The 49,060-nt window shown below is 64.3% G+C and carries 48 protein-coding genes, 1 tRNA gene, 1 rRNA gene, 1 pseudogene and 1 riboswitch; of the genes and pseudogenes, 22 read left to right on the forward strand and 29 right to left on the reverse strand.

The genetic code is table 11. The features are described 5' to 3' along the window. Positions 1-430, forward strand: a pseudogene (locus tag CH266_RS05050) (DDE-type integrase/transposase/recombinase); the annotation flags it as partial. A 99-nt stretch (positions 431-529) separates the two neighbouring features. Here CH266_RS05050 and CH266_RS05055 read toward each other — a convergent pair. Further along, positions 530-600 (reverse strand) — tRNA-Cys (locus CH266_RS05055). A gap of 105 nt (positions 601-705) precedes the next feature. Between CH266_RS05055 and CH266_RS05060 the strand changes: the two genes are divergently transcribed. The 3 genes from CH266_RS05060 (at position 706) to CH266_RS05070 (ending at position 3,545) form a co-directional block, all read left to right on the forward strand. Further along, a complete protein-coding gene (locus CH266_RS05060) occupies positions 706-2,049 on the forward strand; it encodes a DUF2254 domain-containing protein (protein ID WP_094714878.1) in 1,344 nt (447 codons plus the stop codon). 35 nt (positions 2,050-2,084) lie between these two features. After that, positions 2,085-2,618 (forward strand): MarR family winged helix-turn-helix transcriptional regulator, encoded by a 534-nt coding sequence (locus CH266_RS05065; protein ID WP_032365573.1) that lies wholly within the window; start codon positions 2,085-2,087, stop codon positions 2,616-2,618. Positions 2,619-2,720: 102 nt separating this feature from the next. Further along, positions 2,721-3,545: a hypothetical protein gene (locus tag CH266_RS05070; protein WP_032365572.1), complete on the forward strand. Its 825-nt coding sequence runs from the start codon at positions 2,721-2,723 to the stop codon at positions 3,543-3,545. A 114-nt stretch (positions 3,546-3,659) separates the two neighbouring features. Here the strand turns inward: CH266_RS05070 and CH266_RS05075 are convergent, their stop codons facing one another. The 7 genes from CH266_RS05075 to CH266_RS05105 form a co-directional block, all read right to left on the reverse strand. Beyond that, complete coding sequence (locus CH266_RS05075; RefSeq protein WP_094714879.1) at positions 3,660-4,436, reverse strand: enoyl-CoA hydratase; 777 nt, start codon at positions 4,434-4,436, stop codon at positions 3,660-3,662. Next, the gene (gene mmsB, locus CH266_RS05080) at positions 4,433-5,341 is read right to left on the reverse strand and encodes a 3-hydroxyisobutyrate dehydrogenase (protein ID WP_027497925.1); all 909 of its coding nucleotides are present in this window, start codon (positions 5,339-5,341) and stop codon (positions 4,433-4,435) included. Before mmsB ends, CH266_RS05075 begins: the two co-directional genes overlap by 4 nt. Further along, positions 5,338-6,396, reverse strand: coding sequence for an enoyl-CoA hydratase/isomerase family protein (locus CH266_RS05085; RefSeq protein WP_094714880.1), 1,059 nt, complete (start codon positions 6,394-6,396; stop codon positions 5,338-5,340). Before CH266_RS05085 ends, mmsB begins: the two co-directional genes overlap by 4 nt. Further along, complete coding sequence (locus CH266_RS05090; RefSeq protein WP_032383699.1) at positions 6,393-7,532, reverse strand: isobutyryl-CoA dehydrogenase; 1,140 nt, start codon at positions 7,530-7,532, stop codon at positions 6,393-6,395. The genes CH266_RS05085 and CH266_RS05090 overlap by 4 nt, the downstream gene beginning before the upstream one ends. Positions 7,533-7,538: 6 nt before the next feature. Beyond that, positions 7,539-9,047, reverse strand: coding sequence for a CoA-acylating methylmalonate-semialdehyde dehydrogenase (locus CH266_RS05095; RefSeq protein WP_032365569.1), 1,509 nt, complete (start codon positions 9,045-9,047; stop codon positions 7,539-7,541). A gap of 73 nt (positions 9,048-9,120) precedes the next feature. Next, positions 9,121-9,873: an SWIM zinc finger family protein gene (locus CH266_RS05100; protein ID WP_094714881.1), complete on the reverse strand. Its 753-nt coding sequence runs from the start codon at positions 9,871-9,873 to the stop codon at positions 9,121-9,123. Continuing rightward, positions 9,873-12,716: a DEAD/DEAH box helicase gene (locus CH266_RS05105; RefSeq protein WP_094714898.1), complete on the reverse strand. Its 2,844-nt coding sequence runs from the start codon at positions 12,714-12,716 to the stop codon at positions 9,873-9,875. The genes CH266_RS05100 and CH266_RS05105 overlap by 1 nt, the downstream gene beginning before the upstream one ends. Positions 12,717-12,807: 91 nt before the next feature. Here CH266_RS05105 and CH266_RS05110 point away from each other — a divergent pair, with 91 nt between their 5' ends. The 3 genes from CH266_RS05110 to CH266_RS05120 all read left to right on the forward strand — a co-directional run bounded on the left by CH266_RS05110 (position 12,808) and on the right by CH266_RS05120 (position 15,383). Then, entirely contained in the window at positions 12,808-13,707 is a 900-nt protein-coding gene (locus CH266_RS05110; RefSeq protein WP_094714882.1) for an NADP-dependent oxidoreductase, read from the forward strand. A gap of 95 nt (positions 13,708-13,802) precedes the next feature. Then, positions 13,803-14,519: an HNH endonuclease family protein gene (locus tag CH266_RS05115; protein WP_052718588.1), complete on the forward strand. Its 717-nt coding sequence runs from the start codon at positions 13,803-13,805 to the stop codon at positions 14,517-14,519. Between the two features lie 36 nt (positions 14,520-14,555). Next, positions 14,556-15,383: a shikimate 5-dehydrogenase gene (locus tag CH266_RS05120; RefSeq protein ID WP_094714883.1), complete on the forward strand. Its 828-nt coding sequence runs from the start codon at positions 14,556-14,558 to the stop codon at positions 15,381-15,383. A 1-nt stretch (position 15,384) separates the two neighbouring features. Here the strand turns inward: CH266_RS05120 and nagB are convergent, their stop codons facing one another. The 3 genes from nagB to CH266_RS05135 are packed head-to-tail and all read right to left on the reverse strand — an operon-like array spanning position 15,385 to position 18,608. Then, the gene (gene nagB, locus CH266_RS05125; protein ID WP_094714884.1) at positions 15,385-16,179 is read right to left on the reverse strand and encodes a glucosamine-6-phosphate deaminase; all 795 of its coding nucleotides are present in this window, start codon (positions 16,177-16,179) and stop codon (positions 15,385-15,387) included. Beyond that, positions 16,180-17,364, reverse strand: a complete 1,185-nt coding sequence (locus CH266_RS05130) for an N-acetylglucosamine-6-phosphate deacetylase (protein ID WP_094714885.1) — start codon at positions 17,362-17,364, stop codon at positions 16,180-16,182. It lies immediately after the preceding gene. Continuing rightward, positions 17,361-18,608: a PTS transporter subunit EIIC gene (locus CH266_RS05135; protein WP_032365561.1), complete on the reverse strand. Its 1,248-nt coding sequence runs from the start codon at positions 18,606-18,608 to the stop codon at positions 17,361-17,363. Before CH266_RS05135 ends, CH266_RS05130 begins: the two co-directional genes overlap by 4 nt. Before the next feature lie 177 nt (positions 18,609-18,785). Between CH266_RS05135 and CH266_RS05140 the strand changes: the two genes are divergently transcribed. Together CH266_RS05140 and CH266_RS05145 are read left to right on the forward strand one after the other, a co-directional pair. After that, positions 18,786-19,016: a glucose PTS transporter subunit EIIB gene (locus CH266_RS05140; RefSeq protein WP_027497937.1), complete on the forward strand. Its 231-nt coding sequence runs from the start codon at positions 18,786-18,788 to the stop codon at positions 19,014-19,016. Beyond that, complete coding sequence (locus CH266_RS05145) at positions 19,013-19,477, forward strand: PTS sugar transporter subunit IIA (RefSeq protein WP_094714886.1); 465 nt, start codon at positions 19,013-19,015, stop codon at positions 19,475-19,477. Before CH266_RS05140 ends, CH266_RS05145 begins: the two co-directional genes overlap by 4 nt. 2 nt (positions 19,478-19,479) lie before the next feature. Here the strand turns inward: CH266_RS05145 and CH266_RS05150 are convergent, their stop codons facing one another. Continuing rightward, positions 19,480-20,226, reverse strand: a complete 747-nt coding sequence (locus tag CH266_RS05150; RefSeq protein ID WP_027497939.1) for a GntR family transcriptional regulator — start codon at positions 20,224-20,226, stop codon at positions 19,480-19,482. 173 nt (positions 20,227-20,399) lie between these two features. Here CH266_RS05150 and CH266_RS05155 point away from each other — a divergent pair, with 173 nt between their 5' ends. Beyond that, positions 20,400-20,876: an acyl-CoA thioesterase gene (locus tag CH266_RS05155; protein WP_032373989.1), complete on the forward strand. Its 477-nt coding sequence runs from the start codon at positions 20,400-20,402 to the stop codon at positions 20,874-20,876. A gap of 2 nt (positions 20,877-20,878) precedes the next feature. Here CH266_RS05155 and CH266_RS05160 read toward each other — a convergent pair whose 3' ends face one another. Both CH266_RS05160 and CH266_RS05165 read right to left on the reverse strand, forming a co-directional pair. After that, the gene (locus CH266_RS05160; protein WP_032373990.1) at positions 20,879-21,904 is read right to left on the reverse strand and encodes a phosphotransferase family protein; all 1,026 of its coding nucleotides are present in this window, start codon (positions 21,902-21,904) and stop codon (positions 20,879-20,881) included. 107 nt (positions 21,905-22,011) lie between these two features. After that, on the reverse strand, positions 22,012-22,326 hold the full coding sequence (locus tag CH266_RS05165) for a hypothetical protein (RefSeq protein WP_141214498.1): 315 nt from the start codon (positions 22,324-22,326) through the stop codon (positions 22,012-22,014). 587 nt (positions 22,327-22,913) lie between these two features. Between CH266_RS05165 and CH266_RS25140 the strand changes: the two genes are divergently transcribed. Next, a complete protein-coding gene (locus tag CH266_RS25140; protein WP_141214499.1) occupies positions 22,914-23,627 on the forward strand; it encodes a hypothetical protein in 714 nt (237 codons plus the stop codon). A gap of 37 nt (positions 23,628-23,664) precedes the next feature. Here the strand turns inward: CH266_RS25140 and CH266_RS05180 are convergent, their stop codons facing one another. Genes CH266_RS05180 through CH266_RS05190 form a run of 3 tightly spaced genes read right to left on the reverse strand, consistent with a single transcriptional unit; the run spans position 23,665 to position 26,527 of the window. After that, a complete protein-coding gene (locus CH266_RS05180; protein WP_027497942.1) occupies positions 23,665-25,086 on the reverse strand; it encodes an NAD(P)(+) transhydrogenase (Re/Si-specific) subunit beta in 1,422 nt (473 codons plus the stop codon). Next, positions 25,086-25,409, reverse strand: coding sequence for an NAD(P) transhydrogenase subunit alpha (locus CH266_RS05185; RefSeq protein ID WP_027497943.1), 324 nt, complete (start codon positions 25,407-25,409; stop codon positions 25,086-25,088). The genes CH266_RS05180 and CH266_RS05185 overlap by 1 nt, the downstream gene beginning before the upstream one ends. After that, positions 25,409-26,527, reverse strand: a complete 1,119-nt coding sequence (locus tag CH266_RS05190; RefSeq protein WP_094714889.1) for an NAD(P) transhydrogenase subunit alpha — start codon at positions 26,525-26,527, stop codon at positions 25,409-25,411. Before CH266_RS05190 ends, CH266_RS05185 begins: the two co-directional genes overlap by 1 nt. 254 nt (positions 26,528-26,781) lie before the next feature. Between CH266_RS05190 and CH266_RS05195 the strand changes: the two genes are divergently transcribed. Next, a complete protein-coding gene (locus CH266_RS05195; RefSeq protein WP_032365556.1) occupies positions 26,782-27,222 on the forward strand; it encodes an HIT family protein in 441 nt (146 codons plus the stop codon). Beyond that, complete coding sequence (locus CH266_RS05200; protein WP_094714890.1) at positions 27,219-27,863, forward strand: Type 1 glutamine amidotransferase-like domain-containing protein; 645 nt, start codon at positions 27,219-27,221, stop codon at positions 27,861-27,863. The genes CH266_RS05195 and CH266_RS05200 overlap by 4 nt, the downstream gene beginning before the upstream one ends. A 7-nt stretch (positions 27,864-27,870) precedes the next feature. Here CH266_RS05200 and CH266_RS05205 read toward each other — a convergent pair whose 3' ends face one another. Further along, on the reverse strand, positions 27,871-28,182 hold the full coding sequence (locus tag CH266_RS05205) for a hypothetical protein (RefSeq protein ID WP_094652248.1): 312 nt from the start codon (positions 28,180-28,182) through the stop codon (positions 27,871-27,873). A 232-nt stretch (positions 28,183-28,414) separates the two neighbouring features. Between CH266_RS05205 and CH266_RS05210 the strand changes: the two genes are divergently transcribed. Further along, complete coding sequence (locus tag CH266_RS05210) at positions 28,415-29,797, forward strand: FAD-binding oxidoreductase (protein ID WP_094714891.1); 1,383 nt, start codon at positions 28,415-28,417, stop codon at positions 29,795-29,797. A gap of 103 nt (positions 29,798-29,900) precedes the next feature. Here CH266_RS05210 and CH266_RS05215 read toward each other — a convergent pair whose 3' ends face one another. The 6 genes from CH266_RS05215 to CH266_RS05240 form a co-directional block, all read right to left on the reverse strand. Continuing rightward, the gene (locus tag CH266_RS05215) at positions 29,901-31,205 is read right to left on the reverse strand and encodes an aspartate aminotransferase family protein (protein ID WP_094714892.1); all 1,305 of its coding nucleotides are present in this window, start codon (positions 31,203-31,205) and stop codon (positions 29,901-29,903) included. A gap of 74 nt (positions 31,206-31,279) precedes the next feature. Further along, a complete protein-coding gene (locus tag CH266_RS05220) occupies positions 31,280-32,311 on the reverse strand; it encodes a TIGR03842 family LLM class F420-dependent oxidoreductase (protein ID WP_094714893.1) in 1,032 nt (343 codons plus the stop codon). A 2-nt stretch (positions 32,312-32,313) separates the two neighbouring features. Next, positions 32,314-33,735: a dihydropyrimidinase gene (gene hydA / locus CH266_RS05225; protein ID WP_094621965.1), complete on the reverse strand. Its 1,422-nt coding sequence runs from the start codon at positions 33,733-33,735 to the stop codon at positions 32,314-32,316. Next, complete coding sequence (locus tag CH266_RS05230) at positions 33,735-34,574, reverse strand: nitrilase-related carbon-nitrogen hydrolase (protein WP_201011551.1); 840 nt, start codon at positions 34,572-34,574, stop codon at positions 33,735-33,737. Before CH266_RS05230 ends, hydA begins: the two co-directional genes overlap by 1 nt. A 110-nt stretch (positions 34,575-34,684) precedes the next feature. After that, positions 34,685-36,205: an ATP-dependent DNA ligase gene (locus tag CH266_RS05235; RefSeq protein ID WP_032383715.1), complete on the reverse strand. Its 1,521-nt coding sequence runs from the start codon at positions 36,203-36,205 to the stop codon at positions 34,685-34,687. 196 nt (positions 36,206-36,401) lie between these two features. Continuing rightward, positions 36,402-37,967, reverse strand: a complete 1,566-nt coding sequence (locus tag CH266_RS05240) for a carboxylesterase/lipase family protein (RefSeq protein WP_032406313.1) — start codon at positions 37,965-37,967, stop codon at positions 36,402-36,404. Positions 37,968-38,068: 101 nt separating this feature from the next. Between CH266_RS05240 and CH266_RS25320 the strand changes: the two genes are divergently transcribed. The 6 genes from CH266_RS25320 to CH266_RS05270 all read left to right on the forward strand — a co-directional run bounded on the left by CH266_RS25320 (position 38,069) and on the right by CH266_RS05270 (position 43,680). Then, positions 38,069-38,734 carry a hypothetical protein gene (locus tag CH266_RS25320; RefSeq protein ID WP_176457016.1) on the forward strand — a complete coding sequence of 222 codons (666 nt, stop codon included), beginning with the start codon at positions 38,069-38,071 and terminating at the stop codon, positions 38,732-38,734. A gap of 116 nt (positions 38,735-38,850) precedes the next feature. Then, positions 38,851-40,248, forward strand: coding sequence for a sugar porter family MFS transporter (locus CH266_RS05250; protein ID WP_027497956.1), 1,398 nt, complete (start codon positions 38,851-38,853; stop codon positions 40,246-40,248). A 62-nt stretch (positions 40,249-40,310) separates the two neighbouring features. After that, a riboswitch (TPP riboswitch) is annotated at positions 40,311-40,410 on the forward strand. Beyond that, complete coding sequence (locus CH266_RS05255; RefSeq protein WP_032383717.1) at positions 40,404-41,126, forward strand: TenA family protein; 723 nt, start codon at positions 40,404-40,406, stop codon at positions 41,124-41,126. It overlaps the preceding riboswitch by 7 nt. Before the next feature lie 23 nt (positions 41,127-41,149). Further along, positions 41,150-42,136, forward strand: a complete 987-nt coding sequence (locus tag CH266_RS05260; RefSeq protein ID WP_052055064.1) for an ABC transporter substrate-binding protein — start codon at positions 41,150-41,152, stop codon at positions 42,134-42,136. Then, positions 42,114-42,950 carry an ABC transporter permease gene (locus tag CH266_RS05265; RefSeq protein WP_027497959.1) on the forward strand — a complete coding sequence of 279 codons (837 nt, stop codon included), beginning with the start codon at positions 42,114-42,116 and terminating at the stop codon, positions 42,948-42,950. The genes CH266_RS05260 and CH266_RS05265 overlap by 23 nt, the downstream gene beginning before the upstream one ends. After that, positions 42,943-43,680 carry an ABC transporter ATP-binding protein gene (locus tag CH266_RS05270; RefSeq protein ID WP_094714894.1) on the forward strand — a complete coding sequence of 246 codons (738 nt, stop codon included), beginning with the start codon at positions 42,943-42,945 and terminating at the stop codon, positions 43,678-43,680. Before CH266_RS05265 ends, CH266_RS05270 begins: the two co-directional genes overlap by 8 nt. A 17-nt stretch (positions 43,681-43,697) precedes the next feature. Here the strand turns inward: CH266_RS05270 and CH266_RS05275 are convergent, their stop codons facing one another. Continuing rightward, positions 43,698-44,960 (reverse strand): LCP family protein, encoded by a 1,263-nt coding sequence (locus tag CH266_RS05275; RefSeq protein WP_094714895.1) that lies wholly within the window; start codon positions 44,958-44,960, stop codon positions 43,698-43,700. 20 nt (positions 44,961-44,980) lie between these two features. After that, entirely contained in the window at positions 44,981-45,637 is a 657-nt protein-coding gene (locus CH266_RS05280; RefSeq protein WP_094714896.1) for an FMN-dependent NADH-azoreductase, read from the reverse strand. Between the two features lie 65 nt (positions 45,638-45,702). Here CH266_RS05280 and CH266_RS05285 point away from each other — a divergent pair, with 65 nt between their 5' ends. Beyond that, positions 45,703-46,065 (forward strand): helix-turn-helix domain-containing protein, encoded by a 363-nt coding sequence (locus CH266_RS05285; protein WP_032389982.1) that lies wholly within the window; start codon positions 45,703-45,705, stop codon positions 46,063-46,065. 17 nt (positions 46,066-46,082) lie between these two features. On the opposite strand, the gene CH266_RS05290 is transcribed toward CH266_RS05285, so the two are convergent. Together CH266_RS05290 and CH266_RS05295 are read right to left on the reverse strand one after the other, a co-directional pair. Further along, entirely contained in the window at positions 46,083-46,403 is a 321-nt protein-coding gene (locus CH266_RS05290) for a colicin immunity domain-containing protein (protein ID WP_027497963.1), read from the reverse strand. A gap of 230 nt (positions 46,404-46,633) precedes the next feature. After that, the gene (locus CH266_RS05295; protein WP_032368807.1) at positions 46,634-47,401 is read right to left on the reverse strand and encodes a hypothetical protein; all 768 of its coding nucleotides are present in this window, start codon (positions 47,399-47,401) and stop codon (positions 46,634-46,636) included. Between the two features lie 183 nt (positions 47,402-47,584). Between CH266_RS05295 and CH266_RS05300 the strand changes: the two genes are divergently transcribed. Beyond that, positions 47,585-47,869, forward strand: coding sequence for a GNAT family N-acetyltransferase (locus CH266_RS05300; protein WP_027497965.1), 285 nt, complete (start codon positions 47,585-47,587; stop codon positions 47,867-47,869). Between the two features lie 1,094 nt (positions 47,870-48,963). Here CH266_RS05300 and rrf read toward each other — a convergent pair. Further along, a 5S ribosomal RNA gene (gene rrf, locus CH266_RS05310) occupies positions 48,964-49,060 on the reverse strand; the annotation flags it as partial.

Consider the following 49,060-nt stretch of genomic DNA (forward strand, 5'->3'; position numbering starts at 1 on the left):
CCGAATCCCCGACGGCGGCGGACATCGCAAGCTCGGCCGCGCGATCGGAAAGCGGCACAACAAGAAACAGGGCCGCGGTTACTCCTACGTCCATCACGCTGTCGACGATCACAGCCGGCTCGCGTATTCGGAGATTCTCGGTGATGAACGCAAAGAAACCGCATCGGGGTTCTTCGAGCGCGCCAAAGCCTACTTCGCAGCCCATGACATCACGATCACGCGTGTGCTGACCGACAACGGATCCTGTTACCGCTCAACACTGTTCGCGCAGACCCTAGGCCCTGGAATCAAGCACAAACGAACCAAGCCGTACCGACCGCAGACCAACGGCAAAGTCGAACGATTCAACCGAACCCTCAACCAGGAATGGGCCTACGCGAACACCTACCTCTCCGACGAAGCCAGAGCGGCAACCGGTTTATGGTTCAACCGAGAGCTGTACGCAATCTGCTTGCGGTGCTTGTCGGCTGAACCGTCTACCAGCAGAAATGAGTGGAACCGCCAGGCTTGCCACCTGGCGGTTCCTTCGAGCGAGCGGCGGGAGTCGAACCCGCGTGAACGGCTTTGCAGACCGGTGCCTAGCCACTCGGCCACACCCGCATCACCGATGACGATGCCGGATCGGCCCGCCGTGGACCACAGTTTCGATCACCGTGATTCGAACCCCGAGGGTTGATTCGGACACCCACGGGAAGACTGTGCGTCATGAAGGAACACATGGCGAAGCTGCGGGAATCGTTCTGGTTCATTCCTGCCGTCCTCGGAGTTCTCGCACTCGTGCTCGCGCAGGCCTTGGTGAGTCTCGATCGCTACCTGCTCGACACTCGCGTGGATCTGACTGGATCGCTGCTCTATCACGTGGGTGCCAGTGGCAGTCGCGACATCCTCGGTGCCATCGGCGGGTCGATGCTCGGCGTAGCTGCGACGTCGTTCTCCATCACCATCTCGGTGCTCGCCACCGCCAGTTCCTCGTACGGCCCTCGCCTGGTGCGAAACTTCATGGCGGACCGTGGAAATCAGGTGGTGCTCGGCATCTTCGGAGCGACGTTCCTGTACTCGCTGATGGTGCTGCGGTCGATTCGTTCGATCGAATCCGATGGTTCGGTGTTCGTCCCGGACATCGCCGTCAACGTGGCAGTCGCGCTCGCCGTCGTCGACGTGGGCGTGCTCGTCTACTTCATCCATCACATCGCGCAGTCGATTCAGGTGGCCACCCTGTCCGCGAGAGTCCGCGACGAGTTGTCGGAATCCGTCGACTCTCTCTACCCGACCGATCTTCCCGACGACGCCGCATCGATCGACGGCATCTCGAAACCACCCGTCTACGTGACGGTCCTGGCCGAGACATCCGGAGTGATCATCGACATCGACGAGGACGCACTGCTGGGCATCGCGACCGACAACGGCACGCTGATCGAGATTCATCGGGTCCCGGGCGAGCACATCGTCTCCGGCGAGCCGCTCGTCGACATTCTCGCCGATCGCTCGGCCGACATCTCCGACGCATCGATCGACCGAGTCCGCTCTTCTTTCGACATCGGTACCAGTAGGACGCCGCGCCACGACATCGCGTTCGCCGTCGAGCAGATGACGGAGATGGCGGTCCGGGCGCTGTCCACCGGGGTCAACGATCCCTACACGGCGCGTAACGCCATCGACGATCTCTCCGTCGGACTCGTTGCACTGGTCCAACGGCCGGCACCGTCACGCGGACGGCGTGGAACCGACGGAGAGGTGCGACTGATCGTGCGGCGGGTGGCCGTCTCGATCTTGATCGACCATGCGCTCGATGCGGTGCGCATCTACGGGACCGGCAGTCCCATGGTGGTCCAGGCCGGAATTCGTCTCGCCGAGAGGGTCGGCCGCGCGGCGCGCTCCACCGACGATGTCGACGCCGTGCTGGCGCAATTGAGCCTGTTGGACGCCGCCCTGACCGTCGACGAGACCGACAGCGCGCGCACAGCCGATGCCCGCGAGCAGATTTCGCGGACTCGAGCAGCGATCACCGATCGGGTACCACTCGCGGTACTTCGCACCGTCATTCGGTAGACGCTCGAACCGGGCACCGTGGGAGGATGGTGTGTATGCCAGCACCGTCGCCGCTTCCCCTCGACCCCATTGCAGAGGCCCACCGTCAGTGGACCAAGCACGGGTGGTCCGATGCCGCCGACGGTATGGCCGCGGTCACCTCGCTGATGCGCGCGCAGCAGATCATGCTGGCCCGGGTCGAGGAAGCGCTCAAGCCGACGGGACTGACGTTTTCGCGCTACGAGTTGCTGACGTTGTTGACGTTCACCAAGAACGGCGCGCTACCGATGGCGAAGGCCAGTGCCCGACTGCAAGTGCACCCCACCAGTGTGACCAACGCGGTGGACCGCCTCGAATCGGTCGGCTACGTGCGCCGCATTCCCCATCCCAGCGATCGACGGACAACCCTGGTCGAAATCACCGAGCAGGGGCGCACGTTGGCGGTCGAAGCCACCGAGCGCCTGAACACGCTGGTGTTCGCCAAGCCCGGGCTCGCGCGCGACAAGCTGATGGCGCTGGTGCGCATCCTCGCGGAACTGCGGTCGGATGCAGGCGATTTCGACAGTGATGACATCACCACATCGTTCTGAGTTCGATGGTGACTCGTCACAAGACAATGGCACAGCCGTACCGTTCGTGGTCCAATTGCTCAGGGAACAGGTCGGAGTCGGTCTGCTGAAGGGCGGGGCGGGGTGCTGGTGTTGGGGGTCGGAGCGGGTGCGCACGGTGCACGCGCAATTCTGACGTATCTGGACAGCCCCCACCGCACACCCATCGTGTCGCGGACGGTGCGCCGCGCTCCCGGGCAGTCGCTGGCCACCACGATCGCCACCGGCGTCGATGCCATCCATTCCATCGCCGCGACGATGTCGCTCCCGGTCCAGTTCTCTGCCATTGCCTACCGGGTGGCCACCGATCCCGGCACGGTCGCCACCCGAGGTACCGCTCGCACAGCCTCACTCGTTCCGGAAACCGCTGCGCAAGTGAGGTTTCTACGATTCATCGGGCTGGTCCCCAATCACGGCGTCACCGTGCTGTGCGACATCGGTAGTACCGGGACCACGGTCACCGTCATCGATCTCGCGTCCACACGCACCCTCATGACGCGGCGCACCGCGACGTTCTGCGGCGACGATCTCGATCACTCGGTGCGCCGGCTGCTCTCGTCCAACGGCGTTCGCGTCGGCATCGACGCCAGCCGGTCCATCAAAGAGCAACTGAGCATCGATTCCGTCGTCAGCACTACGGACCCAGCCGGCACTGCACGGCATGTGCTGACACGGCGCGACTTCGACGATCTGATCGCGGGACCCGTCCGTTACGCAGGCATGCTGGTGGAGCAGACCATCGAATTGTCCGGTGCCAGGCCGCAGTCCATCGTCGTGGTCGGCGGCGGCGCGAACATCACCTCGATAGCGCGGTCTCTCGAACTGCGGACCGGCCTGACGACCCTGGTGCCGACGATGCCCGAGCTGGTCTCGGCCCGCGGGGCCGCCCTCCTGTCCCCCGACAGGTAGGACGGCCCCGGGAGTGGAGCCTGCGGAACGACCGGTCGGGGTGGGAGTGGAGCCCGCGGAACGACCCGAAAGCACGCGTGGAACCCGCGGAACGACCCGAAGGAGCGGCCAGCACTACCGGTGCTGGAAGTTGGGCGTGCGCTTCTCGATGAAAGCCGACATGCCTTCCTTCTGATCCTCCGTGGCGAACGTCGAATGAAACACGCGGCGCTCGAACAGAACTCCCTCATGAAGGCTCGACTCGAACGATCGGTTCACTGCCTCCTTCGCCATCATGGCAACCGGTAGCGACATCTCCGCGATCGTGGTCGCGGTTGCGATGGCGTCGTCGAGAAGATCGGCGACCGGCACGATGCGCGAGACCAATCCTGCTCGCTCGGCTTCCTCGACCTTCATGTTCCGGCCGGTCAGGCACATCTCCATGGCCTTGGCCTTGCCCACCGCACGCGTCAGGCGCTGCGAGCCACCGATTCCCGGAATGACGCCGAGCTTGATCTCGGGTTGTCCGAATACGGCGGTGTCCGAGGCGATCAGAACATCGCACAGCATCGCGAGTTCACACCCGCCACCGAGTGCATAACCGGAGACCGCCGCGATGAGGGGCGTCCGCGCCGCAGCCAGTCGATCCCACGCCGCGAAGAAGTCGTCGAGGTACACGTCCATGTACGACTTGGGCTGCATTTCCTTGATGTCGGCCCCGGCTGCGAAAGCCCGTTCGGATCCGGTGATCAGAATGGCACCGATCTCGGAATCTGCATCGAGTTCCTCGACCACCGACACGACCTCACGCATCAACTGAGAGTTCAGCGCGTTCAATGCTTTCGGACGGTTCAGCGTGATGATGCCGACGCGTCCCCGGCGTTCGAGCAGTATGGTTTCGTAGTCGGTCACTGAGCAGCTCCGTTCGAGCGTTCGCGGATGTCGTTGATGATGCCGGAGAAGTCCACGTCGGTTCCGCCGCCGGACGTTTCCTTGAACCGAGCGTAGAGCTCGGCTGCGCGAAGTCCGAGTACTCCCTCGACCCCGTTGTCGCGCAGTGCATTCGCAGCCAGACCCAGATCCTTGTCCATGAGGGCCGCCGCGAATCCGGGCTTGTACTCGTTGTTCGCCGGGCTCGTCGGAACCGGACCGGGCACCGGGCAATTGGTCGTCAACGCCCAGCATTGGCCGGACGCAGTCGATGCCACGTCGAAGAGCGCCTGATTGCTCAAGCCGAGCTTCTCGCCCAACACGAAGGCCTCGCTGATGGCGATCATCGATACGCCGAGAATCATGTTGTTGCAGATCTTGGCGGCCTGACCGTTGCCCGCCGGCCCGCAGTGCACGACCTTGCGGCCCATGACGTCGAGAACGGCAGCGGCGGAGGCGAAATCGTCCTCCGAACCACCGACCATGAACGTGAGCGTGCCTGCGGCCGCTCCCCCGACACCGCCCGAGACCGGAGCGTCGAGGCTACGGTGTCCCGCCTCGTGCACCAGCCGGTGCGCGGCATGCGCGTCGGCGACGTCGATGGTCGACGAATCGATGAACAACGTCCCCGGTGCCGCGGCCGGAAGCAGGTCCCCGTACAGCCCGAGTACCAGTTTTCCGTTCGGCAACATCGTGATCACGATGTCGGCTCCGGCGACGGCCGCAACCGCGGACTCCACCACAGTGACGCCGTCCTTCGTGGCCTGCTCCAGCGCCGCGGGAACAAGATCGAAGCCCTGCACCGTGTACCCGGCCGCAGCCAGGTTGGCGGCCATCGGTCCACCCATGTGCCCGAGGCCGATGAATCCGATCGTCTTCTCGCTCATGACTGCTCACCTTCTGTAAGTGCTTTCGACAGACCGAGTTCGGCGTCGCCCAGGGGCGCGAAGTATCGGTCGACATCCTCTGCGGTGACATCCGCCGACGTGGCCGGCTGCCACTGGGGATTGCGATCCTTGTCGACGACCTGCGCCCGAATTCCCTCGACCAGATCGTGACTGCTCAACGACGCGACCGACACGCGGTACTCCTCGTCGAGCACGGCCTCGAGGGAGGGCAGCGTCGCCGCCCGTCGCAGCGACCGCAGCGTCACCGCAAGAGACACCGGCGATTTGGACGCGATGTCCTGTGCCGCCTGCTGCGCCTCCGACACCGGCGATGCAGCCAGAGCGCCGACGATGCCCTGAATGTCGTCACCGGCGTAGCACTCGTCGATCCATTCCTGCTGAGCCGCGACGGTGGATTCCGGAGCTGACTCGCTGAACCTATCGACGGCTTCCCCGACGCTAACCGTCTCGAGGGCGGTGTAGAACTCCTCGAGCTTGTCCGACGGAATGTAGTGATCGGCGAATCCGACCGCGATGGCGTCGGCCGCATTCATCCGTGCCGTGGTAAGCGCGAAGTGGGTACCGGTTTCGCCGGGCGCACGCGAAAGAAGGTAGGTGCCACCGACATCGGGGATGAATCCGATGCCGACCTCGGGCATCGCAATCTTCGAACGTTCGGTCACGATGCGGGTGTTCGCGTGGGCCGAGAGCCCGACGCCACCGCCCATGACGATGCCGTCCATGATCGCGACGAAGGGCTTGGGGAAGCGGGCGATCGCGGCGTTGAGCACGTACTCGTCGCGCCAGAAGTCTTTGCTCCCGCTGCCGCCGTCCTTGGCGTCGTGGTAGATCGAGACTATGTCGCCGCCCGCGCACAATCCTCGCTCGCCGGCTCCGGTCAACAGGACGACGTCGACGCTGTCGTCGGTTGCCCACTGCGCCAACGCCGGAGCTATCTGCTGCACCATCGCATGCGAGAGTGCGTTGATCGCTTTGGGGCGGTTCAGAGTGATGCGACCGATCCCGCCCGAAACCTCCAGTAGGACATCGCTCATGCTGCACCCACGATGGAGCGAGCTACGACCACGCGCATGATCTCGTTGGTACCTTCCAGAATCTGGTGGACCCGAAGGTCGCGAACGATTTTCTCGACACCGTACTCGGCGAGATAACCGTATCCGCCGAGCAACTGCAACGCCCCGTTGGCGACCTCGAAGCCGGTATCGGTACCGAAACGTTTGGCCATCGCACACATCTCGACCTTGTCGGCTGCATTGTTCTGCAACCCGTCCGCTGCTCGCCACAGCAGAGTTCGCGCAGCTTCGAGCTCGGTCTTGAAATCCGCCAGTCGAAACTGCAGGGCCTGCGAGTCGAGCAACCTGGCGCCGAATGCGTTGCGGTCGGCGAGGTAGGACACGGCCTTGTCGAGAGCGGACTGTGCGCCGCCGATCGAGCACGCGGCGATGTTGATACGTCCGCCGTTGAGCCCGTTCATCGCGATCCGAAATCCGTCGCCCTCGCCGCCGAGCAGGTTGGCAGCCGGAACGCGGGCACCTTCGAAGATCACCTGGCGGGTGGGTTGAGCGTTCCACCCCATCTTCTTCTCGTTCGCTCCGAACGACAGTCCCGCGGTGTCCTTCGGAACGATGAACGCCGAGATGCCGCGCGGACCCGGCGCTCCGGTGCGGGCCATGACGACGTACACCTCGGAAGTGCCTGCGCCGGAGATGAACTGCTTGACGCCGTCCAGCACGTACTCGTCACCGTCGCGGACGGCCTTGGTACCGAGCTTTGCCGCATCGGATCCAGCGCCGGGTTCGGTGAGGCAGTAGCTACCGAGCTGGTCCATCGAGCACAGCCCCGGAAGCCAGCGCTGCCGTTGCTCGTCGTCGCCGTACGTGTCGATCATCCAGGCGACCATGTTGTGGATCGAGATGTAGGCCGCGATGGACGGGTCACCGGTGGCGAGTTGCTCGAAAATGCGCACCGCGTCGACGCGGGTCAGGCCCGATCCGCCCACGTCTTCACGAATGTAGATGCCGCCCATCCCGAGAGCAGCAGCCTTGCGCAGCACGTCCACCGGAAAGTGCTTCTGCTGATCCCATTCGACGGCGTTCGGTGCGAGGAACTCGTCCGCGAAATCACGAGCAGTGTCGTTGATGGCACGCTCGTCCTCGTTCAACGTGAACATCGTCGATCAGTCCATGTTCGGAATGACGAAGTGATTCTGCGCAGCTGCTTCCTTGGTGCCCGACGGCCAACGCTGAGTGACGGTCTTGGTCTTGGTGTAGAAGCGGATGGAATCCGGTCCGTGCTGATTGAGATCGCCGAATCCCGAACGCTTCCAGCCACCGAACGTGTGGTACGCGATCGGCACCGGAATCGGCACGTTGACTCCCACCATGCCCACCTGGACGCGGGAGCAGAAGTCGCGAGCGGTGTCGCCGTCGCGGGTGAAGATCGAGACGCCGTTGCCGTACTCGTGTTCGGACGGCAGACGCAGTGCGTCCTCGTAGTCCTTCGCGCGCACGACGATCAGCACCGGCCCGAAGATCTCTTCCTTGTAGATGCGCATGTCGGTGGTCACCTTGTCGAACAGCGTTGCGCCGGCGAAGAATCCGCCCTCGTGGCCCTCGAGACTGAATCCGCGTCCATCGACGACCAACTCGGCACCCTCGTCCACACCGATCTGGGTGTAATCGTTGACGCGCTTCAACGCATCGCTACCGACGAGCGGGCCGAAGTCCGCGTTCTCGTCGTCGCTGCGGCCGATCTTCAGTTTCGCCACTCGCTCGGTCAGTTTGGCGACCAACGCGTCGGCGGTCTCCTCACCGACGGGAACCGCGACGGAAATCGCCATGCACCGCTCGCCGGCCGAACCGTACGCGGCTCCGAGCAGAGCGTCGGCGACCTCGTCGAGATCGGCATCGGGCATCACCAAAGCGTGGTTCTTCGCTCCACCGAAGCACTGTGCGCGCTTGCCGTGCTGCGCCGCCGTCTCGTAGATGTACTGCGCGATGGGCGTCGATCCGACGAAGCCGATCGCCTTGACGCGATCGTCGGTGAGCAGCACGTCGACGGCGTCCTTGCCGCCGTTGACCACGTTGAACACGCCCGGCGGTAGACCTGCCTCGAGGAACAGCTCGGCGAGCTTGAGGGGTACGGACGGGTCTCGCTCTGACGGCTTGAGAATGAAGGCGTTACCGCAGGCGATGGCCGGGCCGGCCTTCCACAGCGGAATCATGGCCGGGAAGTTGAACGGGGTGATGCCGGCAACGACACCGAGCGGCTGACGCATCGAATAGACGTCGATACCGCCACCCGCACCCTCGGTGTACTCACCCTTGAGCAGGTGCGGAACACCGACGGCGAACTCGACGACCTCGACGCCACGCTGGATGTCGCCCTTGGCGTCGGCGATGGTCTTGCCGTGCTCCGACGAGAGCAGCCGCGCGAGTTCTTCGGTGTCGCGGGTGACGAGCGCGAGGAACTTCATCAGCACCCGAGCGCGTCGCTGCGGGTTCCACTTCGCCCACTCACGCTGCGCCTGCTCGGCGTCGGCGATGGCAGCCTCGACCTCGGATACGTCGGCCAGGGGCACCCGGGCCTGCACCTCACCGGTATTGGGATCGAACACATCCCCGAACTGTCCGGAGGTGCCGGCGACATGCTTGCCGCCGATGAAGTGCGTGAGTTCGCGAGCCATGGGTGTCCGTCCTCGAGCGTGGAATTAAGTACGCTCATCCTATAGTCGGATGTCCATGTAAGTCCAGGAGCGGTTACATTCGGTCGTAGAACGCGCGCAGATCAGCGCAGGCCCGGCTGACTTCCGCCTCCGTCGAACCGTCGGCGCGAAAGATTCTGCGCAGGATCAGCGGGTCGAGATCGTCCGTGGCCGGAGCGAACGACACCTTGGGGAGTTCGGGGAACGCCGCACGGTCGCCGAACCAGTCGTCCGGGTCGAACTCCTCGTCGCTGTCGCCGACCCCCTCGATCAACTGATCCAGATCGACCCCTCGCAGTGTCAGGATCGTCCCCGCGGACGCGTCGATGTGCTCGGCGGCGATGTACATCAGCGCTGCCGCGTGTTTGCATGGCCACCCGTCGTCGGGGCACGAACAGTCGAAATCCAGTTGCCCCTTGGCGTGGGGAAGCAGCACCGACGCCAGCGCCTGAGGAATCGCGTTGGACGCGAGTTCCGCCAGCATGCCGGGGTTGGATCGCACTCGGCCGACGAGCGCGGCCACCTCGCCTTCGGTGAGCGGCTCGACGCTGACCGACGCCGAGAACGGCTCGAGCTGACTGCCCTGCACCTCACCGTAGATCTGCCCGCGTTCGACGCCGAGAGTGAGCACCTGACCCTGGCGGGCATAGGTTCGGCCCCGTGCGATCCGGCCCGGGTCGGCGAGATCTTCCATCGCGGCGACGAAGTGCCTGCCCCACCACGTCTGCCCGAAGGCACCCCGCTTGTTACGAGACTCGATGCCTCCCTTGGCTTGTCGACGCTTGCCGTATTGCGAGAAGTCGGCCATCACTCCCCCACCGCGTCTTCGCTGAGACGAAACAGTTCCTGCAGTTCCGCAGTGTCCATCTCGGTCACCCAGCTCTCACCGGTGCCCACCGCCAGATCCGCCAGATCCTGCTTCGACACCAGCATCGAATCGATGCGTTCCTCCACGGTGCCCACACACAGCAGCTTGCGCACCATCACATTCTTGCGCTGGCCGATACGGAAAGCGCGGTCGGTCGCCTGGTTCTCCACCGCCGGATTCCACCAACGATCGAGGTGCACAACATGATTGGCGGCAGTGAGATTGAGCCCGGTACCACCGGCCTTGAGCGAGAGCATCATGATCGGCGGACCGTCGTCGCTCTGGAACTTCTCGACCATCTCATCGCGCTTGCCCTTGCTCACGCCGCCGTGCAGGAACGGCACCTGAACTCCGAAACGCTCGGCGAAGTACGGTGCCACGAGCTCACCGAACTCTCGAAACTGCGTGAACAACAACGCCTTCTCGTTGTCACCGAGAACGGAATCGAGCATGTCCTCCACCAATCCGATCTTTCCGGAACGGTGCTGACCTCGCTTGAGTACCGACGAGCCGTCGGACAGGAAATGCGCGGGGTGATTGCACACCTGTTTGAGGCGAGTGAGGGCCGAGAGCACCGCACCCTTGCGTTTCATGCCCTTCGCGTCGGCGATCTGCGCCATCATCTCGTCGACGACCGCCTTGTACAACGCCGCCTGCTCGGCAGTGAGGTTGGCGCGCACTGTCATTTCGTTCTTCTCCGGCAGATCAGAGATGACCGTGGGATCGGTCTTGACGCGACGCAGAATGAACGGAGACGTGATGGCACGCAGCCGCGAGACCGCGTTCTCGTCGTTCTCCCGCTCGATAGGCACCGAGAACCGCTTCCTGAAGTCCGACGGCCGTCCCAGCATGCCCGGGTTCGCGAAATCCAGAATGGACCTCAGCTCGTCCAGCCGGTTCTCCACCGGCGTCCCGGTGAGCGCCAGTTTGTGGTCGGCCGGAATGGCCAGCGCCGCCTTCGCCTGCACGGTGCCTGCATTCTTGATGTGCTGCGCCTCGTCGAGAACCACGCGACGCCACGTCTGTGCGGCCAACTGCGTGCGGTCCTTGGCCATCAATGCGTACGTGGTGACGATCAGGTCGTGCTCCGCGATCGCTCGATCGAGCTCCTCGTCGCGTAACCGCGTCGGACCGTGGTGCACCAGAACACGCAGTGCAGGAGTGAATTTCGCGGCCTCACGTTGCCAGTTGCCGACCACCGACATCGGGGCCACCAACAGCGTCGGAGTCGCACTGTTCTCGTGGGCGAGCAGCGTGAGCACCTGCAGTGTCTTGCCCAGGCCCATGTCGTCGGCGAGCACGGCACCGAGACCGAGCCGGCTCATGAACGCGAGCCAGTCGAGACCGCGTTGCTGATAGGGCCGCAGAGTCGCTCGGACACCGTCGGGCACCGGGATGGTTTCCGGAACCGCCCCGGGTTCGAGCAACGTTGCCGCCCAGCCGGTGGCGCGGATGTCCTGGACCGGAGCCGGAGGCGGATCGGCCAACGTCATCTCACGCATCAACGTGCTGAGCGCAGTCCCGTCACCGTGATGCTCGGCGACGTACTTCGCGGCCCGCGCCAGCTGTCCCCCGTCGGCGAGCACCCATTGCCCGCGCAGCCGGACGAGGTCGCCCTTCGAGACGGCAAGCCGGTTCATCTCCGCCTCGGTGAGCACCATGTCGCCCAGCTGCAGTTGCCAGTCGTACGACACCAGCTCGTCCATACCGACGGCACGATCGGCCGCAGCTTTGGTCACCGCGGGTGACTCGACCCGCAATCGCATCGACGGATCCAACCTGGTCCAGGCCCTCGGCAGCAGGACCGTCGTGCCGGTGGCCTGCAGCGCAGTGGCACCGTGTTCGACGAGATCGATGACCACCGACGTCGGCAACAACAGGTCGAGGGTGCCCTCCTGGGTGGGCAGATCACGCAGCCTCGGGTAGGCAGCGACGGCCTCGCCGAGTTTGCGCACTGCCGTCGACAGCAAGGTCGCGTCGACCTTGCGGCTCATCGGGACCGGACGCGGCGCCTCCCCGTCCGCGCGCAGGCACACCTGAAGTGTCCAGAACGACTCGACGGCATCGTCCGGGGCACCGTCGGCATCACCCGTCTCGCCGTCCTGGTCGTCCGGTTCGAGCAGGCGCAGCACCAGCGCCGGTTCGTCGACGGTGAGGCTGGCGCGCCAATTGTCGAACAGCGTCGAGATCTTCTGCGTCCCATCGAGATACGGATCGTCACGCACGAGGGCCGACAGCAACGGGTGCTCGGAGTCGGGCTTGCCGAGCACCGATCTGACGATCGGGTCGGTGAGCTCCTCGACCATGTCGTCCAGAAGCTTCTTCGGTCGTTCGTTCGCTCGCTGCACCGACGGCATCGCAACAGCGAGCTCGCTGAGCCAGGCGCGTTGACGCTCGCCGCCGACCAGCCGCCAACGCGGCCACCACTGGCCGTCCATCAGTTTCAGTGCCGGCACCACTCGTCCGGCCCGGACCCACCGTTCGATGCCCTGGGCGACGTGGCCCAGGAACCGGAGGTCGCCGGAGATCAGCGGGTGGGTCGACGGGGTGCGGAGCAACAGGTCGGCCGCATCGTGCGGAGCCAGCGCGATCGCCGGCAGTTCGACCGGATCCCGAGGGGTGGCGCGTCGAGTGGAGTCGGGAAACGTCACGCGGGCGCGATGCCGGAACGTGCGGGTGAGCACGTGCGAGTGTGTCGCCGGTAGGTCGGGTTCGTCTCCGGTGCTGATCTCGTCGTCCCAGAGCAGCAGTCCGGCACCGGGAGACCAGAGACCGTGCAGCATCGGTCCATCCAACCAGCACGCACCGACATACCCGGCGCCGATGTGTCTTCGATGAGGCACCGATGTCTCATCGATGAGGCACAGTGGTCCCATGATCGCGTACGGCTTCGACGAATACGGCGGCCCCGACACCGAGACATTTCTGGACCTTCCCGTGACGGAACCGGGATCGGGACAGCTTCTCGTGGCGGTACATGCCGCGGGGGTGAATCCCGCAGACTGGAAGGTGCGGGCGGGTAATCGCAAGGACACCGTGCAGATCACTTTGCCTGCGGTGCTGGGGCGGGAGGTGTCGGGCACTGTCGTGGGCGTCGGCTCGGGAGTGGACGGGTTCTCGGTCGGTGACGAGGTCTTCGGGGCGACGGCGTCGGGTCACGGCGGCTATGCGCAGTACACGCTGCTCAATGCGGCCGGCACGGCACACAAGCCCGAGGCCGTGTCCTGGTCGGTCGCGGCGACACTGCCGGTGGCGGCCGGGACCGCCTTCGACGCACTGCGAGGGTTGGCGCTGACTGCAGGCAACACGGTCCTCGTTCTCGGCGCAGGCGGCGGTGTGGGTTCTTCGGTTCTGCAGCTGGCGCGTGCCGACGGTATCGACGTTCTCGGGGTGGCGAGCTCGGGCAAGCGGGAGTGGATCGAGAGCCTCGGTGCGGAGTTCGTCGAGTCCGGACCCGAGTACGTCGGTTCGATATCGCGGCCGGTGCACGGCATCGTCGATCTGGTCGGCGGGGACACTCTTCGCGCGGCCGCTGTGAAGACCGGCGCCCCGATCGTCAGCGTGGCCGACCCGGTGCTCGCCGCCCAGTGGGGTGGGTCTGGAGCAGTGCGCGAGCGCACCACTGCGGCGTTCACCCGATTGGCCGATCTGGTCGTGACGGGCGTCCTTCGTCCACGCATCGATCACACGTTTCCACTCGACCGCGCAGGCGAGGCTCTTGCGCTCGTGGAGAACGGGCACGTACTCGGCAAGGTCGTCATCGAGGTTCGCTGACACCCGACCGTGTCGGGCGGTGTCGGTACCGTCCGGCACACTGCTGTCGCGAGGTACGAGAGTCGACAAGATCGAAGTTTCACGATGGGGCGTTTGTGAAGAAGCTGTGGGTAGCGGCGGCGTTGGTGATCGCCGCGATCGTCATGGCGACGTTCGAATCCTGTGACCGGTCCGACATACCGGGATTGGCTCCCCCGCCCCCGGCTCCGGGCAGCCCCACCCGCGCCCAGATCGAAACGCTGTTGGATCGGGTGGCCGTCGTCGCCGCACGACCCGATCCCCGCGGGTACGAGCGCGGATGCAAGAGCGGTGAAGGGTGCGTGTTCGGACCGGCGTGGACGGACGACTACGACGGACCGGGCGGGCACGACGGGTGTGGAACCCGTGACAACGTGCTGGCACTGTCGATGACCGAAGTCGAGTTCAAGGCCGGCACCCGAGACTGCGTGGTGCTCTCGGGCTCCCTGGACGACCCCTACTCCGGTGAACGGTTGCAGTTCACCAAGTCCGACGCCGGCAAGATCCAGATCGATCACGTCTATCCGTTGTCTGCCGCCTGGGACATGGGTGCCGACGGATGGGCAGCGGACAAGCGCATTCGTTTCGCGAACGACATCGCGTTCAATCTGCTGGCGGTCAACGGGCCGGACAACCAGAGCAAGAGCGACAAGACGCCGTCGCAGTGGATGCCGCCGAACGCGGCGTACCACTGTTTCTACGCGGGTAAATACCTGTCGGTGGCGGCCCAGTACGAGCTGCCGATCACCGAGGCCGACCGCCGCGCCCTCGCTTCGGTGGCCCCCAGCTGCTGATCCAGCGATGCGAACGCGGGCGGTAAAGTCTGGCCAATGGCAACGACGTCGTCGCGCAGCTTTTTCGACCGTGACACCCAGCTCTGCATGTCTCTGTCGGGAAGGCCGAGCAATATCGGAACCCGCTTCCACAACTACCTGTACGACGAACTGGGATTGAATTTCGTCTACAAGGCGTTCACCACCACCGATCTCGCGGCCGCGGTCGGTGGAGTCCGTGCACTCGGTATCAGGGGATGCGCGGTCTCCATGCCGTTCAAGGAGGACGTGATCGAGCTGGTCGACGTCATGCACGAATCTGCGAGCGCGATCGCATCGGTCAACACCATCGTCAACCAGGCGGGCGTGCTGCACGCCTACAACACCGATTACCAGGCTGTGGCCGATCTCCTCGCGTCGAGCGATATCTCGACCGATTGTTCGGTGGCCGTGACCGGCAGCGGCGGTATGGCCAAGGCAGTCGTTGCCGCACTGCGGGATTCGGGTTTCACCCGCGGCACCGTGGTTGCTCGCAACACGTCGACCGGTCCGGCTCTCGCCGAGGCGTACGGATACGGCTGGTCGGCCGAGTCCGTCGAAGCCGACTTGCTGGTGAACGTCACCCCGGTGGGAATGGCGGGCGGCCCCGCTGCCGATTCGACTCCCTTCACCGAGTCGCAGATCCATGCGGCACAGGCAGTGTTCGACGTGGTCGCGATGCCGTCGGAGACGCCGCTGATCACCGCGGCGCGTGCGGCGAACAAACCGGTGGTCACCGGCGCTCAGGTCATTGCCCTGCAGGCAGCAGAACAGTTCGTTCTCTACACCGGAGTTCGCCCGTCCGACGATCAGATCCAGCGGGCGTCGGAATTCTCCCGTCGCTGACTCACAGGCGTTGCCACGCGGGCTTGTTCGCGTAGGCGTGGCGGTAGTAGTCCGTGAGAGCGAGGGACGCAGCAGCCGCCTCGTCCACCAGTACCGTCACGTGTGGATGCCACTGAATCGCGGACGCAGGACAGCGTGCCGACAACGGCCCCTCGACGGCCGCGGCCACCGCGTCTGCCTTGGATTCTCCGGTAGCGATGAGCACGAGATGACGCGCCTCGTCGATGGTGCCGAGGCCTTGCGTCAGCACGTGGTGCGGCACCTCCTCCGGCGAGGGGAAGAAGCGCGCATTGTCGACCCGAGTCTGTTCGGTGAGCGTCTTGACCCGGGTTCTCGACCGAAGTGACGATCCGGGCTCGTTGAAGCCGATGTGTCCGTCGGTGCCGATGCCGAGAATCTGCACATCGATACCACCGGCCTCCCCGATCGCGGCGTCGTATCGTCGCGCTTCGGCAGCGATGTCGACGGCTTCACCGTCCGGCGAGAACACCGCGGAATCGTCCAGGTCGACGAGGTCCACGAAGTTCTCGCGAATGAACGAAAAATACGACTGCTCAGCAGCTCTGGGTAGCCCTATGTATTCGTCGAGCAGAAACGCTCGACACCCAGCGAAGGACAGCCCTTCCTCGCGATGTCGGCGGGCCAGCTCGCGATACGTGCCGACGGGACTCGACCCGGTCGCCAACCCGAGGACGGGGCCCGATCCCGGGACCGAGTCGGTTCGCACGACGTGCTCGACGATGTCGGCCGCGGTTCGGTCCACGTCGGTACCTGTGGGGAGTACGACGATCTCCATCTAACTTTCCTCCTCGATCGCGCGTCCGCCGCGAATGACCTGCACCGGCTCGAAGGATGCGTCGACCACCAACACGTCCGCTCTCGATCCGGCTGCGAGAGAACCGGTTTCGGCCCCGATCCCGATCAGCGCTGCCGGGGTGGTTGCCGCGGCACGCACTGCGTCGAGCAACGGCACACCGGCGTCGAGCACTGCGCGGCGTACCAGGTCGAGCACACTCGACGTGCCGCCCGCGATCGGGGCCGTCTCGGGATCGTTCTCCCGCGACAGGCGGGCGACCGAATCGTGCACGGTGACATCCAGCGGCCCGAGCCGGTAGCGGCCGTCGGCCATTCCCGCTGCGGCCATCGCGTCGGACACCAACGCGATGTTCCCACCGCCGATGAGATCGAACACCGCTCGCACGGTCTCGTCGGCGAGATGTACTCCGTCGCCGATCAATTCGAGCACCATCGACCCTCGCGCCGCGGCGGCCAAGCACTCGCTGACCGGTCCCGGCGACCGATGATGCCAGGTGGGCATCCCGTTGAACAGGTGGGTGGCACCGATGGCACCCTCTCCGAGGGCTTCGATTGCGCTGCGAGTGGTGCGTGCGTCGGCGTCGGTGTGCCCGATGCTGGGGACGATGCCGTTCTCTCGCAACATGTGTCCAACGGCCGTGAAGCCGTCGACTTCGGGAGCAAGTGTCATCGACCGTACCGATCCACGCCCGGCGTCGATGATGTCTGCCAGCAGACCGGTGTCGCCGCCACGGAGTGACGCGGGGTCCTGCGCTCCGCAGCGGGCAACAGACAGGAACGGCCCTTCGAGGTGGACCCCGGCGATGTCCCCCGACTCGTACAGATCGGCGAGCATCGACGTCTGGTCGACCAGTCGCACAGGGGATGCCGACACCAGCGATGCGAGCATCGTGGTGGTGCCGCGGCCGCGGTGGTGCCGTACCGCGGTCATCAGATCGGCACGGGCAGAATCCGGGAACGACGCCCCGCCGCCGCCGTGGCAGTGCACGTCGACCAGCCCCGGCAGGATGGTCGAGTTCGATTGCGGTGGGGCCTCGTCGGGCCACGCCGACACCGGACCCACCCAGGAGATTCGATCGCCGGACAACGCCACGACGGCATCCTCGATGACCGCGTCGGGTGTGACGACCCGCCCCCGGAGCGCCGTCGTGATGGATTCGCTCATGCCCGGTCGGGTTCGAGCACCGCGTCGTCCTCGCGGCCGGGGGTGCGCAGGTTCCACTTCTTGATGACGAAGCTGAACAGGAAGTAGTAGATCACCGCATACACCAGGCCGATAGGAATGAGAAGCCATGCCTTCGTGGCGATTCCGTAGTTCAACAGATAGTCGATACCGCCGGCAGAGAAGAAGAAGCCGTCATGGATTCCCAGGGCATTGGTCAGTGCCATGGAGGTTCCGGTCAGCACGGCGTGGATGATGTAGAGCGGCCAGGCGACGAACATGAACGAGTACTCGAGCGGTTCGGTGATGCCGGTGACGAACGCAGTCAGACCGGTGGACAACATGATTCCGCCGACGATCTTCTTCTGCGACGGCTTGGCGTTGCGATAGATCGCGAATGCAGCGGCAGGCAGAGCGAACATCATGATGGGGAAGAAGCCGGTCATGAAGACTCCCGCGGACGGATCCCCGGCGAAGAATCGGTTGAGATCGCCACGCACCAATTGACCACTCGCGTCCTGATAATCGCCGACGAGGAACCAGACGACCGAATTGAGAATGTGGTGCAGTCCCGTCGGAATCAGCATGCGATTGGCGAAACCGTAGATTCCGCTACCCACCACACTGTGGTCGGCAACGGTGTTTCCGACCCAGTTCAGTGCGCTGTAGAAGAGCGGGTAGACGAACGACATGACGACGGCGACGACGAGGCCGGTGACAGCGGTCAGGATGGGAACCAGACGTCGTCCGCTGAAGAAGCCGAGGTAATCCGGCAGTTTCTGACGGTAGAACCGCTGCCACAGAATGGCGGAGAGCAAGCCGATGACGATGCCGGCCAACACGCCGTAGTCGATCACGGCCGGATCGCCGTTCGCGTCGACTTTGCCTTCCAGTACCACCGGTGACATCGCGGTGAAGACACCGTTCATCACCATGTAGCCGACGACGGCGGCGAGGGCGGTCGAGCCGTCCGACTTCTTGGCCCAGCCGATGGCGATGCCCACGGCGAAGATCAAGGGCAACCAGGTGAAGACCGCCTGTCCTGCAGCGGAGATGACGGCCGCCGCGGTGCCCAGAGCACTGAATCTGCCGAGGAGGTCGTCCTGGCCCAGCCGCAACAGGATTCCCGCCGCGGGAAGAACCGCGATGGGCAGCATGAGACTGCGCCCGAATCGCTGCAACCCGGCGAGAGATCTGGATTCCTTCTTCGGTTCGGCTTCGGCCGAGTCCGTCTTCTTCAGGGTCATGGCGACCTTCTCTTCGAGGCTGGTCCGGCAAGGGAGTTCTACTGTTGTGACCGGATGACATCAGGGGTACTGTCCGGTCATTACCAGTTGTAGTTTGGCCAGGTGACGACCACATGTCAACCCGGAGATGTGACTTCGCCGACACCACTGCACACGAGACGAAAGCGGGAACAGAACATGGCCAAGGCGGACGCGATCGTGAAGGGCCTCGGCGGTGCCGACAACATCGTCGAGATCGAAGCGTGTATCACCCGGCTCCGTACCGAGGTCAAGGACGGGTCGCTGGTGGACGAGGCTGCGCTCAAGGCAGCCGGTGCGCACGGAGTGTTCCACAAGGGGACAGCCGTGCAGGTCATCGTCGGCCCGGAGGCCGACACCCTCGCCGAGGACATCGGCGACATTCTGTGAGCGGGACCTCGACGATCTCCAGTCCTGTTGCCGGCCAGGTCATCTCGCTCGCCGACGTCCCCGACCCGGTCTTCTCTTCGCAGATGGTGGGCTCCGGGGTCGCCGTGCGCCCGGCGGCCGGTAGCGGGCCCGTCGAGGTGCGGTCTCCGGTAGCCGGCAAGATCCTCAAACTCCACCCACATGCGTTCGTCGTGTTCACCGACGACAAGGCGGGAGTGCTGGTGCACATCGGCATCGACACCGTGAAGATGAAGGGCGAGGGTTTCGAACTCGTTGCAGCAGAGGGCGATCGGGTCCAGTCCGGCGATCTCGTGATCACCTACGACCCTGCGGCGATCGCGGAGGCCGGATACTCCGACGTGATTCCCGTGGTCCTGATGGACTCCGAGCCCGATGCCGTCACGAGCGCGGCCGTCGGAACCTCGGTGGCACAGGGTGACTCGCTGTTCGTGTTGCCCTGAGCCTAGCGGCGCTGCGTGGTGCGCCGCTCCCCCTGCACCTCCATCGAGAGTTGGTACCGGTCGCACCGGTACCAACTCTCCGTGTGCTCGATCGGTTCGTCGCCGCTGAACGACACTCGGTCGAAGTACAGCACCGGTGCGCCGCGTTTGGTCCCCAGCAGCGTGGAGGTGTCACTGTCGGCGGCTGTCGCTTTGACGGTCTGCTCTGCTCGATCGATGGTCAGGCCGTAGTGGTTGCGCACGGCCTCGTACACCGACTGACTCAGATCGTGGTCGATCAGCCCCGGAAGGAGTTCGGCCCGGTACCACCCGTCGTCGACACTGACCGGCTCGGCATCGGCCAGCCGTAGCCGTTTGATGTGGTACGTCCGATCACCGTCGACCAGGCCCAGAGCACGAATCGTTGCTGCCGAGGGCTTTTCGAGTCGCGCGAACAGGACCACCGTCGTCGGCGTCAGCCCCTGGGCACGCATCTCCTCGGAGAACGACGCCAGGTGCAACCGCGACTGCACGGTACGAGAAGCAACGAACGTCCCTTTACCACGTACCCGAACCAGATGTCCGTCGTTGACGAGCTGCCCTATCGCCTCGCGTACCGTGATGCGACTGACGCCGTAGTCCTCCATCAACCGACGCTCGCTCGGCATCAGATCCCCCGGCGAAAGCTCCTTGGTGCAGCGGTGCAACAGAATTGCGCGTAGCTGTTCGTGCTTCGGGATCTGACTGTCCCTCAGGTGTACGGGCATCACCACTGCGCCGGCCTTTCGATCACTCGCAGAACCAGCGGTACGGACTGGTCCGGTCCAACCAAAGACTACGTCACGACGGCGATACCGAGGAAGCATTCGCCCGGACTCAGCTCTCCTATGCCTCGAATCCGGTCGCGTTTGTTGCCGACGTGACGACGGGTTAGCGTCGTGCCATGACGGAGTCGCCGAAGGACAGCGTGGAATTGTCGAATGCGTCGGATTTCCCGGCGCTGTGGCCGGTGTCGACCCGATGGGACGACAACGACCACTACGGCCACGTCAACAACGTGACGTATTACGCATACTTCGACACCGCGGTGAACGGGTGGCTCATGGAAACGACGGGTGTGGACATCAGGACTCTGCCCGCGATCGGCGTCGTGGCCGAAACCTCGTGCCGCTATCTGTCCGAGCTCAGTTTTCCCGATCGCCTTCAGGTCGGTCTGGCGGTGGCGAAGCTGGGCACCCGCAGCATCGTCTACTCGCTTGCCTTGTTCCGAGAAGCCGAGGACGACGCACTGACATTGGCCGCTCGGGGACGGTTCGTTCACGTCTACGTCGACGCGAACTCCCGCCGGCCCGTCCCCATTCCCTCCGAAATCGAAACCGCGGCACGTACTTTGGTGATCGGAACGTCAGTAGACGCCTGAATCTAGAGCCCGATTTCGTCGGCGCGCTGCAGCGCTCGGGTGACGATGTCGTCGATCAGCGTGGTGGTCGGCGCGCCGCCTACGGCGCGGTTGCGTGAATCGGCTTCCATCCGGCGCATGACGCCTTCGGCGATGATCGACAACTTCCACAGCGCCAGCACTTCCCAGAATCCGGCATCGGTCACATCGCGGCCCGTGTTGTGCGCGTAGGACTCGACCAGCTCCGCCCGGGTAGGGAAACCGGGCAGAGTCGATGCCATGAAAGGACCGGCAACCCCGTCGTCCGCCTGAGGCCAGTAGGCGAGCAGACCACCCAGATCCGCCAACGGGTCCCCGAGCGTGCACAACTCCCAGTCGACGACGGCAACCACGCGGCCGTCGTTTCGAGCGGTGATGACGTTGCTCAGATGGAAGTCGCCGTGAACCAGCGTCACCTCGTGCTGCTCGGGGATCTTGGCCGTCAATCGTGCTGCGAGCGAGTCGATTCCAGGAACCTCCCGGGTTCGGGAGGAGTCCCACTGCGTGGTCCACCGCGCGATCTGACGCGCAGCGTAGGGCTTGCGGCCGGCGAGGTCGGCAAGACCCGACGACTCGAGGTCGACACGGTGTATGTCGGACAACGCCGCGGTCAGACCGAGTCCGACACGTCGACGCTGATCGGGGTCCAACTGTTCGGCAGCCGACACCGAGTCGACGACGACCCCGTCGACGAAACTCATCAGGACCAACGGGACCTCGGAAATGGCTGGATCTTGCGTGATCGCAATCATTTTCGGCACAGGGACCGGCGAATTCTGCAGACCGGAGAGAATCCGGTGCTCGCGCACGACGTCGTGAGCCGACGCCAACAATTTGCCCAACGGCGGCCGGCGAAGGACCCACGCACTGCCACCGGCGTCGCGAACCGCATACGTGAGGTTGGACTGGCCGTTACCGATGCGCTGAAACGAGAGCGGCGATGTTGCGCCTATCCCCAACTCCGCGATCCACGTCGACACTGCATCTTCGTCCAAGCCCACCACGCCCATACAAAACCCTCACTTCGTTGTGCGGCACCGTTGCCGACGGACATCACCGGTTCGGGTGATCGTAACGAAGCGGTGCCAACGGATGCCGGTGGCACAAGCACAGACGGTCAGCTGGCGCGACCGAACGCGGAGATCAGCGCCGGAGTAGCAACGGCAGCGGCCTCGTGCCGCTTGACAGCAATTTCGTCGATTTCGCCGACGAGCAGTGCGGTCATCGACTCGGGCTCAGCACACCAGACGGACGAGATGTTGTGCACCTCCGCGGGTGCGAACAGTCCACTGGTGGACAGCGCGTCGATCCATTCGGCAACAGCATCGGCCGTGGGCTCCGGCATCACCGTACGGTCCAGCGAGTCCGCTTGGAACTCGTTGCAAAAGAACGCGCGGACCATATCGAGCTGCCCCTGCGACATTGTGGTCATGTTCTTCTCCTTCGAGTTTCCGACTTCTGTTGGTGCCGAATGCCCGTTCACGAGTTGCGATGAGCCGACCAGACCGTGTTCAGATCGTTACCAACTTGGCCGTAACGGGGGAATACGGTTTTCCGATGCGGCTGAAACTACGCCCTTTTCGACGGTCTCGCCCAGGGTGAACTGGACTATGTGACCATAGTCACACAGATCGGCCCATCCGATCAACGACTTGCAACGAATTCATAGTTCGCATTTCAAAATACTGTGACAGGAGACAAACTCCGCGCAAAAGTCCAGGTAGGCGAGGTGCGACACTCGAGCGCAACTACGCAGAGCCGCAGTCGAGTAGCCTCTTCTACACCGCACTGGACCGCACACTCCGACCGATCGGTTGGTTGCAGGGTGGAATTCTACTTTCGGTTCGGTTTTTCGGCTGTTTGCAGACTCCAGGAATTTGACAGATCGCCATTACTCGGTTGCGGCTACAACAAGGAATCGACGCTTCTTCGTCGTGATCCGACCGTTACCGCAGATGCTCAGCCGGCTCCCACGATGCTCACACCTCACGCTCAGCCGACTGCGGCAGTCTGGCGTCCATGCGATCACCGAGTCTCGACAGCGGACCGATCCGGTCACCCCGTGGAGCCGGCACCGAGAGCCGTTCGGCGAACACGAGCGAGCGAGCGCACCGACGGGCGATCCGCACCCGGCTGACGGTGTCGGGCCTCTGCGCGGCGCTCTTGTCGGTACTACTGATGTGGGTGCCGAACATGGCACCGGTGTGGCCCGTCTCTACGAGCCCGGCTGCCGCCCTGGCCTCGCGAGCACTGAGCACTATCGACGTCACCGCAGTGCTGACCGTCCTCGCCGCCCTCACCGTTGTCGCCCTGGTCCGAAAACTGCCGTATGGCATCGGAGTGGTGATTGCCTGCGTCGTCGGCGCGGAAGTGACCACAGCTCTGGTGCGTCACCTCGCGGCGTCGTCGACAACGGCCACCGACCTTCCGAGCGGGCAGCTCGTCGCTGTCACAGCGCTCGTGGGGGCCGCGTCGATGGTGGCATCGGCCACGTGGCGGCCGATGATCCTCGGGCTCGGAACCGTCGCCGCCCTCGCTGTCGGAGCGGCACAACTGGTCGTCGGGTCCGTCTCCCCCGTCGGGATTGTCAGCGCACTGCTGATCACGGGCGTGTGGTGGCCGGCGTGCTCGGTGGTGATGCTCTTCTCACCCGCAGCCGCTGCCCGCGAGGCTCGAAACCCGTTCGATACCGCTGCCCTCGTAGCCCAACGCAGAATGGGACGCTTCCGTTGACACGGAAGCGTCCCATCCGGGCCGAGAAGGCGACCGACTAGAGGGCCTTGAGCTCCTCGGTCACCTCGGACACCGACTTCTTTGCGTCGCCGAACAGCATCGACGTGCCTTCCGCGAAGAACAATGGGTTCTCGATTCCGGCGAAGCCGGACGACATCGACCGCTTGAGGACGATGACCGACTTCGACTGATCGACGTTGAGAATCGGCATCCCGTGAATCGGGCTCGACGGATCGTTGCGCGCCGCCGGGTTGGTCACGTCGTTCGCTCCGATGACCAACGTGACGTCGGTGCGAGAGAACTCGTCGTTGATATCGTCCATTTCCTTCATCGCGTCGTACGCGACGTCGGCCTCGGCGAGCAGCACGTTCATATGTCCCGGCATGCGACCGGCGACGGGGTGAATGGCGTACTTGACCTCCACGCCCTTGGACTCCAGCAACTTGGCCATGTCCTTGACGGCATGCTGTGCCTGAGCGACGGCAAGGCCGTAGCCGGGCACGACGATGACCTGGTTGGCGTAGGCCATCTGGATCGCTGCGTCTGCCGCCGAGGTCGCCTTGGCGGTTCCCCCGCCTGCACCGGCCGGGCCTGCAGCCGCGTCGCCGCCGCCGAATCCACCTGCGACGATCGCCGGAATGGACCTGTTCATGGCCTTGGCCATGAGGTTGGTCAAGATCGTGCCGGACGCGCCGACGATCATGCCCGCCACGATCATCGCGGTGTTGTTGAGCGCCAGACCCGCAGCCGCAGCAGACAGACCGGTCAGAGCATTGAGCAGCGAAATGACGACCGGCATGTCCGCGCCGCCGATCGGCAATACCACCGTGAGACCGAGGATGCCTGCCAGTACGAGAACCGCGACGATCCACCACTGCGACACGCCGCCGCCCGGAGTGGCGTTGATGCCGATGACCACTGCAGCGGCCACAGCGCCGATCAGCAGCAGAGCGTTGAGCGGCTGCTGCAACTTACCGATGGTGATCGGCGAGCCGGGCAGAGTTTCCTGCAGCTTCAAAAAGGCGATGAGCGAGCCCCAGAACGAGATGGAACCGATGATCGCCGCGAAGAGTGAGCCGATGACGATGTGGACCGTCGGCGACTCTCCGTGGTTGAAGTTCGAGAATCCGGACGTGTCGAGGAACTCGGCCCACGCGATCAGTGCGACCGTGCCACCGCCGACGCCGTTGAACAGAGCCACCAGCTGCGGCATCGCCGTCATCTTCACCCGTCGCGCAGGCGGGATTCCCAGCGCGACGCCGACGACGAGTCCGACGATGATCAGGATCCAGTTACCGGTGTCGCGAATGGATATCAGCGTGGCCACCACGGCGATGAACATGCCGACGGCGGCGATCTGGTTGCCCCGCACGGCTGTCTTCGGTCCGGTCAGACCCATCAGACCGTAGATGAACATGCCGAAGGCGACGATGTAGAGAATGTTGACGAGATTGTCCATCAGGAGTCAGCACCCTTCGAGGTCTTGGCGGGCACCGGCTTGGACTTGAACATGCCGAGCATGCGGTCGGTGACCACGAAGCCACCGATGACGTTGACGGTTCCGAACACCAGCGCGACGAACAGGATGACCTGCAGTCCGATGGACGGGTCGTGCACCTTTCCGAGGACGACCAACGCGCCCAACACGACGATGCCGTGGATGGCGTTGGTTCCCGACATCAGCGGGGTGTGCAAGGTGTTCGGCACCTTGGAGATCACCGCGAAACCGACGAACCCGGACAACACCAGGATCGCGATGTTCGCGAGAAGCGGGGTGTACATCAGTTCTCCTTCTCACGTGTCACGCAGGCGCCGGCGAGCACTTCGTCCGAGAAATCCGGAGCGAGTGCGCCGTCGACCAGCATGAGCTCGAGCAAAGCCGAGATGTTCTTCGAGTACAGCTCGCTGGCGTGCTCGGGCATCGTGGCAGGCAGGTTCAACGGCGAGCAGATGGTGACGTCGTGCTTGACGACGGTCTGGCCGGGCTCGGTGAGTTCGCAGTTTCCGCCGGTCTCACCGGCCAGGTCGACCACGACGCTGCCGGGCTTCATACCCTCGACTGCGGCGGCCGTCACCAGACGCGGTGCGGGACGGCCAGGCACCAACGCCGTGGTGATCACGACGTCGAATCCCTTGATGGCCTCTTCCAGGGCACGCTGCTGCTGGACGCGTTCGTCCTCGGTCAGCTCACGCGCGTACCCGCCTTCGCCGGCAGCATCGATCCCCAGATCGAGCCACTGCGCGCCGACGGAACGGACCTGGTCGGCTACCTCCGGTCGCACGTCGTAGCCGGTGGGTCGACCACCGAGACGCTTCGCGGTGGCCAGGGCTTGCAGGCCTGCCACACCGACACCGAGAACGAGCACGGTCGCCGGCTTGACCGTTCCGGCGGCGGTGGTCAGCATCGGGAAGAACCTCGTGGACTCCGACGCGGCCAACAGAACGGCCTTGTACCCGGCGACGTTCGCCTGAGAAGACAAGGCGTCCATCACCTGAGCGCGGGAGATACGCAGAATGGCTTCGACCGCGAACGCCTGTACTCCGGCGGCCTTCAGCGCGCCGATGCTGTTCTCGGCATTGCGTGGGGCGAGGAATCCGATGAGCGTCGAGCCCGACTTCAGCCTCAAGATCTCTGCGTCGGTGGGCGGTGCGACCTTGACCACGACCTCCGAGCCCCAGGGATCGCCGATCGTGGCCCCGGCTGCGACATAGAGCTCGTCCGGGATCAGAGCGCCGAGTCCGGCACCCGATTCCACGACGACCTCGACACCCTTGCCCGTGAGCGCGGCAACGATCTTCGGGACCAGAGCGACACGTCGCTCACCTTCCCCCGATTCGCGGACCACACCGACGACCGTCGTGGATCCCGAACCCTTTTCAGTGCTCTGCGATGTATCCAAATCTCCGTCTTCCTGCGTTGAATGGTGCCCACCGATCGGCCAATGGCTCGAAATCTGCGACGAGTGGACGAACCCATGCGACAAGGCACGAGGTTCCTGATAGTAGCCACAGGTAATGGAGCGCGGGTAACCCAGAACACAGTCCGATTCGTTCTGAATCGAGTCCGTTTCGACATTTCGCGACTACAGGGCGAGCAATTGTGATGCACGCCATACAGGTCTATCCGTGATGATCGGACCTTACAGTGACAATCGTGGAATCTTGCATCTTCTGTGCCATCGTCGCCGGCGACGCACCTGCCCACCGCGTGTTCGAGAACGAGCACACCGTCGCCTTTCTCGATATTCGACCGATCAGCAGGGGCCATGTTCTGGTGGTTCCGCGCGAGCATTCCGCAGACCTGACCTCCACCGGACCGGACACAGCTGCCGAGGTTTTCCGCGTCGGGCACACGCTGGCGCGCGCAGTGCGCGAGTCCGACCTCCGCGCCGACGGTGCAAACCTGGTGATCAACGACGGCGTCGCCGCATTCCAAACCGTCTTTCACCTGCATCTGCACGTGGTGCCGCGCTGGGACCGCGACCGACTGAAGTTCGCGGCGGGGTTCGTCACCCGTCGCCTGCGTGAACCCGAACGGGTGGCCGAGGCAATTCGATCCGGAATGGCCAGGGTCGCCGGGGAGCAGACCTCGTGAGGTTGTTCTTGTCTTCGTATCGATTCGGCGGCCATTCCGACGAGTTCGCCCGCCTCACCGGCCCGCCCGCCGATCTCGCGGTCATCGCCAATGCGGCCGATGCCTGGCCCGCCACCGCCCGCGAATCCTCGCTCCGCAGCGAGTTCGGACCCCTGCGCGCGTTGGGATACCGGCCGTCGGAGTTGGATCTGCGCCATTTCGCCGGGAGACCGGCCGCATTCGAGCGCGCCCTGGCAGCGTTCGACGCAGTCTGGGTCCGCGGTGGCAACACGTTCGTGTTGCGCGCTCAGATGGCTCGTTCCGGTGCGGACGAGGTCATCCGTAGGCGCGTGCGGGCCGACACCATCGCCTACGGCGGGTACAGCGCGGGAGCGTGCGTCGCTGCGCCGTCGCTGGCCGGAGTCGAGGATGCCGACGACCCCAACGAGGTACGGCCGATCGCAGGCATCGATCCGGTGTGGAGCGGGCTCGGTCTCGTCGACTTCTCCGTCGTCCCGCATCTCGATTCCGTACTGGACGAGCAGGATTCGGGATGGGCGACGCTGCGCCGTCTGCGACGCGAGGGAATCGAAACTCACGGACTGACCGACAGCCAGGCAATCGTGGTCGACGACTCCGGGACGACAATTCTGGGTGCGTGATCCGTGATCAGCCCAGGCGAGCGAGCGGCGCGAGCCGGTCGAGAGACGACCACGCGAGAGAGCAACGGCGAGCAGTCATTTCGTCGGCGTCGAGGACGAGCATGTCGAACAGTCGGCGGGGTGCTGTACGCCACGAGTCGGCGATGGCCGCGACGGTCGCGCTCTCGAACATCCCGGATTTCAGCAACGCGTGCACCCACTCGTCGACCTCGCCGCGGTGAATGCGCTCGATGGTGTCGTATTCGACTCCGCCCCCGAGGAATTCGTACGAGAACATCGCCGCCACATAGTTCCAGGAGTCACTTCCGGGATCGATCATCGTGCAGCCTCCTTGTCGACCCGCACCGCATGGGGTGCGAGATGCGCTGCGCTGGACGCTAGCGCTGCGAACTACAACATTGCGTGTCGACGACGCATCGATCTGGTAACGCCTGAGGCTGGTGTTACTGATGTGACTCGGACAATCCCAGCGGCGTCCTCGTTCACGCCCCACTGCGAGTCGTGACAGACTCGAGTGGCGACGGTCACATGTACGACGTGAGGAGAACCGGATGTCGGTGACTACCGATGCAGATGCCCACCTGAGCGAGCTCGAAGCGCTGCTTCCCGCCGGTGCCGTGGTCACCGACCCCGACATCACCGAGGGATACCGACGCGACTGGGCCAAGGACCCCGACGCGGGTACCCCATTGGCCGTGGTCCGCGCGCAGTCCACCGACGACGTCAGAGCCGTCATGCGGTGGGCCACCGAACACGCGGTGGCGGTCGTCCCGCGCGGGGCCGGCTCGGGCCTGTCCGGTGGTGCCACGGCCGTCGACGGCGGGATAGTGCTCACCACCGAGCTGATGCGCGAGATCACCGTCGATCCGGTGACCCGCATAGCCGTCGTACAACCCGGACTGCTCAACGCCGAAGTCAAGAAGGCAGTCGCCGAACACGGTCTGTGGTACCCACCGGATCCGTCGTCGTTCGAGATGTGCTCCATCGGCGGCAATGCGGCCACCAATGCCGGCGGGCTGTGCTGCGTGAAGTACGGCGTCACCACCGATTACGTTCTCGGACTCGAGGTCGTCCTCGCCGACGGTACTGCCGTCCGACTCGGCGGACCACGCCTGAAAGACGTTGCCGGACTGTCCCTTGCAAAGCTCTTCGTGGGATCCGAGGGCACCCTGGGCATCATCACCGAGATCACTCTTCGATTGATCCCGGCCCAACCTCCGGCCAGCACCGTGGTTGCCTCGTTCGCCTCCGTGCACGATGCGACGACTGCCATTCTGGCCATCACCCGTACCTTGCGGCCGTCGATGCTCGAGTTCATGGACCGTGCGTCCACCGGTGCCGTCGAAGATGCCATGAACATGGGACTCGACCGCGAGGCAGCTGCGATGCTCATCGCTCGGTCCGACTCCCCCGGTGCCGATCGAGGGCGAGAGATCGACATCATGGCCGCAGCGTGCACCGAGGCCGGTGCCTCGGATGTCTTCACCACCGACGACCCCGACGAGGGTGAGGCCTTCGCTGCCGCACGTCGATTCGCCATTCCGGCGGTCGAACGACTCGGCAGCCTGCTGCTCGAGGATGTCGGTGTTCCGCTGCCTGCCCTCCCGGCTCTCGTCGACGGGATCGCCGAACTGTCGAAGAAATACGACGTGCTGGTCGCCGTCATCGCGCACGCGGGCGACGGCAACACCCACCCGCTCATCGTGTTCGATCCCGAGGACGCCGACATGACCCGTCGGGCCAACGTCGCATTCGGAGCCATCATGGATCTGGCAATTTCGTTGGGCGGCACCATCACCGGGGAACACGGCGTCGGTCGCCTCAAGAAGGCCTGGCTACCCGATCAAGTCGGCGAAGACGTCATGGAACTGACCCGGCGAATCAAGACCGCTCTCGATCCGGCCGGAATCCTCAACCCCGGTGCTGTGCTCTGATCAGAGCGGCTGACGCCGCACGTGCGTGCAGTGTTTTCGGGTCGTTCCGCAGGCTCCACTCCTGCCTCGTAGTCTGGGGCGAGTTTCCGCGCACGACCCCGAGTCAGACGGTGAACCCGTCCGCCACCGTCAATACCTCGTCGAGGATTTCCAGTCCCTGACGAATCTCGTCCTCGGTCGTCGTCAGTGGCGGTGCGATCTGCAGACGGTTGCCTGCGACGAAGGGCCACAGACCCCGTGACTTCGCCGCGGCGGTCACGCTGCCCATCGCCGCCGCGTCCTTGCCCGACGCGGCGAAGGGCACCAGCGGCTCCCGCGTCGTGCCGTCCTTGACCAGCTCGACGGCCCAGAAGAATCCCTTGCCGCGCACCTCACCGACGCTCGGATGCGATTCGGCCAGCTTGGACAGGCCCGCACCGAGTACGTCCTCGCCGACGTGACGCACGTGAGGAAGGATCTTGTCGCGCTCGAACACCCCGATGGATGCGACGCCCGCGGCACACCCGAGGACGTGACCGGAGTAGGTCAAGCCGCCCGGATACGGCTTGTGGTCGAACTGCGAGGCGATCTTCTCCGAGATCACGACCCCGCCGAGGGGCACGTATCCGGAGTTGACGCCCTTGGCGAAGGTGATCAGATCCGGTGTCACATCCCAGGCCTGGCACGCGAACCATTCGCCGATTCGCCCGAACCCGACCATCACTTCGTCGGCGATGTAGACGATCCCGTACTTGTCGCACAGTGCCCGAACGCCGGCCAGATATCCGGGCGGCGGGATCAGCACACCGTTGGTACCGACGACCGATTCCAGGATCAGTCCGGCGATGTTCTGCGCGCCTTCGAGCACGATGACCTGTTCGAGGTGTGCCAGCGCTGCGGCTGTCTCGTCCTCGGGAGTCGTTGTGCCCCAGGGCGACCGGTACGGGTACGGCCCGAAGAAGCGTACGACGTCGACGTTGGTCGGCTCGGTACCCCATCGCCGCGGCTCGCCGGTGAGACCGATAGCGACTCCGGTTCCGCCGTGGTACGAGCGGTAGGCGGCAAGCATCTTCGTGCGTCCGGTGTGCTGGCGCGCCAGCCTCACCGCGTGCTCGACGGCTTCGGCACCGCCCGTCGTGAAGAACACCCGGTTCAGATCACCCGGAGCGCGTTCGGCGATCAGAGCAGCGAGTTCACTGCGCTTGTTGTTGGCCACGGTCGGAGAGATGGTCGTCAGAACCTGGGCCTGTTCGACGATGGCGGCCACCACGTCGGGGTGTTGATGCCCGAGATTGACGTTGACCAACTGGGACGAGAAGTCCAGGTACCGATTGCCCTTGTCGTCCCAGAACCACGACCCCTCGGCACCCTCGACGGTGATCGGGTTCAGTTCGGCCTGCGCCGACCAGGAGTAGAACACGTGATCCATCTACTTGCCGCCTTTCTTCGGTGTGACACTCACCGGAGCGTACGACTGGCCGACGGCAACAGTCCCGTCGCCCGTCACGACGTAGCCGTCACTGATGTGCGAATCTGCGGAATGATGCTCTCTCCGTACGCTTCGAGCGTCGCTGCCTTGGCGTCGTGCTGCAGGTACACCGAGAACTGGTCGACGCCGAGTGTCTCCAGCGCCTTCAGCTTGACGATGTGATCGGCCGGGGTACCGAGCAGGCAGAACCTGTCGATCACCTCGTCCGGAACGAATTCTGCGTGCGAGTTTCCGGCTCGACCGTGCTCGTTGTAGTCGTACCCTTTGCGCGCCGCGATGTAGTCGGTGAGTGCCTGCGGAACACCGCCGCCGTCACCGCCGTAGCGTGCGACGATATCGGCGACGTGATTGCCGACCATTCCACCGAACCAACGACATTGGTCGCGGGCATGTTCGAGACCGGCCTCGGTACCGTCGGTGACGTAGGCGGGAGCTGCCACGCAGATCGAGATCGAATCCGGATCTCGGCCCGCCTGCTCGGCCGCCGCGCGCACTCGGCCGATCGTCCACGCAGCAATGTCCGGATCTGCCAATTGCAGAATGAATCCGTCCGCTACCTGCCCGGTGAGCTCGAGGGCTTTCGGTCCGTACGCCGCGACCCACACCTCCAGCGTCGAGTGCTCCGCCCACGGAAACTGCACCGTCGTCTCACCCACCCGAGCGCTACGCCCGTTGGCCAAACTTCGGATCACCTCGATCGAGTCCCGAAGCGAGGCAAGTGTTGTCGGCTTCCCTCCGAGGGCGCGGACCGCGGAATCACCCCGACCGATGCCGCAGACGGTTCGATTGCCGAACATGTCGTTGAGTGTCGCGAACGTCGACGCCGTCACGGTCCAATCGCGGGTAGCCGGATTGGTGACCATCGGACCCACGGTCACACGCCTGGTCGCGGCCAGAATCTGACTGTAGATGACGTACGGTTCCTGCCACAGCAGATGCGAATCGAACGTCCATACGTGCGAAAACCCATGCGTCTCGGCCTGTCTGGCCAGATCGATCACCCGCGACGCCGGCGGATTGCACTGCAGCACCACCCCGATGTCCATGCTCAGATCAGATTCTGTGACAGGTCGCGGCGAACGAAGCGGCCGTGTCCCGCGGTGCCGGAATAGGATCCACTGTCGACGATGACGCGCCCGCGAGACATCACGGTGTCCACTTGGCCGTCGATCTCGAAACCCTCGTACGCCGAGTAGTCCATGTTCATGTGGTGAGTCTTCTCGACCCCGATGCTGGTGTGCCCGTTCGGGTCGTAGATCACGATGTCGGCATCTGCTCCCGGGCTGATGACGCCCTTTCTCGGATACATACCGAACATCCGGGCCGGGGTGGTGCAACAGACGTCGACCCACTTCTCGAGGGTGATCTTGCCGCTCTTGACCCCCTGGAACATCAAGTCGATGCGATGTTCCACCGAACCGATTCCGTTGGGAATCTTGGAGAAATCGCCGATTCCCATTTCTTTCTGGTCCTTCATGCAGAACGGGCAATGGTCGGTACTGACGGTTGCCACGTCACCGGTGCGCAGGTAGCGCCACAGTTCGTCCTGATGGCCCTCGGCCCGCGACCGCAGGGGCGTCGAGCAGACCCATTTGGCCCCCTCGAAGCCGGGTGCACCGAGTTGTTCTTCGAGCGAGAGATAGAGGTACTGCGGACACGTCTCGGCAAACACGTTCTGCCCGTTGCCCCGAGCCTGCGCAATCTGTTCGAGAGCCTGCTTTGCCGATACGTGCACGACGTACAGCGGCGCTCCGGTGACGTCGGCCAGCATGATCGCCCGATGCGTCGCCTCTTCCTCCAGCTGCCACGGACGCGATGTCCCGTGGAAGTACGGGGCCGTGTCGCCGCGTGCGATGGACTGGGCCACGAGGACATCGATGGCAATCCCGTTCTCCGCGTGCATCATCAACAGCGCACCCGTTTCCGCCGCCGACTGCATGGCGCGCAGAATCTTGCCGTCGTCGGAGTAGAAGACCCCCGGATACGCCATGAAGAGTTTGAAGCTGGTGACACCCTCGGAGACCAACTCGCTCATGGCTTTCAGCGAATCATCGGTGACGTCGCCGATGATCTGATGAAACCCGTAATCGATCGCGCACCGCCCGGCGGCCTTGTCGTGCCACTGCGCCAGAGTGTCCTGGACGCGTTGGCCGGGAGTCTGGATGGCGAAATCCACGATGGTCGTCGTACCACCCCACGCCGCTGCGCGAGTTCCGGTTTCGAAGGTATCGGAGGCGAACGTGCCCCCGAACGGCATCTCCATGTGCGTGTGTCCGTCCACGCCGCCCGGAATCACGTACTTCCCGGTGGCATCGATGACGACGTCCGCCGATGTCTTCAGATCTGCGGCCAAGGACACCGAGCCGGGTGCCAGCACTGCGACGATGGTCTCACCGTCGATGAGCACATCCAGTTCCTGTGCGCCGGTGGTGGATACGACAGTGCCGCCGTGCACGAAGGTGGTGGCCATCAGGGTTGCACCAGTGGGCCGTAGGCGTCGGGTCTACGGTCGCGGTAGAACGCCCATCGGTCACGGACCACTTTGATCAGGTCCATGTCCAGGTCCCGAACGACGATCTCGGACTTGGAATCCGACGCCACCTCGCCGACGAATTTGCCCTCGGGATCGACGAAATAGCTGGTGCCGTAGAAATCGTCGTCGCCGTACTCGGATTCGATTCCGACGCGGTTGATCGCACCCACGTAGTACTCGTTCGCGACGGCCGAGGCCGGTTGCTCGAGTTTCCACAGATAATTCGACAGACCCCGTGAGGTTGCCGAGGGATTGAAGACGATCTCGGCACCGGCAAGTCCGAGAGCACGCCAGCCTTCGGGAAAATGCCGGTCGTAACAGATGTAGACGCCGATGCGGCCGACGGCGGTATCGAACACCGGCCACCCCAGGTTGCCGGGACGGAAATAGAACTTCTCCCAGAATCCGTTGACGTGGGGAATGTGATGCTTGCGGTATTTACCGAGATACGTGCCGTCCGCGTCGACCACGGCCGCGGTGTTGTAGAGCAACCCGGGCTGCTCCTGCTCGTAGACGGGCAGGATCATGACGATCCCGAGCTCTTTCGCCAACGCCGCGAACCGGTCGACCGTAGGGCCCGGTACGGATTCGGCGTACTCGTAGAACTTCGCATCCTGGAGCTGGCAGAAGTACGGACCGTAGAAAAGCTCTTGAAAGCAGACAACTTTCGCGCCCTGCTCGGCGGCTGACCGAGCGAACCCCTCGTGTGCCTCGATCATCGATTCTTTGTCACCGGTCCACGTGCTCTGGACCAACGCAGCTCGAACTGTGGACATCATCGGCACTCCATCTCTCGCTGGCTTGCACCCTCAAGGTATTTTGCGCCGTGTTACGGGATCGTTCGTCCGGTTTCGTATGTATTAATCGTGCACAGTTCTCGGCGAACTCACGAGTTCGAGTTGGGCAACAACGCTCGGACGGCATCGATGGTGTCCGCGGTGGCAAGGTTCTTGTCCGGTCGGTATCGCAACACTCGGGCGAAACGCAGCGCTACCCCGCCCGGATAGCGCGAGCTGACCTGCACTCCGTCGAGTTCGATTTCGACTATCAACTCGGGCCGCAGGTACACGGTGTGCTGATCTCGCTCGCGTTCGTGCTTCGGGAATTCCTCCGTCTGCCACTGCAGCAGCACATCGGTCAAGCCTTTGAACGTCTTGCCGACCATGATCGGTTCGCCGCCGTCGGGATCGCGGGCCCCCAGATGCAGGTTGGACAGAAAGCCCGTCCGTCGGCCGTATCCCCACTCCGCGCCGAGAACAACGAGATCGAGAGTGTGTTCGGGTTTGACCTTCTGCCAACTCTTTCCGCGCCGGCCTGCCGCATACGGGGCGCTCAGGGCCTTGAGCATGACTCCCTCGTGCCCGGCATCGAGCGCAGCATCGAAGTGGGCAGCCGCCCCGTCGGCGTCGGGCCGTACGGCACTCGGAATCCGATGTCCCGGCGCCACCTTGTCGAGCGCTGCGAGACGCTCTTCGAGTGGAGCGTCGAGCAGATCGACGCCGTCGAGATGCAGACAGTCGAAGAAGTAGGGCTGCAGCAACAATTCGTGTGCGCTCTCGGCACCGAACCGGCTCATCGTCTCCTGGAACGGACGCGGCCTGCCACTGTCGTCCAGTGCGAGTGTTTCGCCATCGAGGACCACCGACTCGCAGGGAAGTGCACGGACCAGTTCCACCAGCTCGGGCACACCGGCGGTGATGTCGCGCAGGGTGCGGGTGTAGATGCTCACGTCGGATCCCGAGCGATGCACCTGAATTCGGGCACCGTCCAGCTTGTACTCGACCGTCACGTCCCCCGCCAGCTGCTCCCAGGCACCCCGAAGAGACTCCGCCGGCGACGCCAGCATCGGGCGAACCGGCCGACCGACTTCGAGTCGAAAGGCGTTCAATGCCTCGACACCACCGGTCATGGCGGCGACGGCAGTGGCAGACAATCGACCGGACAGCATGAACGCGCGCCGCACCGACGCCTGCGGCAGAGCTGTGGCAGCGGCGACAGCGTCGACCATGATGCCCTCGAGCGCACCTTGCCTCAGCTCGCCCGTGACCAACCTGATGACGAACGCACGCTCGTCGGCAGTGGTCCGCGAGAACAAGTCCAGCAGCAGGGCAGAACGTCGCGCAGCCGAACCAGCGCCCGACGTCGCCGCCACCTCGGACAACTTCTCGTCCACCTCGGCAACGGTCAGCGTCGACTCCGATGCGGACGGGACATCCAGATCTGCGAGTGTGCGCCAGCCGACCCCGATTCGCCCCTGTGGCAATTCGCCCGACAACCACGACACCGCCGGCGCGATATCAGCCGCCTGAGCCTCGGACAGCACAGCACCGAGCACCTCGATCTTGACCTTGCGCGAACGCGTCGCGGCCACGGCCCGAGAGGTTTCGACAATCCTGGACATCAGCACTCATCGAACATAACCGCACCCACCGACTGGCCTACCCAACCGGGTCATTCCGCAGGCTCCACTCCTGCCTGACATTCAATTGTTACCGCTGTGACTCCAGCGGCCGGTGTTCTTGCTGTTACGTTCGATGTATGCCTGTGACGTCCCGAGCAGGAGTGAAGCCTGCGGAACGACCCGGCGGCCGGCCGGCGACGGGTCAGCTGAATCCCACCACCCGGTCGCCCCAGGCAGCGCGCATGTCTCCGTCGGGATCGTCGACGAGAGTGTCGGACGTATCGATCACCAGAGTCCATCGATTCTTCTCGGTGTACGGGGCCCAGTGCTTGGACGCGTCCAGCGCGGCCGGTACTCCGTACCGCGCGAAGGCCAGCCACCGCCGCTGCATCCGGGCCGACACCGCCATCGCCGGTTTCCGACCCCCCAGCCAGAAGGTGGGATCTCGGTTGAGAGTTCCGAAATTGCCGAACACGTACGGCAGTTCGGTCGCGTGGCCGGCCCCTACTCGCGCGGCCTTGAGCATCGGCGTCGCGTGATCGAAACGGTACATCCAGGTCGGCGAATGTCTACTGTGCCCGTCGGCGATCCACAGACTCGGCATGACGAAGCCTGCATCACGCGAGATCGCCTGCGCCCCAGCGGGTTTGTTCCTGTCCGGGTAGGCGGCCATGATCTCCGCGATGCGCGAGGCGGGCATGTCCGCGTGATCGTGCGCGATGGCCCGGAACATCTCCGAGACGGTGTCGGACGTGATCGGCATCAACGGGGACTTCATGAACCGGAAGATCGAGGGCTCGTCGTGGTTGGTGCCGATGATCAACGGAATTCTGTGCGAGAGACCTTTTTGAAAGGCCGCGACCGGGTAACGGGGCACGATGTCTCCGTCGACGACGGGCGAAAGTCCCAGTGTCCCAGGCACTGTGGTCGGAATCTCGTAGCAGAGGGTGTCCCCCGCGGTGACCAGTCTGCTGAAGTGCATCTCGAGCAACTCGCCGACGTCGTCGCGGTCGACCCCCACGAGCTCGAGGAACCGGGCGGCCACCGCAGCGCCGCGTTCGGGACCGTACACGGACGTGGCCGGGGCACTTTGCACGATCGCTCGATGGAAGAGCCCCTCGGCCTTGGGCGAGGTCATCAGAGTGGTAACCGACGCGCCCCCGGAGGACTCGCCGAAGACGGTGATCTCGTCGGGGTCCCCACCGAAGGCGGAGATGCACTCCCGGACCCAGTGCAGCGCCGCAATCTGGTCGCGCAAGCCGAGATTGGTCTCGAAGACGTGCTCGTCGGTGGAGAAGGACGACAGATCGAGAAAGCCGAATGCGCCGAGACGAAAGTTGATCGAGACCACGACCACGTCGCCGTTCTCGCTCAGATGTCGCCCGTCGTACACCTGTTGCGCGGACGAACCGAGCGAATACGCGCCGCCGTGGATCCACACCAGCACCGGACGCAGTTCGCCGTCCGGCCGTGGTGCCCACACGTTGAGCGACAGGCAATCCTCGGAGATCGACAACGACGGATCGATCGGGACCGGGCTGTCGCGGCCCTGCGGTGCCATCGCACCGAAGTGCAGACCGTCGAGCACGCCGTTCCACGGCTGCAGGGGACGCGGTGCTCGAAACCGCAACTCACCCACCGGCGGCGTCGCGTACGGAATACCCCTCCAGGCGACGGTCGGCGATGCATCGCCCGCAACCGGGTAGCCGAGAACGTCGCCGTACGGCGTGCTCACACGCACGGTGGAGTCGGACGTGGTGTCGTCCATCGCACCTCCCTTCGGGTCGTTGCTCAACGTACCAACTCCATCCCCGACGCCGGCCTCCTCGAAACCCCCGGCAGCGCTCCCATCGAACCGAGGAACGAGTCATGAAGAGAATTGGATCCGCCCTGGCGGCGGTCGTCGGAGTGTGCCTGTTGTCTGCCTGCGGTTCGGGCGGCGGAGGTGACGGACCCATGGCGACGGTCATCACCGACCGCCCTCAGCCGATCACCGCGGTTCCGACCACCGACCGTGGCCTGCCGTCGAGCAGTGTGCCTGCCAAGCCGTCCTCCACGACACCGTCCTCCACGACACCGTCCAGCACCACGAAGACCACGCCGAGTGCGGCTGCCCAGCAAGCGAACCCGACGCAATACGCGGGCAAGGCTCCGGGCTGGTACTACTTCACGAGCCCCAGCGGCAAGTTCGAGTGCGGTATAGCCGTACAAGAGACGTCGATCGCCGGTTGCCACGGCTCGCTGCCCGACTCGGCCCCCGAGGTGACCGACAGTGCATCCTCCGACCGGGTGAAACCCAATTCCGTGCAGATCATCGCCGGCTCCCCCGCGAAGTTCGAGAGCCTGGGCGATCCCAAGTTCCACCGATTCGACGGACCCGCGGCGGCACTCCCGTACGGCGAAGAACTCACCGTCGCGGGTAGTGGATCCACCAACGGGCTTCGATGCAGCGTCGACGAGCAGACCGGAGTCACCTGCACCGATCAGGTCGGCCACGGTTTCACCGTCTCGGACGACGATTTCGACCTTCGCTGACGGCGTCGTTCGCGCGGCGAAAGACCAGGCGTAATGTCCCAGGACGGTACGACAATCCCTGCCGTACGGTCTCCCCAGCGGCCGGCGCCCGCGCGCGGCCAGAAGGTGCATCACACATGAATCAGACCTCGGACCGTCACACAGCGAAGGTCATCGGCGTCAGCGTCGCCGCCGCTGTAGGCGGCTTCCTGTTCGGCTTCGACAGTTCGGTCATCAACGGAGCTGTCGATTCGATCGAAGACCACTTCTCTCTCGGCTCGTTCACCACCGGCTTCGTGGTTGCGATCGCCCTGATCGGCTGCGCGATCGGTGCCTGGTTCGCCGGTAGCCTCGCCGATCGCTGGGGCCGCAAGAAGGTGATGCTGCTCGGCTCGGCCCTGTTCGTCATTTCCTCGGTCGGCTCCGGGCTCGCGTTCAGCGTTCCCGATCTCATGCTCTGGCGTGTGCTCGGCGGTCTCGGCATCGGCATCGCGTCGGTCATCGCACCGGCCTACATCGCCGAAATCGCGCCCGCCAAATGGCGTGGCGCGCTGGCCTCGCTGCAGCAATTGGCGATCACCATCGGTATCTTCGCTGCCCTACTGTCCGACGCCCTTCTCGCGGGTGCGGCCGACGGAGCCTCCAACGACCTGTGGTTCGGTGTCGAGGCGTGGCGCTGGATGTTCCTCGTCGGTGTGGTCCCCGCTCTGGTCTACGGAATCCTGGCCACCCTGATCCCGGAGTCACCCCGCTACCTGGTGGGTCAGCATCTGGACGAGGAAGCCGCCGCGGTTCTGGCGAACATCACCGGCGAGCTGCATCCCGACGAGCGAGTGCACGAGATCAGGCTGACGCTGCGCAAGGAGGCCCGATCGTCGTTCGCCGACATCCGTGGCCCCAAGTTCGGTCTGCAGCCGATCGTCTGGGTGGGCATCACGATGGCCGTCCTGCAACAGCTGGTCGGCATCAATGCGATCTTCTACTACTCGACGACGCTGTGGCGGTCGGTCGGGTTCACCGAGGACCAGTCGTTCACCACCTCGGTCATCACCGCGGTCATCAACGTGGCCATGACGTTCGTGGCGATTCTGTTCGTCGATCGCATCGGCAGGCGCAAGCTGCTGATGGCGGGGTCCATCGGAATGTTCGTCGGACTCGTCATGGCATCCGTCGCCTTCTCGCAGGCGACCGGCAGCGGCGACGAGGTCAGTCTGCCGTCGCCGTGGGGTGCGATCGCGTTGGTCGGGGCGAATCTGTTCGTCATCTTCTTCGCATCGACCTGGGGACCGATCATGTGGGTCATGCTCGGCGAGATGTTCCCCAACCGGATGCGCGCCATGGCTCTCGGCATCGGTACGGCTGCGAACTGGATCGCCAACTTCGCTGTCACGCTTGCTTTCCCACCACTGACGTCGTCCGTCGGACTGTGGGTCATCTACGCCGGCTTCGCGCTCTTCGCTGCGCTGTCGTTCCTCTTCGTCAAGTCCAACATCCGCGAGACCAAGGGCATGGAGCTCGAGGACATGCTGGGCTAGACCCAGGCCGAGGTGAAGGGGCAGTAACACCGGCACATCGTGACCGGTGTTACTGTCACTGACGTTCTGACACGGGGTGTGTCCGCCGATGCGGATGCTGAGATCAAACCCGCCGAACCTGATGCAGGTAATACTGACGAAGGGATGTCAAGGCGATGACGCCTGTTGTATCTGCGGACCCGGTCCGCTTCACCGATCGACTCTGGGACGCATCCGCGCACATCAGACGCGCGATCGACGATCTCGAATTTCTCTGCCTACTCGGTGCGGGAACCCTTCCACTCGACGCGTTCCGTCGATATCTGGAACAGGATTCGCTGTATCTCGGTGGCTACGTGAAGTCGCTGTCCCTGCTGGCAGCGCACGCGCCGACACCGGTGGCCGGAGCCTTCTGGGCCGGCGCTGCAGCGAGTGCGATGGACGAGGCCGCCTCGCACGAGGCCATGCTCACCGGAGACGTTCTCCCGCCCTCCGCCGAGACGCCGACGCCTTCACCGGCATGCCTCGGCTACACCTCCTACCTGACGGCCGTCGCCGCGACCGAGCCGTATCCCGTTGCGGCGGCTGCTGTTCTGCCGTGCTTCTGGATCTACGCCGACGTCGGCCGCTCGCTCGCCGGAGCGGCGAAAGCCGTGCTGGCACGCGATCCCGGTCATCCCTACGCACAGTGGGTGGCCAACTACGACGCACCCGAATTCCATGCCATCGTCGATGCCGCAAAGGGCTTCGTCGACGACGCGGCCGACTCTGCGACGGAACTGCAGCGTGAGCAGATGATCGACGCCTTCGTCGTTGCGTCGAGGTACGAATTGATGTTCTGGGACAGCGCATTACACCCCACTCCGTGGCCATCGACCGAGAGCGCGGTGCACGCATGAGAACGTCTCGATTGCTCACGGTGATGGTGGCGACGGTCCTCGCAACCACGGTGATGGCCGGCTGCTCGCAGTCGACGGATTCCGACACCATCCGTTTCGCCCTCGACTGGACTCCCAACACCAATCACACCGGCCTCTACGTCGCCCTTCAGGAGGGCTACTTCGCCGACGCCGGGCTCGATGTGGAAGTACTGCCGTACAACAACACGGCCGCAGACACGCTCGTCGATGCAGGCAACGCCGAATTCGGTATCAGCACCCAGAGTTCGACGGTCTTCGCCAGATCGGCCGGCGCCCGGACCGTGTCCGTCCTCGCACCACTGCAGCACTGGGCCACCGGCATCGGAGTGCGTGCGGATCGGGACGACATCGCGAGCCCACGCGCACTCGACGGCAAGGTCTACGCCGGTTTCGGTGAATCCGGCGAGCAGGCCGGGCTCCGGCAGGTCATCGAGAACGACGGTGGCACAGGCGAATACGAGACCGTCGTGCTCGGCACATCGGCCTACGAGGCGGTGTACTCCGGCACTGCCGACTTCACCGTGTCCTACCTCGCGTGGGAGGGCATCGAGGCAGAGCACAGCGGAACGCCGATGAAGTACTTCGATTACACCGATTACGGGTTCCCCGACGCCTACGCCATCACCATCAGCGGAAACGAGCCGTGGCTGGCTGCGCATCCGGACGAGGCGAAGAAGTTCGTGCAGGCGCTGCAGCGTGGCTACCAACTCGCAGCGGACGATCCGGACAAGGCGGCTCAGGATCTGATCGACGCCAATCCCGGTACGTTCACCGACGAATCGTTGGTGTTCGAGAGTCAGAAGATGCTCGCAGAGAAGTACATGAAGGATTCCGCGGGCGAGGTCGGACGACAGAGCATCGAGACGTGGACCGCGTACTCGAAGTTTCTCTACGACAGCGGGGTACTCACCGATCAGAACGGTGCACCGCTGAGCGCCGAACCGGACTGGTCCACCTATTTCACCGATGACTACCTCGGCGATCGATGAGCCGGTGACCGCTGAGCGAGATACGTTCTCGCTCAGCGGTGTCCGAGCTTCGTTGCGGTGGGCATGGCCCGCGGTGACCGTCGTCGTCCTGTCGATCGCGGTGTGGCAGATCTATGTCGAGGTCAGCGGCATCAGGCCACAGGTACTGCCCTCCCCCGGCCGCGTTCTCACGCAGGGCTGGGCCCAACGCGAGGCGATTGCCGAGAATGCCGCAGCGACACTGCAGGTGACACTCGTCGGTTTCGCAGTCTCTCTCGTGCTGGCCTGGCTGCTCGCCATCGCCGTGGACTTCTCGCCGTGGCTGCGCCGCGCGTTCGTACCCTTGTTCGTCGTCTCGCAGACACTGCCGATCATCGCCATCGCACCGCTGCTCATCATCTGGTTCGGGTTCGGACTGTTACCGAAGATTCTCGTGATCGCACTGGCGACGTTCTTTCCCATGGCCATCGGGCTCATCGAGGGGTTCGCCGCCGCAGATCGCGACGCGCGAGCCCTCCTGGCCACCATGGGGGCCGGCCGCTGGCAGCAGTTCCGCTACGTACGGCTGCCGTCGGCACTTCCTCGATTCTTCACCTCGCTTCGCATCGGCATCACCTACGCCGTCGTCGGTGCGATCTTTGCCGAATACGCAGGAGCCACCGCAGGACTCGGTATCTACATGAGTCAGCAGAAGAATTCGTTCCGTACCGATTTGGTACTTGCAGCCGTTGCCGTCACCGCGGTGATCAGCGTGCTCCTGTTCGTCTCGACGTTCGTGGTCGAACGCGTCGTCGCCCCGTGGGCACGTCAGGGCTCGGCGGGGCACAATGTCTGAACTCGAGCACAGCATCGACATCTCGGCTCTGAGAAAATCGTTCGGCGGAAAACCGGTACTCGACGGCGTGTCCTTCGGCGTCCGGCCCGGTGAATTCGTGTCGATCATCGGTCCGAGCGGCTCGGGCAAGAGCACGGTGTTCAACATGCTCGCCGGCCTCGATACACCCGATTCGGGCTCGGTCCGAGTTCCGCCGTGTGCCTACATGCCGCAGAAGGACCTGCTGTTCCCGTGGCGATCGGTGCTCGACAACACCTCGCTCGGCCTCGAAGTACAAGGCGTCGCCAAGAAGGAGGCACGAGCGCGGGCACGCGAGTTGTTCCCGGTGTTCGGTCTCGACGGGTACGAGTCCGCTCGCCCGTCCGAACTGTCCGGTGGCATGCGGCAACGAGCAGCACTGCTGCGCACCGTGGTGCAGGGACGGTCGGTGTTGCTGTTGGACGAGCCCTTCGGGGCATTGGACTCGTTGACCCGTAGTGACATGCAGGCCTGGCTGCAGCAGGTCTGGTCGGAGTTCAGGTGGACGGTGCTGATGATCACCCACGACATCCGCGAGGCGGTCTACCTGTCCGATCGGGTGGTGGTCCTCTCGCCGCGACCCGCCCACGTTCGACGGCAGGTCGACGTACCGCTGCCTCGACCCCGGGAGCTCGAGATCGTCACGACGCCACAGTTCGCCGCCGTCGAGAAGCAGTTGATGGATGTTCTGTCGAGCACGCCGAACCATTGACCGAGCCGATGCAGGGCTCAGTCGACGCAGGGGATGCCGCCGTTGCTGTGCACACCCTGGTCCGGGGCGGCCGGTAGGTCCTGGGACGGCTCGGGTACGGCTACCTCGAGCGGTGGTGGTGCCGGATCCGACGTCGGATCGAGGGCTGCGGGCGTCGGTTGCGCAGGACCGATCAATCGCGCTGCCTCGGCTCTGATGGCGTCGACGTCGACGAGATTGACGTCCTGACCGTCGACGGTGTCGTAGCCCGTGATCGGCAGCGTGTAGAAGTCGATATCACCCTTCATGACGGCACCGGCTCCCCCGGCAAGGCCGATCGGGTCGAGGCCCGCGTCGATGACGATGTCGTTCTTGGTACCCGCGATCAGCGCACGCAATTCGCTGATGTTCGCCAGCACGCCGGATGCGCTGAGCTTGGCCATCACCCCGGCCACGAACGCCTGCTGCCGCTTGGTTCTGTCGAGGTCACCGTTGTCGAGTCCGTGCCGTTGACGCACGAAGGACAACGCCTGAGTCGCGCTCAATTCCTGCGCACCCGCGGGGAAGTCCGCACCCGAGTACGTATCGTGCACCGGGTTGTTCAGGCAGACCTGGATCGGGCCGACTGCCGTCGCCACGTCGTAGAACCCCAGAAGATTGACTTCCGCGAAATGATCGATCGGCACATCGAGGAGATCGCGAACGGCCGTCAGCGTCGAGCGGCGGCCCGCCTCGCGTGCCCGACGCTCACGCTCGGCCGCGTCGGTGACACCCTCGTCGAGCAATTGGGTGTCGGCATCGGCCTTGGCGAGCCCGTAGGCCTCCTTGATCTTGCGCTTGCCGTATCCGGGAACGTCGACGTAGTCGTCGCGCGGCATCGACAGCGCTGTCGCTCGTCCACCGCCGGCCGGAAGATGCACCAGCAGAAGCGTATTGGTGTTGTATCCGCCGACGTCGCTGTCACCGGCATGCAGGGTGTCGGTGACGAAAGCGGCCGGCAGATCGTTGCCGTCCATGTCCTTACGACTGTCGAGCCCGATCAGCAGAATGTTGGTGTCGGCACCGTTGACATCCGGATCGTTGTTCGCGATACCGTCGAGCGCATCGGAGGTGGTCAGTCCGGTGGTTGCCTCCCGGTACACCGCGAATCCGACGCCACTGACTGCAACGGACGCCACCGCCGCCGTCGCAACGAGCACTCGGCCGATCCGCAGCGCAACAGCGTGGTCGCCGGACGGACGCGCCAACCGGTGGCGTCCTGGTCCACGTTCGATGCCGCTACCAGGGCCGTTCGGTTGCACCCTGACAGGCTACTCGGCTCTCACACGGGCGAGATCGTGCCCAGACGCCGCGCGAGCTCATCGACGGCCGAGAATGCCGCGTCGAGGCTGGCCCGAGCCTGCGGAATCTTCGGTGCCAGACCGGCAACCCGCTCGGCAAGGGTCAGGTCGATCGGGACGAAATGCACGTCCATGCCCAGTGCAGCGCCGAGAACCTGCCGCAGCTGCCCCGTGGTGTGGTCGATCGACGCTGCCTCCGAGCCCGGGGTGTACTCGTTCCCCCGACTGGTGACCACAACCGCAGGCTTGCCGACGAGTGGTGCTGTATCGCCGTCGAACGGCACCGTGATGCCGGGAACGTGCACGTAGTCGATCCACGCCTTCAGCGTCGACGGGATCGACCAGTTGTACATCGGCGCACCGATCAGTACGACGTCCGCGGAGATCAGTTCCTCGACCAGCTCGACTTGAAGAGCCTCGGCTGCCGCGTCCACGGTCTCGTCGGCAGTCCGCAGGTGCGGCGCCCAATGCAGTGCCGAGGTCGGCAGATGTGGCAATGCATTGACGTGCAGATCACGGCGAATCACCGAATGATCGGTTCCGATGCTGTGCCACGCGTCCGAGAAGTGGGCTGTCACCCGACGGCTGATCGAACGGGACAGGTCGGCAGACGAATCCAGGTGCAACAACTGCGGCACTGAAACACTCCTCGGATGGTGGGTGTCCCGAGCCTAGGCGAACCGGACGCTCCTATCCTGGTCGGATGGACTTCCGATTCGTCACCCGCGCGCTGAGTTCGCGCTCCGCCGCACGAATCACGACGGCACTGCACGAGAACACGGACACGGACGTCGATGTCCGTCTCGGCGGAGTGTCGGTGGACCTGGACGACCCCGCGCGCGCTGCGGTGCTCGAACTGCTCACCCAGCTGGCCACCGCCAGGGCTGTGGCCATCGGAACCGTCGAAGAACTGCTGACGACCTCGCAAGCGGCAGAGGTACTCGGTGTCTCCGACACCTACGTCCGGCGTTTGGCCGACGCCGGAGACCTACCGATCGAAATGCGTGGCACCCACCGACGCTTCCGGCTGGAAGACCTTCTGCGACACCGTGATCGATTTCGCTGACGGGCTGCGGTGGCCGATCAGCCGGCCTCGCGCTCGAACTGCTCGGACTGCAATGTCATGAGGTCACGAAACGCGTGGCCGGCTGCACGCCACAGCTGTTCCGCATCGATGTAGTCCACGCCGCGAAGGTCGACGTCTCCCAGATACGCCCCGACGTCGACCGACAGCATCCCGATCACCGACGACACCTCTGCATCGAGGTACGTCACCCGCGTGTTCTGGAGTTCTCGAAACTGCGTCGAGAAGAACTCCGCCGGAATTCTCCGATCGACGAACTGTGCGATGAGAAAAAGGAAGCGGGACGAATGAGCGGATGCCGCTCGGTATGACTGCTCCATGGTGAATACCTCTCCCCACGGTCGACAGCACCCCTCGCACTGTCGACCGTCGAGCTCGCTGAGACCCGAAACCCGATGCACAGACGAACTCTCGAGCATCGATTCGACCCAGCGATTGAAACAGGGAGCTCGTCGTACAAGCGCTAGGTTAATCAGACACTTCGACGGTTTCCGCACGTTGCGCGAAGTTGGTGAAAGCTCACAAGATCACCGCGTTCACCTGCTAGTTCTTACTGAAAGGAACCGAGAGGGGCGCGATCGGGAGTGTCCAACTGCCAGAACTGCCAGCCGTCCCGCTCCTCGACATCTCCACTGATGTGCGTGGCGACGGCACTGGCGGCGACGGACGGGTTGTCGAACCGTCGACCCTCCATCGGCCCGGCCGTGATTTCCAGGCGCTGAGTCTGCGGGTCGAATCGCCCACTGAGCCGGTATCCCTCGCAATCGGCCACCACCCGTACCCGGTTGTCGATCACTTCCTCTTCGACGACGACCTTGGACTTCCGCGTTGCTTTGACCCTGGGCGTGCGAACCCACGTCTGCTCGGGTCCGACGTCGACGGACGTGTCCAAGGTGGCGCTCAGTCCCAGCAGTTCCCAGCGTTCACTGCCGTGAGCCACCCTGTCGACTGCAATGGCGTGATGCCCGGTTCGCGTCCGCAGCGGCGAATCCTGCACCCACAGATCCACTTCTCCACGAATGTCCGACGCCATCTCCTCGGAGGACACCATGTAGAACCGCGGTTCCTCGGTTGCCAGGTCCACGAACACCCAGTACGACGACCCCGTGTCGTCGCTCTCGAGCGACTCGTCCTGCCTGCGGGCCTTCCAGTCGCCCGTGACCTTCGATCGCACCCGCACGATGCACGAGGACTTACCGTCCATCGACCAGACCTGAACGGGATTGCGACGCGAGGTGGTCAGACGCTCCGCGCGTCCACCGCGCTGCGCGACGGTTCTGATGAAAGCCTTGATTCCCCGGTCGGATGTGTCTTCCACGGTTTGCCGCCTTAAGCCTCGAGCGCCCCGTACTTATGAAGAGAGGTGTTGCGACGGGTGGCGCTCGCACGACTCGGTTTCCCTCAGCCTACTGCGTCGATGCGTGCTCGAGTAACTACCGGAAGATCGCCGTTCGGCTGCCGGTTACCGTGGAGACATCGAATACTGCCAGGAGGTACCGCAATGCCGGTGACGATCACCCATGACACCGCCGCCCACCGATTCGAAATTCACGTCGACTCCGAGCCGGCCGGGTACTCCGAGTACTTCGAGTCGAACGGCGTCCGAACCTTCCACCACACCGTGACACTGCCTCGGTTCCGCGGCCGAGGGCTGGCCGCCGCGCTCACCGAATACGCCCTCGACGACACCAGCACGCAGGGCCTCCAAGTGGTCCCTGCGTGCTGGTTCGTGCGCGACTTCATCGACGCAGCCGGCGATCGATATTCACATCTGGTCAAACGATGACCGGTCAGCGATTTGCCGAGACGAATCCGGACCCGATACCGGATTCAGAACTGTCACCGTTTCCGGGTGTTTCCTCGTCGTCCCAAGTGGCTTTCCCGACCGATTCCTGAACGGGTTCGATTCGTTCCTGTGCCGCAACACTTTCCGCAGCCCGCTCGGCTGCTACGCGACGCCGTTCGTAGTTCTCGACACCCCGGGCAACCCGTTGTCGATGTTCACTCAAGACATGTTCGTAGTACATCTGTTCTCCTACAGAAAGAATGGACGCCTCACACGGAGCACAGCCGTGCGGCGCAAAATAGTCGACGCGTCGTTGTCGAGGCTCATCGGCCTCGATCCGCGAAAGCTCTACTCAGAGAGCGTGATCGGCAATAGCCGCGGATCGCGTGTAGACGACGCCCCGGCCTGCGAGCTCGAAATTTGCTGCCATTGTCCACCTCCACGACCGATGCGATGTATCCGTACGACGATCATGCACTGCCGAGGCATCGAACTCCACTGATTAAATTCGGCGCTCGAGAATTGTTGTGCAGCTGGGCGTTCCAGGGGCGCACTCGAACGAGTGGTGGAGTGTGGCCCGACTACTCCGATTCGATCGGTCGGTAAACCTTCCAGGTATACGCAAACGCGCGCGTGTTTGTCAGGTACGCGCAGTCTGCTGTCGCTGTTCTGCTCGCGTGTGCGAACGGGGTGGGGTGGCGCGCCTCAGCGGGCGACACGGTTGGGGATCACCGATCCCCTTTGTCTGCGCGATGCGCTCGCGTATGCGACGGGGGGTGGGTGTTGCGAGTGAACGTCCGGCACTGTCGGAGGCGACGTGGTGCCGGCACCTCTGGTGCTATGCGAATGCGCGCGCGTTTGCCGGGTGCGCGCAGTGTGGTGTCACTGTTCTGCTCGCGTGTGGCGAACGCGCGCGCGTTCGCGGCCCGGGGGCGAGGGGACGGGGGGTCCGTATGGCGATGATGGGACTGGGGGTGCACGTGTGGATGCCTGCGCGTTCAGCAGCGCGAGCGGTGCATACTGTTGTGTGGGTGTTGGTTTCGAATGCAAAATGCCCCTGACCACGGGTGGTCAGGGGCATTTTGGGATGTTGTGTTCGGCGGTGTCCTACTCTCCCACACCCTGTCGAGTGCAGTACCATCGGCGCTGGAGGGCTTAGCTTCCGGGTTCGGAATGGGACCGGGCGCGTCC

The organism is Rhodococcus sp. 06-1474-1B (assembly GCF_002258885.1).
GTDB classification, from domain to species: Bacteria; Actinomycetota; Actinomycetes; order Mycobacteriales; family Mycobacteriaceae; genus Rhodococcoides; species Rhodococcoides fascians.

What these genes read in the sequence shown, in the direction of transcription:
- CH266_RS05060 (WP_094714878.1), top strand. Translation starts at nt 706, where the DNA reads ATGAAGGAACACATGGCGAAGCTGCGGGAATCGTTCTGGTTCATTCCT.
- CH266_RS05065 (WP_032365573.1), top strand. Translation starts at nt 2,085, where the DNA reads ATGCCAGCACCGTCGCCGCTTCCCCTCGACCCCATTGCAGAGGCCCAC.
- mmsB (WP_027497925.1), bottom strand. Translation starts at nt 5,341, where the DNA reads ATGAGCGAGAAGACGATCGGATTCATCGGCCTCGGGCACATGGGTGGA.
- CH266_RS05085 (WP_094714880.1), bottom strand. Translation starts at nt 6,396, where the DNA reads ATGAGCGATGTCCTACTGGAGGTTTCGGGCGGGATCGGTCGCATCACT.
- CH266_RS05090 (WP_032383699.1), bottom strand. Translation starts at nt 7,532, where the DNA reads ATGTTCACGTTGAACGAGGACGAGCGTGCCATCAACGACACTGCTCGT.
- CH266_RS05095 (WP_032365569.1), bottom strand. Translation starts at nt 9,047, where the DNA reads ATGGCTCGCGAACTCACGCACTTCATCGGCGGCAAGCATGTCGCCGGC.
- CH266_RS05100 (WP_094714881.1), bottom strand. Translation starts at nt 9,873, where the DNA reads ATGGCCGACTTCTCGCAATACGGCAAGCGTCGACAAGCCAAGGGAGGC.
- CH266_RS05105 (WP_094714898.1), bottom strand. Translation starts at nt 12,716, where the DNA reads ATGCTGCACGGTCTCTGGTCTCCCGGTGCCGGACTGCTGCTCTGGGAC.
- CH266_RS05110 (WP_094714882.1), top strand. Translation starts at nt 12,808, where the DNA reads ATGATCGCGTACGGCTTCGACGAATACGGCGGCCCCGACACCGAGACA.
- CH266_RS05120 (WP_094714883.1), top strand. Translation starts at nt 14,556, where the DNA reads ATGGCAACGACGTCGTCGCGCAGCTTTTTCGACCGTGACACCCAGCTC.
- nagB (WP_094714884.1), bottom strand. Translation starts at nt 16,179, where the DNA reads ATGGAGATCGTCGTACTCCCCACAGGTACCGACGTGGACCGAACCGCG.
- CH266_RS05130 (WP_094714885.1), bottom strand. Translation starts at nt 17,364, where the DNA reads ATGAGCGAATCCATCACGACGGCGCTCCGGGGGCGGGTCGTCACACCC.
- CH266_RS05135 (WP_032365561.1), bottom strand. Translation starts at nt 18,608, where the DNA reads ATGACCCTGAAGAAGACGGACTCGGCCGAAGCCGAACCGAAGAAGGAA.
- CH266_RS05140 (WP_027497937.1), top strand. Translation starts at nt 18,786, where the DNA reads ATGGCCAAGGCGGACGCGATCGTGAAGGGCCTCGGCGGTGCCGACAAC.
- CH266_RS05155 (WP_032373989.1), top strand. Translation starts at nt 20,400, where the DNA reads ATGACGGAGTCGCCGAAGGACAGCGTGGAATTGTCGAATGCGTCGGAT.
- CH266_RS05160 (WP_032373990.1), bottom strand. Translation starts at nt 21,904, where the DNA reads ATGGGCGTGGTGGGCTTGGACGAAGATGCAGTGTCGACGTGGATCGCG.
- CH266_RS05165 (WP_141214498.1), bottom strand. Translation starts at nt 22,326, where the DNA reads ATGACCACAATGTCGCAGGGGCAGCTCGATATGGTCCGCGCGTTCTTT.
- CH266_RS25140 (WP_141214499.1), top strand. Translation starts at nt 22,914, where the DNA reads ATGCGATCACCGAGTCTCGACAGCGGACCGATCCGGTCACCCCGTGGA.
- CH266_RS05180 (WP_027497942.1), bottom strand. Translation starts at nt 25,086, where the DNA reads ATGGACAATCTCGTCAACATTCTCTACATCGTCGCCTTCGGCATGTTC.
- CH266_RS05185 (WP_027497943.1), bottom strand. Translation starts at nt 25,409, where the DNA reads ATGTACACCCCGCTTCTCGCGAACATCGCGATCCTGGTGTTGTCCGGG.
- CH266_RS05205 (WP_094652248.1), bottom strand. Translation starts at nt 28,182, where the DNA reads ATGATCGATCCCGGAAGTGACTCCTGGAACTATGTGGCGGCGATGTTC.
- CH266_RS05210 (WP_094714891.1), top strand. Translation starts at nt 28,415, where the DNA reads ATGTCGGTGACTACCGATGCAGATGCCCACCTGAGCGAGCTCGAAGCG.
- CH266_RS05215 (WP_094714892.1), bottom strand. Translation starts at nt 31,205, where the DNA reads ATGGATCACGTGTTCTACTCCTGGTCGGCGCAGGCCGAACTGAACCCG.
- CH266_RS05220 (WP_094714893.1), bottom strand. Translation starts at nt 32,311, where the DNA reads ATGGACATCGGGGTGGTGCTGCAGTGCAATCCGCCGGCGTCGCGGGTG.
- hydA (WP_094621965.1), bottom strand. Translation starts at nt 33,735, where the DNA reads ATGGCCACCACCTTCGTGCACGGCGGCACTGTCGTATCCACCACCGGC.
- CH266_RS05230 (WP_201011551.1), bottom strand. Translation starts at nt 34,574, where the DNA reads ATGTCCACAGTTCGAGCTGCGTTGGTCCAGAGCACGTGGACCGGTGAC.
- CH266_RS05240 (WP_032406313.1), bottom strand. Translation starts at nt 37,967, where the DNA reads ATGGACGACACCACGTCCGACTCCACCGTGCGTGTGAGCACGCCGTAC.
- CH266_RS25320 (WP_176457016.1), top strand. Translation starts at nt 38,069, where the DNA reads ATGAAGAGAATTGGATCCGCCCTGGCGGCGGTCGTCGGAGTGTGCCTG.
- CH266_RS05250 (WP_027497956.1), top strand. Translation starts at nt 38,851, where the DNA reads ATGAATCAGACCTCGGACCGTCACACAGCGAAGGTCATCGGCGTCAGC.
- CH266_RS05255 (WP_032383717.1), top strand. Translation starts at nt 40,404, where the DNA reads ATGACGCCTGTTGTATCTGCGGACCCGGTCCGCTTCACCGATCGACTC.
- CH266_RS05260 (WP_052055064.1), top strand. Translation starts at nt 41,150, where the DNA reads ATGGTGGCGACGGTCCTCGCAACCACGGTGATGGCCGGCTGCTCGCAG.
- CH266_RS05265 (WP_027497959.1), top strand. Translation starts at nt 42,114, where the DNA reads ATGACTACCTCGGCGATCGATGAGCCGGTGACCGCTGAGCGAGATACG.
- CH266_RS05270 (WP_094714894.1), top strand. Translation starts at nt 42,943, where the DNA reads ATGTCTGAACTCGAGCACAGCATCGACATCTCGGCTCTGAGAAAATCG.
- CH266_RS05285 (WP_032389982.1), top strand. Translation starts at nt 45,703, where the DNA reads ATGGACTTCCGATTCGTCACCCGCGCGCTGAGTTCGCGCTCCGCCGCA.
- CH266_RS05290 (WP_027497963.1), bottom strand. Translation starts at nt 46,403, where the DNA reads ATGGAGCAGTCATACCGAGCGGCATCCGCTCATTCGTCCCGCTTCCTT.
- CH266_RS05300 (WP_027497965.1), top strand. Translation starts at nt 47,585, where the DNA reads ATGCCGGTGACGATCACCCATGACACCGCCGCCCACCGATTCGAAATT.